General features: G+C 46.0%; 58 protein-coding genes (1 of these 58 cut by a window edge). 32 read left to right on the top strand and 26 right to left on the bottom strand.

Annotated features, from left to right (window positions below; translation table 11 throughout):
* Positions 1 to 263 precede the first annotated feature (263 nt).
* Positions 264 to 917 (bottom strand): oxygen-insensitive NAD(P)H nitroreductase, encoded by a 654-nt coding sequence (nfsB, locus tag SO_RS17320; protein ID WP_011073505.1) that lies wholly within the window; start codon positions 915 to 917, stop codon positions 264 to 266.
* 412 nt (positions 918 to 1329) lie between these two features.
* Between nfsB and SO_RS17315 the strand changes: the two genes are divergently transcribed.
* Together SO_RS17315 and SO_RS17310 are read left to right on the top strand one after the other, a co-directional pair.
* Positions 1330 to 2340 (top strand): sugar-binding protein, encoded by a 1011-nt coding sequence (locus SO_RS17315; protein WP_011073504.1) that lies wholly within the window; start codon positions 1330 to 1332, stop codon positions 2338 to 2340.
* Between the two features lie 248 nt (positions 2341 to 2588).
* Entirely contained in the window at positions 2589 to 2855 is a 267-nt protein-coding gene (locus SO_RS17310; protein WP_011073503.1) for a hypothetical protein, read from the top strand.
* A gap of 102 nt (positions 2856 to 2957) precedes the next feature.
* Here the strand turns inward: SO_RS17310 and SO_RS17305 are convergent, their stop codons facing one another.
* Positions 2958 to 4160, bottom strand: a complete 1203-nt coding sequence (locus SO_RS17305) for an IS256-like element ISSod4 family transposase (protein ID WP_005054087.1) — start codon at positions 4158 to 4160, stop codon at positions 2958 to 2960.
* A 425-nt stretch (positions 4161 to 4585) separates the two neighbouring features.
* Between SO_RS17305 and SO_RS17300 the strand changes: the two genes are divergently transcribed.
* The 3 genes from SO_RS17300 to SO_RS17290 all read left to right on the top strand — a co-directional run bounded on the left by SO_RS17300 (position 4586) and on the right by SO_RS17290 (position 6945).
* A complete protein-coding gene (locus SO_RS17300) occupies positions 4586 to 5623 on the top strand; it encodes a DUF2235 domain-containing protein (RefSeq protein WP_011073502.1) in 1038 nt (345 codons plus the stop codon).
* A gap of 15 nt (positions 5624 to 5638) precedes the next feature.
* Positions 5639 to 6463, top strand: a complete 825-nt coding sequence (locus tag SO_RS17295; protein ID WP_011073501.1) for a cobalamin-binding protein — start codon at positions 5639 to 5641, stop codon at positions 6461 to 6463.
* 98 nt (positions 6464 to 6561) lie between these two features.
* Positions 6562 to 6945, top strand: a complete 384-nt coding sequence (locus tag SO_RS17290) for an MAPEG family protein (RefSeq protein ID WP_011073500.1) — start codon at positions 6562 to 6564, stop codon at positions 6943 to 6945.
* 187 nt (positions 6946 to 7132) lie between these two features.
* Here the strand turns inward: SO_RS17290 and SO_RS17285 are convergent, their stop codons facing one another.
* Positions 7133 to 8401 (bottom strand): NupC/NupG family nucleoside CNT transporter, encoded by a 1269-nt coding sequence (locus tag SO_RS17285; protein ID WP_011073499.1) that lies wholly within the window; start codon positions 8399 to 8401, stop codon positions 7133 to 7135.
* A 117-nt stretch (positions 8402 to 8518) separates the two neighbouring features.
* Positions 8519 to 9304: a 5'-methylthioadenosine/S-adenosylhomocysteine nucleosidase gene (locus SO_RS17280; protein WP_011073498.1), complete on the bottom strand. Its 786-nt coding sequence runs from the start codon at positions 9302 to 9304 to the stop codon at positions 8519 to 8521.
* An 880-nt stretch (positions 9305 to 10184) separates the two neighbouring features.
* Between SO_RS17280 and SO_RS17275 the strand changes: the two genes are divergently transcribed.
* Positions 10185 to 10409: a hypothetical protein gene (locus SO_RS17275; protein ID WP_011073497.1), complete on the top strand. Its 225-nt coding sequence runs from the start codon at positions 10185 to 10187 to the stop codon at positions 10407 to 10409.
* Between the two features lie 573 nt (positions 10410 to 10982).
* On the top strand, positions 10983 to 11888 hold the full coding sequence (locus SO_RS17270; protein ID WP_011073496.1) for a glucosaminidase domain-containing protein: 906 nt from the start codon (positions 10983 to 10985) through the stop codon (positions 11886 to 11888).
* A gap of 28 nt (positions 11889 to 11916) precedes the next feature.
* On the opposite strand, the gene SO_RS17265 is transcribed toward SO_RS17270, so the two are convergent.
* The 6 genes from SO_RS17265 to pyrC form a co-directional block, all read right to left on the bottom strand.
* Complete coding sequence (locus SO_RS17265; RefSeq protein ID WP_011073495.1) at positions 11917 to 13302, bottom strand: transporter substrate-binding domain-containing diguanylate cyclase; 1386 nt, start codon at positions 13300 to 13302, stop codon at positions 11917 to 11919.
* A gap of 205 nt (positions 13303 to 13507) precedes the next feature.
* Positions 13508 to 13801, bottom strand: coding sequence for a DUF3144 domain-containing protein (locus SO_RS17260; RefSeq protein ID WP_011073494.1), 294 nt, complete (start codon positions 13799 to 13801; stop codon positions 13508 to 13510).
* A 513-nt stretch (positions 13802 to 14314) separates the two neighbouring features.
* The gene (locus SO_RS17255) at positions 14315 to 14761 is read right to left on the bottom strand and encodes a hypothetical protein (RefSeq protein ID WP_011073493.1); all 447 of its coding nucleotides are present in this window, start codon (positions 14759 to 14761) and stop codon (positions 14315 to 14317) included.
* 196 nt (positions 14762 to 14957) lie between these two features.
* Positions 14958 to 15320, bottom strand: a complete 363-nt coding sequence (locus SO_RS17250; RefSeq protein WP_011073492.1) for a nuclear transport factor 2 family protein — start codon at positions 15318 to 15320, stop codon at positions 14958 to 14960.
* A gap of 131 nt (positions 15321 to 15451) precedes the next feature.
* On the bottom strand, positions 15452 to 16498 hold the full coding sequence (locus tag SO_RS17245; protein ID WP_011073491.1) for a hypothetical protein: 1047 nt from the start codon (positions 16496 to 16498) through the stop codon (positions 15452 to 15454).
* Positions 16499 to 16682: 184 nt separating this feature from the next.
* Positions 16683 to 17714, bottom strand: coding sequence for a dihydroorotase (pyrC, locus tag SO_RS17240; RefSeq protein WP_011073490.1), 1032 nt, complete (start codon positions 17712 to 17714; stop codon positions 16683 to 16685).
* 387 nt (positions 17715 to 18101) lie between these two features.
* Between pyrC and SO_RS17235 the strand changes: the two genes are divergently transcribed.
* The 10 genes from SO_RS17235 to SO_RS17190 all read left to right on the top strand — a co-directional run bounded on the left by SO_RS17235 (position 18102) and on the right by SO_RS17190 (position 28229).
* Positions 18102 to 19361 (top strand): efflux RND transporter periplasmic adaptor subunit, encoded by a 1260-nt coding sequence (locus tag SO_RS17235; RefSeq protein ID WP_011073489.1) that lies wholly within the window; start codon positions 18102 to 18104, stop codon positions 19359 to 19361.
* 95 nt (positions 19362 to 19456) lie between these two features.
* Positions 19457 to 19732, top strand: coding sequence for a hypothetical protein (locus SO_RS17230; RefSeq protein ID WP_011073488.1), 276 nt, complete (start codon positions 19457 to 19459; stop codon positions 19730 to 19732).
* Positions 19733 to 19841: 109 nt separating this feature from the next.
* The gene (locus tag SO_RS17225) at positions 19842 to 20582 is read left to right on the top strand and encodes an ABC transporter ATP-binding protein (RefSeq protein WP_011073487.1); all 741 of its coding nucleotides are present in this window, start codon (positions 19842 to 19844) and stop codon (positions 20580 to 20582) included.
* An 8-nt stretch (positions 20583 to 20590) separates the two neighbouring features.
* On the top strand, positions 20591 to 21895 hold the full coding sequence (locus SO_RS17220; protein WP_011073486.1) for an ABC transporter permease: 1305 nt from the start codon (positions 20591 to 20593) through the stop codon (positions 21893 to 21895).
* A gap of 11 nt (positions 21896 to 21906) precedes the next feature.
* Positions 21907 to 23106 carry an ABC transporter permease gene (locus tag SO_RS17215; protein ID WP_011073485.1) on the top strand — a complete coding sequence of 400 codons (1200 nt, stop codon included), beginning with the start codon at positions 21907 to 21909 and terminating at the stop codon, positions 23104 to 23106.
* A gap of 97 nt (positions 23107 to 23203) precedes the next feature.
* On the top strand, positions 23204 to 24631 hold the full coding sequence (locus tag SO_RS17210; RefSeq protein WP_011073484.1) for a sigma-54-dependent transcriptional regulator: 1428 nt from the start codon (positions 23204 to 23206) through the stop codon (positions 24629 to 24631).
* 57 nt (positions 24632 to 24688) lie between these two features.
* Positions 24689 to 26356: a sensor histidine kinase gene (locus tag SO_RS17205; RefSeq protein WP_011073483.1), complete on the top strand. Its 1668-nt coding sequence runs from the start codon at positions 24689 to 24691 to the stop codon at positions 26354 to 26356.
* A 253-nt stretch (positions 26357 to 26609) separates the two neighbouring features.
* A complete protein-coding gene (locus SO_RS17200) occupies positions 26610 to 27017 on the top strand; it encodes a curli production assembly/transport protein CsgE (RefSeq protein ID WP_011073482.1) in 408 nt (135 codons plus the stop codon).
* A gap of 10 nt (positions 27018 to 27027) precedes the next feature.
* Positions 27028 to 27423 carry a curli assembly protein CsgF gene (locus SO_RS17195; RefSeq protein ID WP_011073481.1) on the top strand — a complete coding sequence of 132 codons (396 nt, stop codon included), beginning with the start codon at positions 27028 to 27030 and terminating at the stop codon, positions 27421 to 27423.
* Complete coding sequence (locus SO_RS17190; RefSeq protein ID WP_011073480.1) at positions 27423 to 28229, top strand: CsgG/HfaB family protein; 807 nt, start codon at positions 27423 to 27425, stop codon at positions 28227 to 28229. The genes SO_RS17195 and SO_RS17190 overlap by 1 nt, the downstream gene beginning before the upstream one ends.
* Before the next feature lie 88 nt (positions 28230 to 28317).
* On the opposite strand, the gene SO_RS17185 is transcribed toward SO_RS17190, so the two are convergent.
* On the bottom strand, positions 28318 to 28926 hold the full coding sequence (locus SO_RS17185; RefSeq protein WP_011073479.1) for a TetR/AcrR family transcriptional regulator: 609 nt from the start codon (positions 28924 to 28926) through the stop codon (positions 28318 to 28320).
* 22 nt (positions 28927 to 28948) lie between these two features.
* On the bottom strand, positions 28949 to 30373 hold the full coding sequence (locus SO_RS17180; RefSeq protein WP_011073478.1) for a coniferyl aldehyde dehydrogenase: 1425 nt from the start codon (positions 30371 to 30373) through the stop codon (positions 28949 to 28951).
* A 199-nt stretch (positions 30374 to 30572) separates the two neighbouring features.
* On the opposite strand from SO_RS17180, the gene SO_RS17175 reads away from it, so the two are divergent.
* The 6 genes from SO_RS17175 to SO_RS17150 all read left to right on the top strand — a co-directional run bounded on the left by SO_RS17175 (position 30573) and on the right by SO_RS17150 (position 34441).
* A complete protein-coding gene (locus SO_RS17175; protein ID WP_011073477.1) occupies positions 30573 to 30971 on the top strand; it encodes a SpoIIAA family protein in 399 nt (132 codons plus the stop codon).
* Between the two features lie 19 nt (positions 30972 to 30990).
* Positions 30991 to 31422, top strand: coding sequence for a universal stress protein (locus SO_RS17170; RefSeq protein WP_011073476.1), 432 nt, complete (start codon positions 30991 to 30993; stop codon positions 31420 to 31422).
* Between the two features lie 172 nt (positions 31423 to 31594).
* Positions 31595 to 32032 carry a universal stress protein gene (locus SO_RS17165; protein ID WP_011073475.1) on the top strand — a complete coding sequence of 146 codons (438 nt, stop codon included), beginning with the start codon at positions 31595 to 31597 and terminating at the stop codon, positions 32030 to 32032.
* A gap of 121 nt (positions 32033 to 32153) precedes the next feature.
* Positions 32154 to 32507: a winged helix-turn-helix domain-containing protein gene (locus tag SO_RS17160; protein ID WP_011073474.1), complete on the top strand. Its 354-nt coding sequence runs from the start codon at positions 32154 to 32156 to the stop codon at positions 32505 to 32507.
* Positions 32504 to 33973 carry an NAD(P)/FAD-dependent oxidoreductase gene (locus SO_RS17155; protein WP_011073473.1) on the top strand — a complete coding sequence of 490 codons (1470 nt, stop codon included), beginning with the start codon at positions 32504 to 32506 and terminating at the stop codon, positions 33971 to 33973. Before SO_RS17160 ends, SO_RS17155 begins: the two co-directional genes overlap by 4 nt.
* A 99-nt stretch (positions 33974 to 34072) precedes the next feature.
* Entirely contained in the window at positions 34073 to 34441 is a 369-nt protein-coding gene (locus tag SO_RS17150; RefSeq protein WP_011073472.1) for a hypothetical protein, read from the top strand.
* Here SO_RS17150 and SO_RS17145 read toward each other — a convergent pair.
* The 7 genes from SO_RS17145 to SO_RS17115 form a co-directional block, all read right to left on the bottom strand.
* Positions 34438 to 34779, bottom strand: coding sequence for a DUF2956 domain-containing protein (locus tag SO_RS17145; RefSeq protein ID WP_011073471.1), 342 nt, complete (start codon positions 34777 to 34779; stop codon positions 34438 to 34440). The two genes, SO_RS17150 and SO_RS17145, sit on opposite strands and share 4 nt — an antisense overlap.
* An 86-nt stretch (positions 34780 to 34865) precedes the next feature.
* On the bottom strand, positions 34866 to 35684 hold the full coding sequence (locus SO_RS17140; RefSeq protein WP_011073470.1) for a heme ABC transporter ATP-binding protein: 819 nt from the start codon (positions 35682 to 35684) through the stop codon (positions 34866 to 34868).
* 11 nt (positions 35685 to 35695) lie between these two features.
* Positions 35696 to 36712, bottom strand: coding sequence for a FecCD family ABC transporter permease (locus SO_RS17135; protein WP_011073469.1), 1017 nt, complete (start codon positions 36710 to 36712; stop codon positions 35696 to 35698).
* A 2-nt stretch (positions 36713 to 36714) separates the two neighbouring features.
* On the bottom strand, positions 36715 to 37668 hold the full coding sequence (locus SO_RS17130; RefSeq protein WP_011073468.1) for a hemin ABC transporter substrate-binding protein: 954 nt from the start codon (positions 37666 to 37668) through the stop codon (positions 36715 to 36717).
* A gap of 93 nt (positions 37669 to 37761) precedes the next feature.
* On the bottom strand, positions 37762 to 38199 hold the full coding sequence (locus SO_RS17125; protein ID WP_011073467.1) for an ExbD/TolR family protein: 438 nt from the start codon (positions 38197 to 38199) through the stop codon (positions 37762 to 37764).
* Positions 38196 to 38939 carry a MotA/TolQ/ExbB proton channel family protein gene (locus tag SO_RS17120; RefSeq protein ID WP_172966568.1) on the bottom strand — a complete coding sequence of 248 codons (744 nt, stop codon included), beginning with the start codon at positions 38937 to 38939 and terminating at the stop codon, positions 38196 to 38198. Before SO_RS17120 ends, SO_RS17125 begins: the two co-directional genes overlap by 4 nt.
* A 95-nt stretch (positions 38940 to 39034) precedes the next feature.
* A complete protein-coding gene (locus tag SO_RS17115; RefSeq protein WP_011073465.1) occupies positions 39035 to 39859 on the bottom strand; it encodes an energy transducer TonB in 825 nt (274 codons plus the stop codon).
* Positions 39860 to 40104: 245 nt separating this feature from the next.
* Here SO_RS17115 and SO_RS17110 point away from each other — a divergent pair, with 245 nt between their 5' ends.
* From SO_RS17110 to SO_RS17095, 4 genes are all read left to right on the top strand, one after another.
* The gene (locus SO_RS17110; protein WP_011073464.1) at positions 40105 to 42198 is read left to right on the top strand and encodes a TonB-dependent hemoglobin/transferrin/lactoferrin family receptor; all 2094 of its coding nucleotides are present in this window, start codon (positions 40105 to 40107) and stop codon (positions 42196 to 42198) included.
* A gap of 99 nt (positions 42199 to 42297) precedes the next feature.
* Complete coding sequence (gene hutX, locus SO_RS17105) at positions 42298 to 42783, top strand: heme utilization cystosolic carrier protein HutX (protein ID WP_275450538.1); 486 nt, start codon at positions 42298 to 42300, stop codon at positions 42781 to 42783.
* A 33-nt stretch (positions 42784 to 42816) separates the two neighbouring features.
* Entirely contained in the window at positions 42817 to 43374 is a 558-nt protein-coding gene (gene hutZ, locus SO_RS17100; RefSeq protein WP_011073462.1) for a heme utilization protein HutZ, read from the top strand.
* 346 nt (positions 43375 to 43720) lie between these two features.
* Positions 43721 to 45508, top strand: a complete 1788-nt coding sequence (locus SO_RS17095) for an ABC transporter ATP-binding protein/permease (protein ID WP_011073461.1) — start codon at positions 43721 to 43723, stop codon at positions 45506 to 45508.
* Between the two features lie 57 nt (positions 45509 to 45565).
* Here the strand turns inward: SO_RS17095 and SO_RS17090 are convergent, their stop codons facing one another.
* The 4 genes from SO_RS17090 to SO_RS17075 all read right to left on the bottom strand — a co-directional run bounded on the left by SO_RS17090 (position 45566) and on the right by SO_RS17075 (position 51876).
* Positions 45566 to 47164 carry a long-chain-fatty-acid--CoA ligase gene (locus tag SO_RS17090; RefSeq protein ID WP_011073460.1) on the bottom strand — a complete coding sequence of 533 codons (1599 nt, stop codon included), beginning with the start codon at positions 47162 to 47164 and terminating at the stop codon, positions 45566 to 45568.
* Between the two features lie 366 nt (positions 47165 to 47530).
* Positions 47531 to 48964 carry a cytochrome c oxidase accessory protein CcoG gene (gene ccoG / locus SO_RS17085; protein WP_011073459.1) on the bottom strand — a complete coding sequence of 478 codons (1434 nt, stop codon included), beginning with the start codon at positions 48962 to 48964 and terminating at the stop codon, positions 47531 to 47533.
* 441 nt (positions 48965 to 49405) lie between these two features.
* A complete protein-coding gene (locus SO_RS17080; RefSeq protein ID WP_011073458.1) occupies positions 49406 to 50872 on the bottom strand; it encodes a sigma-54 interaction domain-containing protein in 1467 nt (488 codons plus the stop codon).
* Between the two features lie 458 nt (positions 50873 to 51330).
* A complete protein-coding gene (locus SO_RS17075; protein ID WP_011073457.1) occupies positions 51331 to 51876 on the bottom strand; it encodes a thioredoxin family protein in 546 nt (181 codons plus the stop codon).
* 402 nt (positions 51877 to 52278) lie between these two features.
* Between SO_RS17075 and SO_RS17070 the strand changes: the two genes are divergently transcribed.
* Positions 52279 to 52893, top strand: coding sequence for a LysE family translocator (locus SO_RS17070; RefSeq protein ID WP_011073456.1), 615 nt, complete (start codon positions 52279 to 52281; stop codon positions 52891 to 52893).
* Between the two features lie 86 nt (positions 52894 to 52979).
* On the opposite strand, the gene SO_RS17065 is transcribed toward SO_RS17070, so the two are convergent.
* Both SO_RS17065 and SO_RS17060 read right to left on the bottom strand, forming a co-directional pair.
* Positions 52980 to 53297 (bottom strand): DUF3144 domain-containing protein, encoded by a 318-nt coding sequence (locus tag SO_RS17065; RefSeq protein WP_011073455.1) that lies wholly within the window; start codon positions 53295 to 53297, stop codon positions 52980 to 52982.
* 70 nt (positions 53298 to 53367) lie between these two features.
* Positions 53368 to 53928 (bottom strand): prepilin-type N-terminal cleavage/methylation domain-containing protein, encoded by a 561-nt coding sequence (locus SO_RS17060; protein WP_011073454.1) that lies wholly within the window; start codon positions 53926 to 53928, stop codon positions 53368 to 53370.
* 166 nt (positions 53929 to 54094) lie between these two features.
* Between SO_RS17060 and ung the strand changes: the two genes are divergently transcribed.
* Positions 54095 to 54754, top strand: coding sequence for a uracil-DNA glycosylase (ung, locus tag SO_RS17055; protein ID WP_405130452.1), 660 nt, complete (start codon positions 54095 to 54097; stop codon positions 54752 to 54754).
* Positions 54755 to 54829: 75 nt separating this feature from the next.
* Here ung and ispB read toward each other — a convergent pair whose 3' ends face one another.
* A complete protein-coding gene (ispB, locus tag SO_RS17050) occupies positions 54830 to 55801 on the bottom strand; it encodes an octaprenyl diphosphate synthase (protein ID WP_164925908.1) in 972 nt (323 codons plus the stop codon).
* Between the two features lie 272 nt (positions 55802 to 56073).
* Between ispB and rplU the strand changes: the two genes are divergently transcribed.
* The 3 genes from rplU to cgtA all read left to right on the top strand — a co-directional run.
* Complete coding sequence (rplU, locus tag SO_RS17045; protein WP_011073451.1) at positions 56074 to 56385, top strand: 50S ribosomal protein L21; 312 nt, start codon at positions 56074 to 56076, stop codon at positions 56383 to 56385.
* Positions 56386 to 56399: 14 nt separating this feature from the next.
* Positions 56400 to 56654: a 50S ribosomal protein L27 gene (gene rpmA / locus SO_RS17040; RefSeq protein ID WP_007650346.1), complete on the top strand. Its 255-nt coding sequence runs from the start codon at positions 56400 to 56402 to the stop codon at positions 56652 to 56654.
* 212 nt (positions 56655 to 56866) lie between these two features.
* Positions 56867 to 57413, top strand: the start of a protein-coding gene (gene cgtA / locus SO_RS17035; protein WP_011073450.1) for an Obg family GTPase CgtA. 620 nt of this gene lie beyond the right edge of the window; only the first 547 of its 1167 coding nucleotides appear in the window; its start codon is at positions 56867 to 56869; its stop codon lies beyond the right edge, outside the window.

The following is a 57413-nucleotide window of genomic DNA, read 5'->3' as shown; positions in this document are numbered from 1 at the left end:
GTAAGATGTACTTCTATCTATAAGATTATTAATGCTTTTATCTTATATTTTCGCTACGTTTAGCGAGCTATAGGTACACTATGCCATAGTGCAAAGTGTAGGCAAAGATGGATTTTAGAGCAATTTAGCCCAAGAACACTCCTACCTTAGTTAGTTTTAACGACGTCAATTCCTTATGGTGAGTGTTTGGGACGAATAATAAAAATGCCCTTGTTTGCTGTGCAAAACAAGGGCATTTACGGTGTGAGTTTAGGCGTAACTGCTTAAATTTCGGTAAAAATCACTTCTTGCGCTAAACGCGACTTAGGTAACTTAGCGTTAAAGTCTTCTTCTGAGCGGTAACCTAACGCTACAACCACAGAAGCGCACAAGCCTTTTTCTCTTAAGCCTAAGACTTGATTGAGTTTCGTGGCATCGAAACCTTCGATTGGGCAGGCATCAATATCGAGTACACTTGCACCTAACATCAGCGTACCGAGCGCTAAATAGACTTGTTTTTCCATCCAATGCTGGGCGTCTTTTAGCTCAAATTTATGCATATTGGCAAAGAATGAGCGGCCATTATGCTGACCTTGTTTGGCTTCTTCATTCGCAAAACGACCATCTTTTGCTTCTTGTTCAAGCACTTGTAATAAGTGTGCTTCATCGAGTTGAGTACGAGTACAAAGTACCACTACGTGGGAAGCATCAAGAATTTTTTGGGTATTAAATGCATAATGTTCAGTCGCTTGGGCGATCAGTGCTTTGCCTTCAGCTGTGCCTGCCAGCACAAAGTGCCACGGCTGCGAGTTAGTCGATGATGGGCTGAACTGTAATAAGGTCTTGATGTCGGCAATCTTATCGGTAGGAATTATCTTAGTTGGATCAAAGGCCTTAGTGGTGTAACGCTTTTTAGCGAGAAAACTTAAATCACTCATGTAACGGCTCCAAATCATCTGGGAATACAAATTCAACGACAGCATTTTAAGCGGGTTTAGGCAAAACACAATGTGATCAAAACGGTTATCAGTTTCAAAATATTTTTGAAACCGAGTGTTAGTTCAACTTTGAAAAGGATAGCAAGTGCAAAATAGCTTAATCAACAGATCGGAGTCATTCTAAGGACCCCAAATAAGCTGGTTTAATATCGGTTTAATGTTATTTATACTATTGTTTTTAAATGGTATTTGTCTTTGTTGACTGTTGCTGAGTTGGCATGATTGATGAGAATGACTGATTTAGATCAATCTTACGCGAGAACATCGCAGCATCTCATGTCTTTAAATTCATTCCTTTGCTACATTTTGTTGTGAAGCTTAAATCGCTATCTCATTATTTTTAGGAGGATGTATGGCGAGATTACTGATGTTGATTATTGCATTGGGTCTATTACCGATATCTTCTGTCTATGGAAAAGAATTAAAATTAGCCTTAGTGCCTAAATTTTATAGCGTTTTTTTTGATCAAAGCAAAAATGGCTGTATCGATGCAGCGGCTCAAATCGAAGGCGTTGAATGTATATATCGAGGACCTGAAATAAGCAGTGTTAGATTACAAGATCAGGTGATAAATCAACTGATTGATGAAGGTGTTGATGGTATTGCTGTTGCCGTTACCCAATCTAAATATCTCGTTGAAAATAGCCTTAAACGGGCTAAAGAAGTCGGCATTCCAATTGTTACCTATGACTCTGACTTTGATGCTTCAATCAACGGCGATCCTAAGAATTTTCGCTTAGCCTATATCGGCACTGACAATTTTGAACTAGGTAAGTCATTAGGTGAAGAGTTAAAAAAATTACGGCCTAATGGAGGCATGCTTATCATGCAGTCTGGGCGCCCTGATTCCCCCAATTTGAATTTACGGTTGATGGGAGTTCGCTCTGCTTTGTCGGGAAAAAAATACGATATTCCCCCAGGGAAATTACTTAATAACGAGCAGGGCTGGACTGAAGTGAGAGAACCTTTGTTTAATTTTGACCAACTTAGTCAAGCCGTTAAGCAAATGGAGTCTGTTATGAAAGGCAAGCCGGTGAAAGCAGACTCGTTTATTGCGGTTGGAGGTTGGGCGCAAAATAATGATGCGCTCTACCGTGACATGATTGCCCCATTTCAAGAAAAAATTAATGATAAGGAAGTCGTGATTGTTATGACTGACACCTCTCCTGAGCAATTGACGATGTTGAAAGATAATCTTGCGCATATCAATGTCGGTCAAAATCCCTATGAAATGGGCAGGCAGGCAATTTTGACGCTTTATAAAATTGTCACAAAACAACAATATGAAGAAGTCATTTACACTCCTGTCACCTTTTGTACCCCACAGAATTTCAATACCTGTGAAAAGCGTGCAGGAATGTAATGCCTAGAGCCTATGTTCTTGAGAGCGTTTTAGTGTGTGCATAATCTATCGATTATGACTTTTGATCATGTATTGGAAAGAGCAAAGCGCATAATTGGGAAACGCGGCTAACAAACGCCTCAATAGGGACTGTCAACGCGTAGCGTTTCCAGTCCCAATGAGCCGCGATGGTTACGGTTGCTGTGTTTGAGTTTGGTGTTATGCGTTGTCAGCCCCTTAGGCGGGCGTTAGCCATACTAGGAAAATTCGTGCAGATTACAGTAAAAGGGCCAAGTTTCTGGTGTCAGGAAGATGAAGATAAGTTTTTTGAGTGGATTTACTCTCTGCCAAATTATCAGTCGGTAACTGGCCGCGGCTTGGATTTAATAATTGAGCTAAATGAGCCAGTATCGCAGAGTACAATAAACCAGTTGTTCGTATTATTTAAACGTTGGGAGCTAGATTTTAACTCTTTGGCTCCTTTAAAAAATGTCAACAAAAGCCATGTCGCTTGGATCAATGAGTTCTTCAAGTAAAATATGTCTACCAAGGCTAGGCATGGCGACGTCTTTTTTGCTCCGGCTTCGCCCCCACGACAAAGCTGCGAGGGCGTTCAAAATTCTGTGTCAGGCTAATTTTTAAATTTCTAGCACGCTATCTAAACGCCCTTCAAAATAAATCGCTAACTGTGATAAACAAAGGCTCCAATTGTGGATTGGCATGGTCCATTTATCTGAGGCGTTTAATATGCCTGCGTAAAGTAGCTTCAACAAGCTATTTTCATTAGGAAATGCACCTTTGGTTTTGGTGAGCTTTCTAAATTGGCGATGCACAGCCTCAACTGCATTGGTCGTGTAAATCACTTTCCTGATATGTTCTGGGTACTTAAAATAATGGGACAAATTATGCCATTTGCGACGCCAAGAGTTGATTACCAGCGGATAAGCATCACCCCATTTGGCCTCCAGTTCGTCCAATGCCATCTCTGCGGCTTCTTTACTCACGGCTCGATACACAGGCTTTAAATCAGCCATAAACGCTTTCTGATTTTTTGAGGCGACATACTTCATTGAGTTGCGGATCTGGTGGATAACGCATAGCTGTGTTTCCGTATGAGGGAAGATACTGGCTATGGCCTCAGGGAAACCGGTCAAGCCGTCAACACAGGCGATAAGAATATCTTTTACACCACGATTATTAAGATCGGTCAGTACGGATAGCCAGTAATTAGCGCCTTCATTTTCGGATAAGTGAAGCCCTAAAATTTCCTTTTTTCCTTTCATATTAAGCGCTAACAATGTGTAAACGGCTTTACTGACGTAACGCCCATCCTCTTTGACTTTATAATGTATCGCATCAAGCCACACGATAGGATAATGGCTATCTAATGGGCGCTGTTGCCACGCTTTAAGTTCGGGGATGAGTTTGTCAGTGATAGCACTGACTGTTGCGTTAGACACATTGAGCCCATACATATCTTCAACATGTTGATTAATATCGCGATAGCTCATACCTATACTGAACATCGATAACACTTTACGTTCGATTTCATCGGTTAGCGTAGTTTGATTTTTCTTAATCAACTGAGGCTCAAAGGTGCCATTGCGGTCTCTAGGCGCGTCTAACTCAAAGTTACCGGACGGATGCTTAATGGTCTTAGGGGTTTTGCCATTTTTACGATTAGGCTGAGGATCATGCGCTAAATGCTGCTCAAGCTCAGCCTGGAGAGCCGCTTCAGTGAGTTGCTTGATCAGTGGGCCAAGAATGCTGTCTTTACCTGTGAGGCTTTTACCTGATTGCAGATCTTTAAGGGCTTGTTCGAAGTTAAAAGGTTGGGTCATGTGTCATTCCTGTTTTTGAATATTTTACTGAAATGACACAGAATTATGAACACTACCAAAGCTTGCTCGTGCTGGCGGCGTTATCTCCATAGAATTTTTAATCCGAAACAAACTAGTTAGAGTTAAGGCTTTAACTCGGAACTGTCCAATTCCTTGTTAGAGACAGCATTAATCTTCTCTCGTTTGAACGTTACACATGCAAACTGTAACTGCATTTTATTGTTCCAATTTGTTAGCTGAGGGTTTTATGTCAGTATAGGTTTTTTGCTGCGACGTTAGCATGTAAAGCAAGATGAGCTTTTACCGTCTTGAATCGCCAGCAAACAAGGCTATCGAGGCGGTGATTCCTTGGTAAAACCCGTTAGCGTCTGTATCGACAGCTTTTTACCTGCGAGATTGGGCATCAGTGCCTCAAGGATGATGCGATGAATAAACGTATTGTGATTTGTGCCGACGGCACGTGGAATCGACCCGAGAAAGATCTTAAGGTGGATTTTCCCACCAATGTGCTGCGTCTGGCGCGGGCTATTAGCCCGATTGCGGCCGATGGTAAACCTCAGCAAGTGTTTTACGACTGGGGTGTTGGCTCCTATTACGATGAAGTGATTGGCGGCGCGACGGGGCGTGGACTGCATAAAAACATCATGGATGGTTATCGCTATATTGTGCAAAACTACTCGCCCGGTGATGAGATTTATCTCTTTGGCTTTAGCCGCGGCGCCTATACAGTGCGCTGCCTGTGTGGCCTTATTAATAACTGCGGTATTCTAAAGCGTCCGGAAGCTCGGCTTATCCAGCAAGCCTTTGACCATTATAAAAAAAGCAGTGCGCCCTTTGCCCCAAGCGGCGATAAATCCGTTGAGTTTAGGCATGAACACTGCCACGAATCGCGGGAGATTAAGTTTGTCGGCGTGTGGGATACTGTGGGCGCCATGGGGATCCCGATTTCCTTCCTCGGCTTATTTGAAGATAAAGACGAGTTTTACGACACTAAAATTGGCCGCAATGTGCGTGTTGCCCGCCATGCCTTGGCGATAGACGAGCATCGCAGCGATTTTGAGCCGACCATTTGGCAATTGCGCGACAATATGGATATGCAGCAAGTATGGTTTGCGGGTGCCCATAGCAATGTTGGCGGCAGTTATCTGCCTGATAAGGATGGCTCTTTACTGTCGGATAATGCCCTTGCGTGGATGATAGCTGAGGCTGAGCGGTTTAATTTAAGTCTCGAGCCCCATTTAACGGCTGGTTTGCGCCCTAATCCCTTGGCGACGCTGCACGATTCTCGCCGCAGTTTTTATCGAATTAAGCAGCCGTATTTGCGGCCGCTTGATCCCGATGTTGCGCCAGTATTGTTGCATCGCTCGGTCAAAGTGCGTTGGGAGCAAGATCCCAAGTATCGGCCTAAAAACCTGCAGGCTTACCTTGAAAAGTTCGGTTGGCCACAAGAGTTAATCGATTAAATAATAAGGAATTTAATGTTAATGCGCTGCTTTATTGCCCTCAGTCTCAGCCTTACCCTGTTACCCATAGCGGCGATGGCTGAGCCAGCAAAACGTATTATTGCGTTGTCACCCCACGCCGTTGAAATGCTCTATGCCATTGGCGCGGGGGAGGCGATTGTGGCCGCTACAGATTATGCGGATTACCCCGAAGCGGCGAAAAAAATCCCTAGTATTGGTGGCTATTATGGCATTCAAATTGAGCGCGTATTAGAGCTTAATCCCGACCTGGTTGTCGTGTGGGATACGGGGAACAAGGCTGAAGATATTAATCAACTCAAAAGCTTAGGTTTTAAACTGTACAGCAGTTCCCCACAAACGCTTGAAGATGTCGCCAAAGAAATCGAAGAGTTAGGCCAATTAACGGGGCATGTGGAGCTGGCTAATCAAGTGGCAACGGATTATCGCCGCGAGCTGCTTCGACTACGCAATGAAAACGCCGCTAAATCTGAGCCAAAAGTGTTTTATCAGCTGTGGTCGACGCCCTTAATGACAGTTGCTAAAAACAGTTGGATCCAGCAGATTATTGGCGTGTGCCATGGGAAAAATGTCTTTTATGATGCGGCGAGTGATTATCCGCAGGTGAGTCTTGAGAATGTGTTACTGACCTTGCCCGAGGTCATTTTACAAAGCGAAGAAGAAGGTAATGTTAAAGGGATTGATTGGCGTAAATGGACCGAAATCCCTGCCGTTAAAAACCAGCATATTTATCAATTAAATGCCGATTTATTACACCGTGCGACGCCCAGAGCTTTACTTGGTGTAAAGGCTGTTTGCGATGCCTTAGATAAGGCGCGTTAATCGCTCGCCTCCTGCTGTTAGATTTAACGCTGTGAGCGCTGTAATATATTGTTTAATATATATTTATTCCATTATGTGCGATTGGCTAAGGAAGCCCTATGAATACATTACTGACTTGTTTGTTTATCGCCATGCTATTGCCGTATTTAGCTAAAGGTCCTGTGGCGTGGGCGATGGCCAAAGCGGGGGGTTATGATAACCATCATCCTCGTAGCCAGCAGGCGCAGTTAACGGGATTTGGTGCTCGGGCATTAGCGGGGCATCAAAATGCCTTTGAATCACTGCTGATATTTGGCTTGGCGGTGTTGACTGTAATCGCAACTGGCAAAGTGACGCCCACGGCCGAGTGGTTAGCGATTGTGCATATTGTGGCGCGCTTTGCGTATCAGATTTTATATCTATTGAATAAAGGCACCTTACGATCTCTCTCTTGGTTTGTGGCGATTTTCAGTGCCTTTGGGATTTTCTTTCAAGCTTTTTAATGCTCGCCATTTTACAAATAAGTGCTGGACGCTGTAGAGCATTAACATCTCAGCGTTAACATCTTAAAAGTGATTGGTTGAAAAGCATTTTTTGATAAGTGCTCGATTTCACCCTATCTGCCTAGCCTTGGTCACGAGGCAGTTTGATATCAATGCGGCAGCTAGGGCCGCCGCATTGATGGCTGCGTTAGCTTAAGCTCATAAATAATCCCGCGATAGTCGCCGCCATAAGATTAGATAAAATCCCCGCCGCCAAGGCCTTTAGGCCAAGTGAGGCGATTTCAGCGCGGCGCTCTGGCACTAGGCCACCGATCCCAGCAATTGCGATAGCCACAGTACCTATATTGGCAAAACCACACAGCGCAAAAGATAAGATCACTTGAGTACGCTCAGACATTGGTTGCCCTGTGGTTGCGACTAGGGCGTCACCTGACAGGTAAGGTGCTAAGTTGATGTAGGCAAAAAATTCATTGATCACAATCTTTTGGCCAATAAAAGAGCCCGCCAGCATGGCTTCATTCCAAGAAATGCCCATTAACCAAGCCAGTGGTGCAAACAGGTAGCCGAGGATCTGTTGCAAAGTGAGACCCTCGAGGCCAAACCAAGCGCCAATACCACCGAGCATCCCATTGAATAAGGCAACTAAACTGATAAATGAAAACAACATTGCGCCTACCGCGAGGGCGAGGGAAAGTCCGCTCATGGTGCCTGTGGTGGCGGCATCAAGTAGATTGCGAGGTTGATTTTCCTCTGTGAGCTGTAGATGCGCATCGTTGATTGTTTCTGTTTGTGGGATCAAAAGCTTAGCAAACAGAAGGCCGCCGGGAGCTGCCATAAACGAGGCCGCGAGCAGGTACTCCATCTTTATGCCTAGTTGAGCATAGCCCGCGAGCATAGTGCCCGCGATTGAGGCTAAACCGCCGCACATTACTGCAAATAACTCTGAGCGAGTCATACGCGGCATATAAGGTTTAATGAGTAGTGGCGCTTCTGTTACCCCTAAAAAGATGTTGGCACTGGCCGACATGGATTCTGCCTTACTGGTGTTGAGCAGTTTTTGCAGCGCCCCGCCAACGGCTTTGACCACCAGTTGCATTATTCCCAGATAATAGAGCACCGCCGACAATGCTGAGAAAAACACAATAATTGGCAGCACTTTAAAAGCGATGACAAAACCGCCTGCGCCAAATAGCTCATACATTTTATCACTGACAAGGCCGCCAAACATAAAAGACATGCCGTCATTGCTGTAGCTGATGACGTTGGAGACGGCAGCAGCCATCGAGAATATCATCGATTGTCCCAGCGCGGAGTACATTACAAATGCCCCTAGGGCCAATTGTAGTAAAAAGGCGAGGCCGACAGTGCGGTAGTTAATGGCTCTACGGTTTTCAGAGGCAAGGTATGCCACAGCAAGTAAGGTGATGATGCCTAAGAGGCTAACTAAGATTTGCATGGATTTAATCTACATTGGAATAGCGAAACAAACGCAGGCTTGGCAGTGCAAAAGTGCTGGCCAAGCTCACTGTGGATGGGCGATAAGCTAGCGTTGGCTTTATCCCGCCCTAGTCACTCATTTAGTGGTGTTGATCAGTTGCTGTATGATGTTCAGTACAAATTGCTGGCAATCCACTGCGGTCTGCGGGTCACAGTCCTGGTCGTGTTGATCGGTATTTGACAATATGCGAATGCTGACAAAGGGGAGTTTGTAAGCCTCTGCCACTAACGCCGCCGCGGACGTTTCCATTTCTTCGACTGCGGTGCCAAAGGTGTGGTGTAACCAATTGATACGGTCAAGCTCGCGATTCCATTCATCACCAGTACCTATTATTCCCTTCACTACATTTCCCTTGGTGTAGTGATGTGCTTGGGATAATGCCACCTCCACTAAGGCTGGATCAGCTTTAAAGTGGTTATGCTTGACCACCTCGCCGTTTTCACGCAGGTACATGGTCATATCGAAGTTTTGCCATTGGGTAGGATGAATCCCCTGACCCTTTGGGGTTAACTTGGTGAGATATGAACCCATATTAAAACTGGTTTCACCGATGACGATATCACCGCGATACAGCTTAGGATCATGGCCGCCAGCGGTGCCCTGATTGATGATTAGCTTGGGTCGATAGTGGGCAATGGCCAGTGTGGTCGCTGCCGCCGCGTTTGCTAAGCCTATTTCAGTACGGGAGACCACGACAGGGTGGCCACTCAGTTCACCCTCCCAGAACGTCCATGATCCAAATGTGTTGACAGTGACCTTGCCAAGGGCGGCAATTAAGGTCTCAACTTCAATGTCCATCGCTCCTTGAACCAAAATAGGGGAAAGTGTTTTGCTGGCTGACACTTGTTGGGGATTTTGCATATTGATGTTTTAAAAAGGGGCGGTGCGGGAATGTTAGCAATCCTCACTTTGTGGAACAAACAAGGGGACTGTGAGTAAATTGTTATGTTCAAGATGATGGACCGATTGAAATATAAGCATATTTTGATGTTAAAGGTCGTTGCAGTTGTTTTTTAAGAAGATTCATTAGCACGCGTCTTAAGGCTAAAAAACGATAAATTAACAAACTAAAAAATTCAAAAAACTGTTTTCAGAATATTAGGTTAGTCAATTACGCGAGTGAGCAAGCTTTAATCAGTCGATCTTTTTGGGACGGATGCTTGTTAAGCCTTTGAGTAGAATAACTTCGCGTTATTCCTCGTTTCGCGAGCACGAGCTTGCCAGAACGAACAAAATTTAATCTCGAAATATCAACACGCCCTAGGCATAAATGCCATGTATAGCCACTTTTCCTGTTTTTTGAGCAATCGTAGAAAATGAATATCCCAAAGACAGCATGATAAAGCCCTCATATTTCACATTTTGACGGTAGGCACTGAGGCTGAAACGGAAGTTAAGGCTAATGGCTATCGCCGCGGCTAGCTTGTTATGTCAAAAATATGAATTGATTATTTTATCGCCGATTTTCTGACGTTAGTTAAGTGAGTTGTGGTTTTTTGTCACCTAAGGGCTCTTGTCAAATAATCGATCATTCTTCTTGATAAATTGTTAATTTTGACAGCTTAGTGCCAACTTTTATCTTAAATAGCTAAAACCATGTAATTTAAGGTGTTTACTTTTTTATATCCTATTGATTAATGGTGTTTATTTGACTGTTTTTGGTCATTAATTTGACAGTTTTATTTATCAAAAACCTCAGCTATATTGCAGAAGTCGATACCATTTTTGAGGTTTAAATACCATGTTACGTCTACTGACCTATGGTCTGGTTGCCTTTGGCGCTTGGTTTATTTATCAGGATGCTTCCGAGTATTTTGGCATGAAGACCTTTGATAAGGCTTTAGCTGAGGATGTGCAGCATAAGGTGGAAGCGCGAAAGGCAAAAGCGGCGGCGGAGCAATATGCTCAGCAACTTAAACAGCAGGCAGCTGCAGATTGCCAAGCAACAAAGACATGTACTCAATAATGGCGATTTACTGCGTTTGTTCTTGCTGCGCATAAGTAACAAACGGTTTAGTCACTGTGCCACAGCATCAGAGGGGCAAATAGGATTATTTGCCCCTCTTTGAGTTTCTGATGTCTTATTCTTGGTCGTGGCTGGATAAAACCCAGCGGTTAGTTAGGTTTAAACTCATCTCTTTTTTATCAAGAGCCAGTAAAGTGCGTTTGCACACTCAAAACGTCAACATGCCCTAGATAAACTGTCTATCTATTAAGCAAATTGTCAGGTTTTTCTTGTTACCTTTCGCCCCTTGTGTTTTGGCTAGTCGGATTGCGATTGTTTTACTCCAGAGAGATTCCATGTTGATAAAGTGTAAACTGCCCTTAGCAATGCTCATGTCGATGGTATTGTCTATATTGTCGCCTCAACTGTCGGCAACCGACTTTAGCAGCAACAATCTTAAACTAAATAAGATATTCACTAGTGGCTTTGCAATTCACTCTGATACTGCTTGCTATCCCTTGGCTAATTGCCAGGCAACAATGCTGCCTATTATGGGATTATCTTCTTTAATTCAGCCTTCACATATGCAAGTGAATGCTCAAGGAATTGTCGATTCTCACAGGGGGGGATGGTGTTGGATTTCAATCGGCGCCTGAGCAGCAATCTTTACAGCCTGCAGAGCTTAAACCTGTCAATGTGAGTATTAATTCAATTGATGAACTGATGCTCTTTTTTGAATCTCTTAATTACACCCCTGAAAATTTTCATGGAGGGAATAAATCGGTACCCAGAATAACCTTTGATGCCGTAGGTGAGGGATGGCGGTCGGTATCAGACCAACTTCCTGTAAAACAAAAGAAAATGGTATTTTTTAGATTGATGACCCCCTTAGTGTTATTAGCTAATGAGAAAGTGTTACAAGAACGGCAACAGGTGATGTCTGCCCCCCTAGATGACGCAGAGTTGATTGCTTTAGCTGTTAAGTACAAGGTCATCAGCAATCCAACACAGCCGTTATTAGCATCCCATAGACAAGCCTTGCTTGAACGGGTCGATATTTTGCCTCCTTCGTTAGTGCTGGCTCAAGCGGCAAAGGAGAGTGGTTGGGGAACATCGCGCTTTACGCTTGAAGGTAATGCCTTGTTTGGTCAGTGGGATTTTAATGGTAATGGTATGGAGCCTAAGCAGAAGCGTCAAGGGATGGGGCGCTACGGACTTGCGCGATTCGAGACTCCCTTAGCCTCCGTTGAAGGATACTTATTGAATTTAAATACCCATAGCGCCTATTACAAAATGCGTCAGCTTCGTGCCCAATCAAGGCATGCAAATCAAATGATTACGGGGACTGCACTCGCTGGCACCTTAGACAGATATTCGGAGCGTGGGCACGCCTATGTTGAGATGATTCGGAAGATGATCCGCACCAATAAGCTTTATTTGGCAGATGAGGCCTATTTAAATGATGATATGCCATTGCATTTACTTACAAGAACAAACTAACAATTTGTGTGAACACCTAATCAATCCATTAGCAGAATTCTCTGAAAACGGCTTGGTTCTTCCCTTTACGCTTTGCTTCATACATCAAACTATCTGCGGCATTAAGAGTGAATGGATTGTCTGGCGTAGGATAAAAGGCACATCCAAGGCTTACCGTTAATGAAATCAGCGTATTTGAAGCTAATGGGAGTTTTTTTTGTGCTATTTGCTGACATATACGTTTTGCCAGTTGCTGTGATGCTTGTGCCGATTTGTCTCGCGCTAAAATGGCAAATTCTTCACCCCCAATTCTGGCAAACTGCATCTCAGGCTCAAGGACTTCACGCACACAAGTGGTAATAAGGCAAATTGCATTATCCCCTGCACTGTGTCCATAGGTGTCATTAATCGACTTAAAATCATCAATATCAAATACGATTAACGTTAGGCTGCTAGCCAGATCTTGCGTGTCACTTAACTGGTTAAAAAAGTAATGGCGATTATGAATGCCCGTTAAGCTATCTGTCTGGGCGAGCAGGGTCAATTTATGGTTTGCATCTTCAAGCTGACGTGTGCGTATTCTTACCGTGCGACGTAATTGCAGGGTATAAAATAATCCTGCACTCAATATTCCAGCAGCCAAAGCAGGAATAAGATAGCGAGGATAAACGGTTTCAATATGGATCCAACGACTTAGAATTCGATTCTTTTCTTGCGTGTTAAGCTTTTTAAAACCTTGATTGATTTGACTTAGTAATGCTTGATTGCCTTTTCGAACGGCGGGACGAAGAGGCTCTGAATAGAGAAATTGTGCTGGCATAAACTCTTTCGCGCCATTAGCTACCAGAATATAAAAGTTGCCGACTTGTGCATCTGCGATAAAGGCATCGAGTTCACCGCGTTTTGCGGCTTGCATCATTAAGTCATTATCAATGTACTCGATCAAAGACAACTGAGGAAAATGCCGTTGTGCAAATTCTTGTTCAAATCCGCCCTTAACCACCCCGACAGCAGTATCCAATCGTCCTGCGAGTAGATCTTGTAATTTGTCGCCAAGCAGTGTTTGGTGCATGTAAAGCTGTGTGTCGATTTCTAGAAGAGGCTCATCAAAATCAAGATATTCTAACCTTACGGGTGAGCGAATTAACCCTGCATGGATATCCGCTTTTCCAGACTTAACAGCCAGCAGAGAGTCATTCCAATCCATAAGCTGAAATTCGATATCAACATTATTCGCTTGGCCGTAAGCGATCCATAGGTCGATTAATATGCCTGATGGCTTGCCTTGCTCGTCGATGTAGGAATAGGGTTTCCATGCTTTTGAGTTGGCAATGATCAACTTTTGTCTTTCGGCTGCAACGCCGATTGAACTCGATAGGAGCGTGCACAGTATGAGCAGTATGCATGACAAGCATTGAGCAAAGCGATAATTCATCCGTAGCTATCCTTGATAGGCCTCATCCGACATGAGAGATTAGTTTTCCATTAATACTGTTGAATAGAAAGTATGGAATTGAGCTGGGATGAATACAAATAACCCCGCAAAATTGCGAGGTTATTGATTTGCAGATTCAGGCGAGTGGTATGGCGTGGTTTATCTTTTCAACCATACCTTTTGGGATGCCATGGTGGAGGAACTATTACTTTTGCGTTGCGCGGTAGTGGTCGAAGTTCTCGATATAGTCTTCCATATTGGCATCGAGCATCTCTTTATAGCGATCCATATAGTAGTCCATCATTTCCTGCTTTTTGGCCTGCATTTGTTCTTTGGTTTCAAAGCTGGTGGAGCCAAACCATGCGTTGTAGCGGGCGAGGGCCCACATAAAGGAAGCGCTGACTTCACCGGTTTGGATTTCGGTGTTTTGGTTTTGCTGGTTAGCGAGCTTAATCAACTCAGTGGCGCGGGCGTAAAAGGCGTTTTCGTTATTAGACATCAGCAAGTCCTGTTGTTAGGCAAAGTGGCTAAAGAAAAAGGGCGCTTGGCTGTTACCCTTTTGGCTATTACGACTAACCCTAAGGTATTTTGCGGCCAAGGGACAGTCATCCACCTCACAGAATCCGTTGATTTCACGTTAAAATGAGTCGTCGAAAGTAAATATGGGATAGGTGTAACACTTTTCTGATAAACATTGGCTGATTAACCATTCTAGAAAAGCTAATCCTAACTGGGTTAACCAGCCTGTGTAAGCATCAGAGGTCAATGTTAGAAGCCCGTGATTGACTCATGCTGTAAAGGGCGCTTTGAGATTCAGGGATATGAAGAGTCATTTCCACCCCTTCTGTGGGTGGCAAACGCTTTATAGATTGAATGAGCCCATTCGATACTTTCAAAACGACCATGGTATCAAAGGGCTCATCGCGTATGCTGGCGAACATTTATGTTCTACAAGGGAATGCTTACCCACTATTATGGTAGCGGGATGACGAGTGTAGGCTGCTACCACTCGTTACTTAGCGGTAATCGGGCCTTGTGATCCTGCATCTTTATCAATCCACACACTGTCTTTATTCGAGCTGGCATCGGGATAAATGGTGTACTCTACCATGCCGTCTTTGAATTTGATTGCTCCACCACTTTGGCTTGATTTTACCTGTTTGCCGTTAACCCAAACCTGATGTTTATCATCGATTTGAATCTTGGCAACCGTTGCACCTGAACTGGCAGTTGCAAGCCATTGTTTGGCATTGGGAATTATAGCGTCATCGGCGGCTTTGGGTGTAGCCATTGCTTTGGCATTTTCCTCTTTGGTTTTGTGGATATCGCAGCCTTGCATTTCGGATACTTGGGTACAGCCTGAACGCTCAAGTAACTTGCGATACTCATCGTTAATGGCGTGGCTATTTGCGGATAGCAATAGTGCAATACTTGCTGTGAAGATGATTTTAGCGTTCATGTGTTCCCTCGTTGCTATTGAAGTGCGCCTTGTTTATGGCGAATTTAGATGGTTAAGTGTAGTGGGTCTTTAGCCATTTTCTACTCGGGCATGTTGACGTATCGAGATACGATGCTGTTCAGGCAAGGCTTTACTCGGAAGATGCGGAGTGCTTTATAGCGGCTCAATCATGCATCAAGTAAAGCCCGATAACCCATCAACTAGTCGCAAAACTCCACATATTTTGGATTAGCCCATCACTCACCTCAAATACCACCATCACTTCAAAAGGCTCGTCGTGTATGCCGCTGATCCGTTCGTGATCCACGACCTTATTGCCGACGACCATACGGTTGAGGATTTCGGCATGTAAATGCGGCAAGTTAAAGCGTTCATTTTGATAGAAATAGCGAAAAGCAGCTTTACCCTGAATAACGGGCTCTGTGGCGGGTGGACGATAGATGCAAATATCTTCACTAAATTGTGATACAAAGTTGGCAAGGTCATGTTGGTTGTAGGCTTCCAACTGGGCTTGCACTAAGGCTTCGGCCGTCACGCTGTTTACAGTTAAATTGCTCAAAGATGATCCCTTACTGAAACGGGTAAGTTTGAAATGCGTTGCTGTGTTGGGTGGGAAAGCGCTTTTGGTATCATTATATTTATCACCATTACAGCCTACTTTCCCACTAACGTACTTTTGTAATACGTAATTTATTCCAATAACTTAAGCTGTGTTTTACCCCATTGAGTGGCAAAGGGCATCGCTTCCTGCGGACTTAAAATAAACTCCTGCTCACAGCCGTCGCCACGGGGAGTTTCCCAAAATTTAATTCCATTTGCTTCAAGGGTCAGCTGATAATAGCCAGAGCCGTCGGAGGTGGGGCATTCTGCGTTTGGCGTGATATCGGCAAACAGCTTTTGCTTAAGTGCTTGTGGTAACGGATAACTCATACTCTCCGGCAGAGCTTGAGGCTGTTCATTTTCGATAAACCATTGCCAAGGATGGAAAGGTTTTCCATCTGCAAGCGAGAAGCTGACAAACTCTTGGCTGACCCCATTGGCACCATAACCTGCCGCCCAGCGATACAAGCGCACACTGAGCCAATGTTGGTTGATAAAAATCGGTTCAGCAAAGGTTTCGTCAGCCACAAAGCTGCCCATTTGTGCCAGCATTCGGCGGCGAGTCTCAAAGGTATCTGATAATTGGGCTTCATCGGTTAGTTTGTGTTCAAGGAATTGATTAATAGAAGCGATTCCAGTTTGTTGGCCTTTAAATTCGATACCTATATCAGTGCCAAAGGTCAGTGGACGATACTCAATGGTTTGATAGTTTTGCCACTTTCCACGGCTAAGTGAAGGTGTCGTTTCGAGTGGTAGGTTGTAGGCATCGGCACCACAATCAACAATATTATCGGAGCTGATTTGCCGCTCAAGTTGAATTGGCAGTGACTTGCTGGCGCTGTCTTTAAACCAGTGGCCGCTCAGTTTTTGAGGCGTTGTGGTATCAAACTGCCAGTTTCCGGTGTTGTTTTCTTCTTTCCAGATGCCATCTTGCAGCTCGAGTCGAATTGGAGTGAGGTATTTTTGATAGTAATAACTGCCAGTGCCGTATTGGTTAAAGCAGACTCTGACCTTACTTTTACCCAGTTGCCCCTGCCAAACGCCTGTGAGTTCATCGGCCGCAAACGTTGTGGAAGAAAACGTTGCGACAATCATCAGGCTTGAAGACACAATGTTTAATAACATCCTTGTGTACATACTTTTTCTCCTAAAAAAGATAATACGTTAGGGCTTGATTTTCTGTGAGATATACTCGCGCATCAGGCGGCGAATGGCAAAAATTGTGGTGATAATCAAAAGTCGCCCAGAAGCGACTTTTAGCAGTTCCGATGTTCATTAACTGAAGGTTAACGCATCGATTGCAACATCTTCGAGAGCAGATTTATTCAACCTGCCAATCAATTTGTTCGCCAGCGCGGATGGGGACGACATTTGTGTCGCCAAGCGGATAACTTGCGGGAATGTCCCACGCTTTTTTCACCAAGGTGATGGTATCGCTATTGCGGGGTAGATTGTAAAAATCTGGGCCGTTAAAACTGGCAAAGGCTTCTAATTTATCCAGCGCATTCACCGATTCAAAGGCTTCGGCATACAGCTCAATTGCCGCATGGGCAGTATAAGAACCCGCACAGCCGCAGGCGGCCTCTTTGCGGTCTTTCGCGTGTGGCGCCGAGTCAGTACCGAGGAAGAACTTTTTATTGCCACTGGCTGCAGCCGCTAACAGTGCTTGCTGGTGAGTATTGCGCTTTAAAATCGGTAGGCAATAAAAATGCGGGCGAATACCGCCAGCCAACATATGGTTGCGGTTATAAAGTAAATGGTGCGCGGTGATCGTGGCGGCCACATTATCAGAGGCTTGAGTCACAAAATCGACGGCATCTTTAGTGGTGATATGCTCGAGGACGATTTTGAGGTTTGGAAAATCAGTCACGATCTTGCTCAAGATATTCTCAATAAACACGCGCTCACGGTCGAAAATATCAATCGATGAGTCAGTCACTTCGCCGTGCACTAAAAACAACATGCCGACTTCCTGCATCGCTTCGAGGGCAGGGTAGATATTTTTTAAATCGGTGACGCCAGAGTCTGAGTTCGTCGTCGCGCCAGCAGGATAGAGCTTAGCGGCAAAGACTTTGCCCGAGGCTTTAGCTTTACGGATTTCGTCTGGGCTGGTTTTGTCGGTGAGATACAGCACCATTAAGGGCTCAAATTGCGAGCCTGCGGGCACTCGCGCCTTGATGCGATCGTAGTACGCCAAGGCGGTTTCGGTATCGATCGCGGGGGGCACTAAGTTAGGCATGACGATCGCGCGGCCCATATAGCGGCTGATGTCGCGAACGGTATCGGTTAATTGGGCGCCGTCTCTTAGGTGAATATGCCAGTCGTCAGGACGCGTAATTGTGAGTGTTTTCATAGGGCGATTCATCTTATTCGATATGTCTGCTGCGAGGGTGGCAGGATCTTATGTGGCAAGGTTTTAGCTGTAAAGGGAAACTCTGCCATTTGGCGAATAAAAATGTTAACGCAAGTTGAGCGACTGGCTACTTATACTTTACTGAGTGCAGTACTCCTACCATCGGCCATTCTCATCTCGAACGGACACTTTTGTAAAACTAGGCGGACACTTTTAGTTTGCGACCGAGGTGTCCGCGGACACTTTTATCGATAAATTATATTAACTATTTGAAAGATAATGTTTTAGTGTTTTTGGCATAGGCGTTGCTATTACTGGATATTGAATTTTAATAGTGTCCGTTGTGATAGGTACACAGCACCATCCGACAGGGAAGCGAGAAACGCCATGATTAAAGATACCAGCGGCCAAGATACCCTCCTTGTGCCATCAACAGCCAAACGTCTTAAGTTGCCCTTGATTATTGGTGGCTGCACCTTATTAGTGAGCGCCTTAGTGTGGGCCAGTTTCAGTAGCGATAAAGTGAGTCAATCCATCAGCCGAAGTGAGCTCACCACAGCCACTTTGCATGTGGGCACCCTTACTCGCGATGTCGCCACTACAGGCAAAATCGTTGCGGCTAATGCGCCTATTTTGTATAGCACCGAGGAGGGCACTGTTACGCTCCTGAGTAATCCTGGAGATAACGTGGCGCGCGGGGATGTGGTGGCGAAGCTTGACAGTCCAAGATTGACTAATGCCCTTGAGCAAGCTCAATCAGTTTTAGCGGGTATGCAAAGTGCCTTAGAGCGCGCCAAGTTAGATGCGAGACGCAGCCAATTGCAGGCAAATCAAACCTTAGATATGGCCAAGGTGGATCTGGAGGCGGCAGAGCGTGAACGTCGCCGTGGTGAACTGCTTATTCAAAGTAAGCTCATCGGACAGATTGACTATGAAAAGGGCAAAGATGATCTGCATAAGGCCAAATTGAAATTTGAACATGCTTTGCAGGAAGTGGCGCTAACCAAGGACACCTTAACCTTTGAGGTAAAAAATAAGGCACTCGAAGTTGAGCGCCAACAGTTAGCGGTGCGTGAATTAGAACGCCAAGTCGAAGCCTTAAATATCAAAGCACCCGTAAACGGCATCATAGGTAACTGGCTAACGGAGCAAAAAAACCACCTCAGCGCAAACCAACCTATTTTGACCGTGGTGGATTTAAGTGCCTATGAGGCCGAGCTTGCGGTGCCAGAGTCTTACGCCGATGAACTCGGGCTCGGTATGGAGGTTGAGCTGAGTTTTGGTGAGGTGAAACTGATTGGCAAATTATCCTCCATTTCTCCCGAGGTGCGTAATCGCGAGGTCACTGCACGAGTGCAATTTACCCAGAATGACAGTCTTAAGTTACGCCAAAACCAGCGGATCTCCGCCAGAGTGCTGCTCGAACATCGGGATAATGTGTTGATGGTCAAACGCGGCGCCTTTATGACCAGCGGTGGTGATGAGGTGTATCAAGTTGAAGGGGATATTGCGACTCGTCGCCAGATTAAACTGGGTAGCACCAGCATGAGTCAGGTGGAAGTGGTTGAAGGTGGTAAAGCGAGTGATGTATGGGTGATTTCTAGCGTTGAGCCTTTCAATCATGCTGAACAAGTCAAAATACATTGATGACCGATAGTAAAAAATTACTTATTAATCAAATTGATGAAATTAGTATCGCCATGGTTGAAAAAACGACGGCGATAAGCAAATAGGAGCCAATTATGCGCCAAAAAAACCTTGATAAGAGTGTGTTGATGTCCTCCAAGTTGGTTAGCGTCCTCGCCTTAGCGTTATTGGTTGTTGCGGTAGAACTGGGTATTGGTGAGACCAATAGTTGGTTTTTCCTTGGGTTAAATATTTTGGAATGGAGCAATCCCTTAGAGGAGGTGCGTTTAATTGGCGATGTCACGATGGAGAGTATGCATTTGCTATTTTCCTGCCTCGATTGGCTGTTCGGTAAGTTGAGTGGGTTCATTATCGGCATCTTTGTGGGCTGATAAGCGGTTTCCTCTGCTTCGTCTGTTACATGCTCAAGATAAATTGAAGTCCCCGCGCTTTTTAGTTAGCCGTTTACGCGCAAAGATAAAATTAATTAAGGAAATTAAAATGTTATCAATGAAGAATATCAGTAAGGTTTTTAAAACGGACTTAGTGGAAACCCATGCGCTGCGGGATTTTAATCTTGAGGTGAGCGAGGGCGAGTTTGTGGCGGTGACAGGGCCCTCTGGATCGGGCAAAACCACCTTTCTAAATATTGCAGGCTTACTCGAAGGCTTTACCCATGGGGATTACTTTTTAGATGGCATCAATGTCTCAAACCTCAGTGATAACAAAAGCGCCGCCGTACGTAATGAGAAAATTGGCTTTATTTTCCAAGGTTTTAACCTGATCCCCGATCTTAATTTAGCCGAAAACATTGAAGTGCCACTGCGTTACCGTGGCTTTAGCGCCAAAGAGCGTAACCGCCGCGTGGAACAGGCGCTGGAGCAAGTCGGTTTAGCTGCCCGCATGAAGCATTTACCTACCCAATTATCTGGCGGTCAGCAACAAAGGGTGGCGATTGCCCGTGCACTTGCGGGTGAGCCACGGTTTTTACTCGCCGACGAACCAACCGGTAACCTCGACAGTTTAATGGCACGTCAAGTGATGGAATTACTTGAAAATATTAATCAGGCAGGCACCACTATTATCATGGTAACCCATGACCCTGAACTGGCGCGCCGCGCCCAGCGCAATATTCAAATCGTCGATGGTCAAGTCTGCGACTTTACCATGTATCAACCCAATGTGGCCCGCAGCGCAAGCCTCGGCAGCGTCGATAAACTGGTTGCTAACGCCCAAGGCTAGGAGCGGTTATGTTCTTCTATTACTTAGATTTAGCTTGGCGTAGCATCAAAAAAACGCCCATGTTATCGGCACTGATGATCATGGCGATTTCTATCGGCATTGGCATCACTATCACTACGCTAAACATCTACAAAATGATGTCTATCAACCCTGCAGGGGATAAATCCAGCCAATTATTTGCAGTGCAGTTATGGAGCCAAGGCCCCGATGCTTGGGATTATTTTGATCCTCAGATCACTTATCAGGACGGCTTTAACTTACTTAAGAGTGATATTCCGCGCCTACAAACCCCCATGTTTCGCACGGGCGGTGCAGTGCAGACTGAAGATCCTAGTTTTTTACCTGTGCTGCAATCTCGGGTGCGCGTCACTAATAATGACTTTTTCCCGCTCTTTGGTCTGGAATTTCAATATGGTCAGGCATGGGATGACAGTGTCGACAAAACGGCACGCTATGAAGTTGTGTTGACCAATGAGTTGAATAAGACCCTGTTTGCGGGCGAAAACAGCGTGGGTAAGACGATTTATTTCAACGCTAAACCTTATCAGGTCGTGGGAGTGCTTAAGCCTTGGGCGCCGAGTCCTAATTATCATGACCTTAACAATGGCGCCTTTGGTAATGTCGATACCCTGTTTGTGCCCTATAGCCTAGCGCCGATTGAGGAATACGGTAGTTGGGGCAATACCAATGGCTGGAGCCATGAAAGTATCAATACCTATGCTCAGCGTTTGACCTCTGAAAAGCATTGGACGCAATTTTGGGTGCAACTCGATACGCCAGAGCAAGCAGCAGAGTATCGCCAGTGGGTACGCCAATATATTGAGCAGCAAAAGCAGTTGGGCCGCTTTAGCTCACCTAAGGCCGATGTGCAATTGTCCGATGTTGACCAATGGTTAGCCATTAATAAAGTGGTACCTGAAGATAATAAAGTGCTAGTTGGCCTCAGCGCACTGTTCTTAATTGTTTGCTTGGTCAATATGTTAGGTTTGTTACTGTCTAAGTTTTTACGCCGTGCCCCCGAGATTGGTGTGCGCCGCGCGATAGGTGCCAGCCAAGGGCAAATTTTTGCCCAACATATGGTAGAAGTGTCAATGATGGGATTATTCGGTGGATTATTGGGCCTCGCTTGGGCCTGGGGCTCACTTGCCTTGCTCACAAACAAGTTTCAATTAGAGGCTTCGCTCACTCACCTCGATGCTAGCATGTGGCTCATTGCGCCTATTATTGCCATTTTAGCGGCGATAGTGGCGGGAATTTATCCTGCCTGGCGCGTGTGTACCACTAACCCAAGTGTTTATCTTAAGAGCCAATAATCGGGGGCAATATGTTACATATCAAACCTATCCTTAGCAGTTTATTACGCAGTAAAAGTGGCCCTTTACTCCTGTTATTACAGATTATGTTGTCGGTGGCTATTGTCGCTAATGCCAGCTTTATTATTGTCGAACGCTTGAGTTTAATGGCGCGTGAGTCAGGGATTGTTGAAAATGAAGTCTTCGATTTCAGTATTTATCATTTTGATAAATCAACGGATTTAGTTGCGCAGGATAAACGGGATTTAGAGCTCCTACGTGCTATACCTGGGGTTATCGATGTTGCGCCGAGTTCCATGGCTCCCCTGAGCGGTGGCGGTTGGTCGAGTAATTTTACCCTAGGGCCAGAGGAGCGCGCTAAATCCACGCCCAATACCGGCATGTATATGAGTGATGAGCATTTTATCGACTCCTTAGGGCTTAAGTTAGTTGAAGGACGTAACTTCTATCCCCAAGAGATCACCACTGAACTGTTAGAGGATGGTGGCAAGATGATCGTCACTAAAGCCTTTGTCGATAAGGTGTGGCCGAATGACTCTGCACTCGGAAAGAGCGTATATATGGGATCGCAGCACTATGTCGTGATAGGGGTCGTGGAGCGTTTACAAACGGCTTGGGTGGATAACAGCAATGTAGAGTATAGCTCTGTGTTGTCAGTAAATTATCCCGCTGACTATAAACGTTATTTAGTCAGAGCTAAGGCAAGTGATATTGCGCGCTTAAAAGAGGTCATCCCCGAGGTCTTGCATAAAGAGTATCCGAGCCGGGTGATTGAAGGCTTTACCACCATAAGTGAGCGTCGTATCGAGGCATACCGTGACCATGAGTTAATGGCAACCGTGCTGACCATGATGGTGGTATTGCTGCTGTTGATTACCTCACTTGGGGTAACGGGGATGGTGATGTTTAATATTCAGCGCCGCACTAAGCAAATTGGCACTCGCCGTGCGCTAGGAGCTAAGAAGCGCGATATTATCAGCTACTTCTTAGTGGAAAATTATCTACTTTGTCTGTTGGGTGGCACTCTAGGTGTGCTGTTAGCTATTCAGTTAGGCCAGCAATTGATGAGTCTGTATAGCTTACCTATGCTGGCGCTTTCCTATCCATTATTCACCGTTGTGGGATTATTTGTGGTGACAACGCTTGCTGTGTACTTACCTGCACGCAAGGCTGCCAAGATATCTCCGGCGACAGCAACCCGCACGGTGTAGCGTAAGGTGAGCAGCATTAAGTGTGATAACAGTAGGATGTTATTGCACTTTTTGTTACTTTAAGGTTAATAAATTTGCTCGGGATATACTTTTTAAAATGGACACTATTCTGATTGTCGACGATAACCATGCCATCTGCCAAGCGTTAGGATTAATGCTGGAGATCAATGGTTATCAGGTGTTAACTTGCCATACACCAGATGATGCCCTTAACCTGATCGCGGCCCACGATATTGATCTTGTTATCCAAGATATGAATTTCACCCGCGATACCACCTCAGGGGAAGAAGGACGACAGCTGTTTTATGCATTACGTGAGCGGCAACCTGATTTGCCAATCATTTTAATGACGGCATGGACGCAGCTCGAAACTGCCGTCGAGTTGGTTAAAGTGGGCGCAGCCGATTATATGGGTAAGCCTTGGGATGATGCTAAGTTACTCAATAGTATTACGAATTTAGTTGCACTCTATAAACTTGCTTGCACAAATCATCAGCTCGAGCGGGTGAATTCACAGCGCCAAGTGGCGATTGCCGATGCGGAACTGTGCGGGATTGTTTTTGGTAGCGGTGCAATGCAGCGCTGTATCGACTTAGCCTTACAACTGGCGCGCTCCGATGTATCCGTGTTGATCACCGGCCCAAATGGTGCCGGTAAAGACAAGCTTGCCGATATTATTCACGCTAATTCTCCCTTAAAAAACAAACCTTTTATTAAGGTTAATGTGGGGGCTTTGCCAATGGAATTGCTTGAGGCCGAGCTCTTTGGTGCCGAGGCAGGGGCGTTTACTGGCGCGAATAAAGCCAGAATGGGTCGTTTTGAGGCTGCCGATGGTGGTACCTTGTTTTTAGATGAAATTGGCAATTTACCGCTTTCTGGCCAAGTGAAGTTGCTGCGGGTATTACAAACGGGGGAGTTTGAACGTTTAGGTAGCCATAAAACCTTAAAGGTGAAGGTGAGGGTGATCAGTGCGACCAATGCCGATCTTGCCCAAGATATTGCCGAAGGCCGCTTTCGTGAGGACTTGTTTTACCGCCTAAATGTGATTGAGTTGGCCTTGCCGCCACTGAATCAGCGTATCGATGATATTCTGCCTTTAGTGAAGCATTTTGTCGGGGAGGGTTTTAGCTTGAGTAAACCCGCCCAACAGGCACTATTGCAGCACCGTTGGCCGGGTAATGTGCGCGAGCTAGAAAATGCCTGTAAACGTGCTGCTCTATTAGCTCAAAGCCGCGTGTTAACAGAAGCGGATTTTGGTTTACCGCCAGTCCAAGCGCGTCAGTTAAGTGCAACAAATGCATTTGCATTGGGACAAGCTGCGCATTTAGCCGCGGCTTTTGAGCCGCAATCCCATCAGTCCGTTTTTTATTCCGAGATCCACAGTGAGGCACAGGATGTTAGCCGTGAAGACATTGAAGCGGCTTTACAGCAACATAATGGTGTGATTGCTCGGGTAGCAAAATCCTTAGGCTTGAGTCGGCAGGCGTTATATCGGCGTATGGATAAGTTTGGTCTCGAAAAATAACGGCCAAGTGACTTTAGGCGAGTTGTGAATAAACGTGGCAATTAGGTGGAAGTTAAGGTGCAGCTGAGAACAAAATTAGTTATCTATTCAACTGTTTGTTGTGCTTTTGGTGTCTTGCTCACCCTTGCTACCATGAAGTACCTTTTTTCCACATCGTCCCCTGAAGTGGCTACGCCTGCGACACTACCCGATGTCCAGCTCCCCGAACTGGATTTAGCACAATTGCAAGATTCGGTAGCAGCCATCGAATCCGCAATAAAAAATACTGAACAATTTCAACAGGCGTTTTCATTGCAGGAACGCTTAAGAGCCGATCAAATTAAGCATGAACTGCAAAAATTAGAACAGCTGAAGCAAGAGCAACTGCAAATTAAGCTCTACAAGCTAGAGCTGCTTAAGCAAGGACTATTTAACCCTGCTCCCCATCCTGCCAATATGGTGCCGGCGTTACCTGTGGTGGAGCAGAGTAAATTGCCACCGTTGTCATTAGATCCGCAGGCTGAGCATACACCGCCAATATTTGAATTGGTGTTGGTTATCTTGCTTGCCTGTAGCGTCTGCGCTTTGGGAGTCGCATGGTTTACGCGACATTTAGCCCGAAGTCTCGATGCGCTAGAAGTTGGATTACTTAACTTTAATGATAATGACTTTAGTGTGAGCATTCCTACAAACGGCGAGGGGCAACTTAAGACATTGGCCGAGCTATTTAATCATTCAGCGGCAAAGTTACGCCAAGAGCGGCAATATATTTATCAGCGGGAGTTATTGCTCGATAAAGTGATCCAAAGCTCCCCCAATGTCATGTTGCTGTTAAATGACCATCAGAGGCTGATGTATGCCAATGATGCAGCTCGGCATTTATTTCAGATTAAAGGCAAAATGGAGGGATTGAGCCTTGAGGAACTGCTGCAAGAATTACCTGAAGCCCTTGCTTTAGCGCTGAAGCAGGAAAAGAGCGGCCTCTTTACCATGGGGGAGGATGATGCTGAGACTTGGTATCTGAGTCGTGGACAGTTTTTACTGAATAACCAACAGCATAATTTAATCTTGCTCAAGCAGATGACCCGCGAGCTTAATCGTCAGGAAGTGGCAGTATGGAAAAAAGTCATCCGTATTATCAGCCATGAACTGAATAACTCGGTGGCGCCTATTGCTTCTATGGTGAATTCGGGGCGTTTGCTAACGAAAGATCTCGATAATCCAAAGCTCAAGCTGATTTTTGATACCATTGAAAGTCGTACTAATCATCTTAGCCAGTTTATTTACAACTATGCCCGCTTTGCTAAGTTGCCTTTACCACAGCGACGTAAAGTAGCGTGGTCTCAGCTTATTGAGCAGTTGACACAGCATTATCCTTTCTCATTAACCCATGAGTTGCCGATAGAAGATGGTTATGTTGACCAGGGACAAATGGAACAAGTTTTGTTAAACCTACTTAAAAATGCCCATGAATCTGGCTCAAATCCTGAAGAGGTAACACTGTCGATTCGTTATCAGAAGATGGTTGATGGCGGCGGCTTTAGTATCAAGATAGAGGATCGTGGTAGTGGAATGTCTGAGGAAGTCTTAGAGCAAGCCCTGCTGCCTTTTTATTCAACAAAACAATCGGGTACAGGTTTAGGCTTACCGCTTTGCCGTGAAATTATTGAAGCCCATGACGGTAGCATCAGTATGCACAACCGCACTGAAGGCGGCTTATCGGTACTGCTTTGGTTGCCGCAATAGCGTTCATTTGGGTTTGTATCAATAGTTTTCATTTCTCATTCTAACGCATTACCCAAATGGGCTATTTTGCGGTTTTTACCTTAGCTTTTCGGACTAATTTGCTCCTTGGTGTAATGACTAAGGATCTTCAATCCTGTTAACCTCCTTTTGTGAAAATGAGTGCCAAATGTTAAGTCTTTGGGCGCAAGTTTTAACGCGTTTGAGCTTAAGGCTGTTGAGCCTCGTTTAAGCATTAACTCATAAGGAGGGATAGGTGAAATCGTTAACGCCGCGGTTGTTGTGGATTTTATGCTCGTTCCTGTTTGTGAGCGCTCCTAGTGCGTTAGCCAATGATGACATTGAAATCAGTGGACTGGTGATAGACAGAACCTTAACCCGCTTTGGTAAGGATTTTGGTTTTTACTATGCGAGTTATTGGCGAGAACTGCCGTTTACTCAAGGCGTTAATGTGACCTTGTATGAAACTGTGTTCCCGCAGGCCGGAACCGTTTTAACCTTAGAGGTGAATGGTACCCGCATCTATAGCACGCATTTTGGTCGCCGAGCCAATCCGGTTAAGGAGAGCGCAGAGCAGGCCATTTTGTTGACGATTGATTACTTAGCTCTGATCAGAGCGAATGCGATTACGGGTGATTTTTCAGGAACATCGGACGACTTATAGGATAATAATAATGACTTACAGGACGTTACTTACGCTAGCTATGCTTTGCATAGCGCATACCAGCCAAGCTACCGAATTAATCTATACGCCAGTCAATCCCAGCTTTGGTGGTAATCCGCTCAATGGTACTTTCCTGCTCAATAAAGCGCAGGCGCAAAACGATAATCAAGCCACCTCGACCGAAAAAGACTTTGTTACCCGCTTTAAAGAATCCTTAGAGCGTAACATTATCAACTCCATTACCCGTGGTGTGGCCGATGGTGAGATTACTGATGGTGTGTATGACACGGGGGATTTTCGGATTGAAGTGGCTTCCACTGGCACTGGGGTGATATTGACTATCACTAACAACGAGACCGGTGAAGTCACTGTGATTGAAATGCCAACCTTTGGAGGCGGAAACTAATGCTACGTTTTGTTTTTATCGCCTTGATGCTGCTTGGTATGTCTGCTTGCAGCCTGATCCCAAAGCCTGATCTCAATATTACTTCGGCACAGGTTAATCCGATGAGCGAAGTGATGAAGGGGTTGCAAAATCAGCCCGGGCCAAAATTTCCGATCCCAGTTGCGGTATATTCATTCCGAGACCAAACAGGGCAATATAAGCCCCAGGCTAACGTGAGTTCATTCTCCACTGCGGTCACTCAAGGGGCTACGTCAATGTTGATGCAGACCTTGATTGACTCTAAATGGTTTACGCCTGTGGAGCGTGAAGGCCTGCAAAACTTGCTAACTGAGCGCAAAATCAGTAATAAGCAAAACGGCACTAAGGGCGAAGATATTCCGGTGTTATCGACGGCGAGATTGCTGCTAGAAGGTGGGATTATCAGCTATGAGACCAATACCAGTACCGGTGGTACTGGGGTGGAATACTATGGCATTGGCGCGTCAGAAATGTACCGTGAGGATTTAGTCACGATTTATCTGCGTGCTGTCGACGTGCACTCGGGCAAAGTGATGATGTCGGTTTCTACCAGTAAAAGAGTCTTGTCTCAAGAAATGCGTGCGGGCTTGTTCCGCTATACCAGTTTGAACCGTTTGGCTGAAGCCGAAGTGGGTTTTACCACCAATGAGCCGGTGCAGTTTTGTGTACTTCAAGCTATTGAGTTAGCGGTCGCTGAGCTTATCGAAAAGGGCATCAAGCAAGGCTATTGGAGCGCTTCGCAGTTGTCTCAACCTATAGAAAAACAACCTGAATTAAGCCAAAGCTGATTATACCAATCTTATTAAATATCTGTTCATTCAGTTAAACATTACCAAAACCGAGCCAGATACAAGTCTGGCTCGGTTGTTTTTAGGTTTAGTCGGCCCGTAATGCCTTCCAAAACAGCGCAAAGCTAGCATCGCGGTGATGTTTATCTTTGCCCAACTCAGGATTATCAATAAAGTATCGAGTGGCTGCCAAGTATTGTCCGTGGCAATTTTCAAGCATTAATTCAATCGGATAGTGGGAAATTAATCCCATTAGCTGCCCTTTTTGTATCAATTGGGCAATAAATCCTAAGATGCTATTCATCGCTTGCTCGCGGATAGAAGCTGCAATCATAGGTGACATTGAATATTGCTGAAAAAACAATTGTTTGATTGGATTATCAATCGACCAATCAATCGCGCTCTGCCAGAGCTGTTCGGCATGCTCTTTAAGATCGCTCCCTTCTTTGATATTTAGCAATAACGCATTGGCAAACTCTTGTTTAATCGTGAGAAACAGGCTTTCCATCAACACTTCTTTGGTTGCAAAATGATGAAACAGTGTGCCTGTCGCTACGCCAGCTTGCTTGGCAATCGAAGCGGTCGAGGTGCCATGAAAGCCTTGGCTGACAAATAACGATAATGCGGTATCGAGTATCGCCTGACGTTTATCTGTCATCGGTTTATGTTCAACATTCGGTGATAACTGTGTTGTCATGAACCCTCCTTATTAGGCCGTATTAGCGTAAAAATAGCTTCATCAACATGCGTTGAATAAAGGTGCCATAGGGAGGATGGACAAACTTACCCGTATTGAAGCGGCCGCGGCTCAGTACGGTTTTAGCGTGGCTAAAGGTCAGGAATCCTTCTTTGCCATGGTAATGCCCCATACCAGATGGGCCTATGCCGCCAAAGGGCGCATCGTCGGCGGCAACATGGAATACTGTTTCATTGATACAAACGCCGCCAGAGTGAGTTTGCTGGAGGATTTTTTGTTGGTTTGCCTCATCAAAACTCATCACGTAGAGCGCTAAGGGTCTGGCGCGAAGATTGATGTAGCGAATCGCCTCATCTAAGGTGTCGTAACCGATAATCGGTAATAGCGGCCCGAAGATCTCTTCTTGCATCAATTGCATATCTTCAGTTGTGTGGGTAATCAGCTGAGTGGGGATTTTACGATTCAGGCTGTCTATCGCTTCATTTGAGGCTGAAATAATCTTGGCGCCTTTGGTTTTGGCATCCTCAAGCACAGCCATTAATCGATCAAATTGGCGAGCATTTATAATGCTGCCGTAGTCCTTATTCTTGGCAACCTCGCCATACATGGCCAGAAATTTTGCTTGATAGGCTTGAATAAAATCATTCACCTTAGCGTTAGGGCAAAGCACATAGTCTGGGGCTACGCATATTTGTCCTGCATTCAAACACTTACCATAAATCATTCGTTCTACCGCTATCTCTAGTGGCATATCGGGGGCGATAATCACCGGAGATTTACCACCGAGTTCAAGGGTAACTGGAGTGAGATTATTCGCCGCAGCGCGCATCACGTGGCGGCCAACCGTGGTGGAGCCAGTAAACAAAAGATGATCGAAGGGCAGGGCTGAAAACTGCGCGGCGACATCGGCTTCACCTTCAACAATGGCGACATGGGATTCATCAAACACTTCGGTCAGCAGTTGTTTGATGACCTTGTTGGTCGCTGGGGTAAATTCCGAGAGTTTGAGCATGGCGTGGTTGCCCGCAGCTATGGCTGTGACTAAGGGGCCAATAGATAACATCACGGGGAAGTTCCAAGGGACGATAATACCAATAACGCCCAGAGGCTGATAATGCACTTTGACTTGGGCTGGGGCGAGCAAAATGCCCGCATGACGGCGACTCGGTTTCAGCCATTTTTTGAGGTTTTTCAAGCTGTAATTGATGTTGTTGACCACTGGCATAATGTCTGAAATCAGACTGTCGTCTGTCGATCTATGGCCATAGTCTTGAGACAGCGCCTCTACTAGCGGTTGCTGATAGTTGAGCAAAGCAGTCTTTAGGCGCGTTAAGCGTTCTTTGCGAATTGCGTAATCAGGATTGGGCGCGGCTAAGTAACTTGCACGCTGACGTTGGAGTAACTCGGTTAACGGCGAGATTTGTGTTGGGTCTGTTGCCATGTTCATCGCGATACCTCGGGTACAAGTTTTAAAAAGAAAGTCGTTTGTTGTTCAAAAAAACATAAACCGACTGATTAGTCGGTTTATCCTAGCGACTTGCGTGATTTTGTGCAAGCATTCTGGTGCATTTATGAGCAAGATCACGGCCTGTCATAGGCTTTAATCTTACACTGAGAGCTGGATACTTGTTAGACAAGGAGTAAGTATGACTTTGTTAAAGCACGGAATTTCAGTTGGGATAGAGCGTTATGGTGACGATGACTTTTTTGTCGCTTTTAAAGCCATTGGCACCTTAACTCATCAAGATTATGAGGTGATGGTGCCCGTTCTCGAGGCTGCGCTCGCAGGGGTGAAAGATCCTGATATTTATGCCTTAGTCGATGTCACTGAACTTGATGGTTGGGAACTTCAAGCTGCTTGGGATGATCTAAAACTCGGGGTTAAGCATATTCGCCACTTTGAGCGGATTGCCGTTGTGGGAAAAACAACGTTTCAGGAAGTGATGGCAAAACTGGCAAATGGGTTAACGCCAGCCAAGGTTAAGTTTTTTGTCGACAAACTGGATGCTATTACTTGGTTAAAAGAAGAGTTGCACGATGACTAGCCATTAAGGAGAACAAATTATGCGTTCAGGTCAAATACTCTGGCCCACCGATTTTTCGGAAACTGCGGCCCATGCGCTACGCTATGCTATTGAAATGGCAAATCTATACCATGTAGGGTTAAAGATTTTGCACGTTGTTGATCAACCCATAGGTGATCAAAACTTTATGATTTTAGCGATCACTCCTGAGGAGTTAGCCAAGAGTATGGAGGAAGCGGCGGCAATTAAGATGCAGGCGTTACTCGAGGGACTTAAGACTGAGTTGCCAATTACCACGCTTATCCGCCGTGGCGATCCTGTCGAGCAGATTTTAGAAGAGGCGAATAGTAAGGATGTCGGCATGGTGGTGATTGCCAGTCATGGTCGGACTGGTATTTCGCACTTTTTACACACTAATGTTGCTGAAGATGTCGCCAATGGTGCTGTTTGCCCAGTATTGGTAGTGAAATAGTCTTTACTTGATAGATAACAGGGCGCTAAGGCGCCCTTTGTTTTTGATTGCTAAAGCATAATTAATTTAAAGCCATAGCGGTCTAGCCTGTTTTACTGTTATAAAATACACACTAAAAAGAGAAAGATGCGCCCTTGTGTTGGGCTATTCAACCTAAGCGATGGATATGATGATGCGTACTCAAGAAGTGTTATGCCCTACAGACTTTTCGGCAACAGCCGCCCACGCGTTAAATTACGCCGTTGAAATGGCTAATCTTTATCATGTAGATATCCGCTTACTGCATGTGGTGAGCTCCGCAAGAAGTGCCCATTGTTATGGTGTAGCGGTCGACACTCCGGCGACGATCGAGCAACAGCTGGCCGAGTTTGTCGAGGCAAAAATGCAGAGTTTACAGCAGCAAATGCAGCAGGGCTTAGCTGCAGGACTAAAGGTTAAATGCATCGTCCGCCATGGCGATGCAAGTGAAGAGATTTTAGCCGAATCAGCCGATGTCGGTATGGTAGTGATCGCAAGTCATGGCAGTAGTGGTTTAGTGGATTTTTTAAAGCACCATGTGAGCCAAGATATTGTCAGATTAGCTAAGTGTCCGGTATTGGTTGTTAAGTAACCAGCAGTCTAGGGAATTTGAGTAACGGCTATTTCTTATTCACTGTATATCCAGTAGTTTTATATTCACTGTATATCCAGTAGTTTTATATTCACTTGGTCAATATTTGGATTGATTCTTTATGCCCCTTGAACCTGCTACTACTCAGTCTATATCGAAACAACATAAGGCATTTTTACGTAAGCTATATTTAGCGCATTTAATGGATGATGATAGGCATAACCTGTTATCACTCAATAAGTTGACTGGAATGCCGCGGCGAACATTACAGGACTCTATCGCCGCTTTTGAAGACATAGGCATCCGTGTCGAGTTTATCCAAGATGGTAGCCGAAATAATACCGGTTATTATCGCATTTTGACCTGGGGGCCGATCAGCAGTGCTTGGGTCGATACTCATTTCGAGGAAATTGCCTCAATTATCGGCGTTGCTCCATTAAGTGAAACCGTGGCATTAAGTGAATCAGTGGCGTGAAAGAGCGCGGATTTTGGTTTGATACTGAAGCTAAGTTAACTCAAAGGACCATTTTGCCTGCGTTGCAGCATGATATTGCCGCCGACATCGCCATTATTGGCGCAGGCTATTCAGGGCTATGGACAGCCTATTATCTTAAGCAATACCAGCCCAATTTATCTGTGGCGATTCTTGAGGCTGATACCATTGGCCAAGGCGCTTCTGGGCGAAATGGCGGTTGGTTGATGGGCAGCTTTAGTGGGGATGTGGCCTATCTTAATCAGCTTCAAGGTGAGTCGCGCTTAATGGCAAAAGCCTTGATCCAACAAATCATTGCTGAAGTTGCCGCGGTTTGCGCCAAGCATCATATCGACTGTGATTTACACCATGGCGGCAATTTACGGGTGGCCGCGCGTTATCCTGAGCAATTAGCCAATATCCAAGCCGAATTAGCGCAGTGGCGTAGGCAAGGTTTTGGCGAAGCGGATATTCGCTGGCTAGATAAAACCGAACTCGATAAACAAGTCTCCATGGCCCACGGCCAAGCGGCACTTTATACCCCCCATTGTGCGCGGATCCACCCTGCAAAGTTAGTCTGTGGCCTCGCGGATGTAGTACAAAACTTAGGGGTTAAGATATTTGAGCAGACTCCAGTGACACATATCGAGCACTGGGGGGCGGCACAAACCCGATTACATACCCCAAAGGGAAGTGCGCGCGCCGCAATTGTCGTGCCCGCCGTTGAAGGCTATCTTCGCCAATTGGGTGAGTTGGGTCGATTCACCTTGCCTGTTCAGAGTTTACTGATCGCCACTGAGCCGTTAACGGACGAAATGTGGCAGGACATTGGTTTAGCTAATCGCGCGACCTTTAGTGATGCTAGCCGCATCGTTACCTATGGTCAGCGAAGTCCTGATAACCGCTTGATATTTGGCGCCCGTGGCGGCTATGGATTTGGTGCTAAAGTGCGGACTGAATTTGGATTTAATCGAGAGTGCTTTAATGCCCAATCTCCCGCTAGCGATCCTCAATCGGCGTTAAAAGGTGAATTTGGTTTTCGCTATCAGCTATTGTTGGCGTTATTTCCGCAATTGGCGGATGTGCAAATTACTCATGGTTGGGGCGGTACCTTAGCCTTAGCACGGCAGTTTGCGCCCCACGCTATTTACGATAAAAATGTAGGATTGGGGCTTATTGGAGGTTACGGCGGCGAAGGTGTTGGGGCTGCCAATCTTTTTGCCCGCACGTTGGTGGACTTGATCTTAGCGCGTGATACGCCGCTTACCACTATGCCTTGGGCTTTTAATGCCCCCATTCAGCAAGTATTAACGCCTTGGGAACCTGAACCTTTGCCGTGGCTCGCTTATCATGGCATGAACAAGATTTTTGCATGGGAAGATAGGCTTTACAGCCGTCCAAAGAGTGCGGCTTGGCAAAAAGGCTTAGCCAAGCGGCTCGCGAATAAATTAGAAGGCTTAATGAGTTAATCTTCTTATAAACCAGAGGGTTAATCAGTAATCCAGAGAGTTAATCAGGCCATTACCGAGTCATTTTTATTCATACACGATAACTACTCTGCTGATCCGATGATGTCAACCGAACAGTTTTTCCTACAGGGCCGCGTTAAGCTTGAGACGATTCCCCACGAAATGCGTATGTCCCATTGGGTGTACGCGCCAAAATTAACCGATATGAAAAGCGGGCAAGTGCTGCTCGATCTTATCGGCCAATGCTGGGATTGTCAGTCAGCTATTGAGCGGGATAACGCGCTTTGCCTAACACTCGATGGCTACCCCGATAGAGCCAACTGGCTTGAGTTGGCCTTTTTGCCCGATACGGGGCGAGTCCAGCTAAGGGCCGGCAATATCGACACTAAGGCGCTAATTACACAAGAGTTTCTACCACAGGAGCTGACTGGCTACTTTGATACGATACGCGCGAATCTCCTTCGTTAAAGGAAGATATATGCCCCAAAACCAAGCCAGCTAAGGACTAACAGGGCGATGGCAGCCCAAGCAATAGGAGTAAATTGAGTCTGTGGCAGCGAAAAATCTTCGCCATCATCCATCTCGCCAGCCGCGCTTACTTGTTGGTTTTTTGCCCTTAACTGTTGCTTTCTCTGTTTATCCCGCTCGCGAGCTTTGGCTTTTTGCAGTTTTTTATATTCGGCAATGCCCTTTTCAATCCCTTGGGCAATCAGCTTAGTTTGTTCTTTGGTTTGTCCTGGTTTTTGAGTGGCCTTCGCCATGGCTAAGGCATCTTGCTGGGTTTCGGTTGAGATAGTGGTTTTCATCTGTTCACACTGTGACTTTAGGTGTCTATTGCAGCGATTATACCCACAACTGTGCCGCTAAAGGCGCTAGTGAAGTCAATTTTGCATTAAAAAATCAGTGGGTAATCACCCTGTGGTGCAGGAATAAACTCAGGTTCGTAATCCCATACTTGGCGAATTATATCAATCGATAATGCATCGTTAGGTGTACCTTCACTGACGATTTCACCCTGTTTGAGGACGATAACTCTGTCGCTGTAACGGGCAGCTTGATTGAGGTCGTGCAATACCACAATCACAGTGTAGGCGTGCTTGTGGGCGAGATTTTTTGCTAGCGCTAATACTTTGTGTTGCTGCGCCAGATCCAGTGCTGAGGTAGGTTCGTCGAGCAGTAAAATAGGCGGGAAGGGGGATTGGCTTAACTGCGTTAACACCCTCGCCAGTTGCACCCTTTGTTTTTCTCCCCCTGAAAGCGTGGGGTAACTGCGCCGAGCTAAATGCAATACACCCACTTCGGCAAGCCATTTTGTGACTAACTGCTGCCCTTCTTTTTGACTCAAGGTTAAGGGATAAAGCCCCATTGCCACCACTTCATCAACGGTAAAGGGGAAGGTTAAGCTGGCATGTTGAGGCAGAACAGCGAGGGATTTTGCCAGTTCAGCCCTTGGCCAATCCACCAGTTGGCAGTGGCCAAGCTTGATGCTGCCTTGCGCGGAGGGGATCTCTTGGCACAGAGCCTTTAACAGTGTGGATTTGCCTGCCCCATTAGGCCCTAAAAGTGCGGTGACACTGCCCGGTTGAAATTGCACGCGAATGTTGTTCAACACCGCCTTATCGCCGATAGCGTAGCTGAGTCTATCCACGGTTAATTGAGTACGTTCAAAATGTTGTTTAGCGACGGGCGCAGCCGATAAGCTCATAGCCATGGAGTTCTCGCTTAGATTAATTTGCTGCGTTGTTGCAGGAGTAAAAAGATAAAGAAAGGCGCACCGATAAGCGCTGTGACTAAGCTGACAGGTAATTCGGCGGGGGGTAAAAATGTCCGCGCACCTATGTCAGCTAAGGCTAAAAGCGCAGCTCCCAAGAGGGCGCTCATGGGTAAAAGTCGTTTATGATCGGGCCCCAAAATCATCCGCACTAAATGGGGAACCACTAGACCAATAAAACCGATAATCCCTGTTGCGGCCACACTGACGCCTACGCCTAATGCACAGAGTAGGATGAGTCTTAACTTAAGACGGTCGACATTAATCCCTAAATGTCGGGCTTCAGCTTCACCCAGTAGCAGGGCATTAAGTGCCATGGCATCACGCTGAAAACGCCAACTCAGCAGCACTAATACCAGTAAACACAGGCCGACATATTGCCATTGAGCCCCCGCAATACTGCCCATTTGCCAAAGGGTTAAGTCACGTAATGCCATATCATTAGCGAGATAAGTCAGTACGCCTATGCCCGCTCCTGCTAGCGCTGCAATCGCCACGCCGGAAAGCAGCAATAACACCACAGATGTGCCTAAACCGTTACTCGCCAGACGATAAACGATCAGGGTTGTGGCTAACCCACAGAGAAAGGCGCCAAGGGAAATCATTAAAGATCCCACGTCGGGAAATAACACGATACAGATGGCCGCACCTAATGCGGCCCCCGATGACACCCCGATAATACCTGGATCTGCCAGTGGATTGCGGAATAATCCCTGCATCACAGCACCACATTGAGCAAGGATCGCGCCTACCGTAAGGGCTAACAAGGTTCTTGGTAGGCGCACGTTACTCACCACCAGTTGCTCATGGGGCGCAATATTGCCAATGCTTTGCTGGGTTGCCCAATTAAATACCGCACTGAGGGAGTCCATAAGACTAATGCTTACGGGACCGACACTCACCGAGAGTATACTGCTCAGGATGAGGAGCATCATCATTGTGGGCCAAAGCCAGCGATACTGTAACATGGTTATTTGCCCGCCGTTTTACCTTGGGTGAGCAGGGCATCTGCAAGCGTTTCGGCAGCACCAATGGCGCTAATGCCTAAGCCTCCCAGTAAAGCTTGCGGGGCAAGGGTTTGGATATGACCATTTTGGCCTGCGGGAGTATGCGCTAGTAGCGGCATCTCCTTTAATAGAGCGTGGGTTGTTTGACTGTTGGTTTGCGAGTCAGTTTTTTCGCTGCGGTTAGACAGTAAAATCACATCCGGTTGTAAGGCGAGAATGCCCTCTTGGGACAATGTCTTGTAGCCTTCAAAGTCTGCAATATTCTTTGCGCCCGATAGCGCAATAATAGTATCGGCAGCGGTACCTTTGCCACCGACCCGGGCTCCTCGTCCTTCCTGTAATAACATAAAGAGGATTTTTGGCTGAGCATTATGTTGGCTGAGTTGTTGTTTTTGCTTATTTAACTTATCTAGCCTTTGATGCAACTCCTGCTTTAGCGGGGCTGCTTTGTCTGTTCGGTTAAGCGATTGTGCCAGCGTATCGATATTGCTCATTAATTGTTGCTCATCGGCGCTTGAGGGTAATTGCACTACCTTGATATTGGCTTGTTTTAGTACGTTGAGGGTGGTTTCTGGGCCCATTACATCGGACCCCACGACCAGTGTAGGGCTGAGTGCCATAATGCCTTCAGCGGAAAGCATGCGGTGGTATCCCAGTTTGGCGACTGAGCTTAATTGTTCAGGCACATAGCTGGTGGCATCGACAGCCACTAACTCATCGGCCGCATCTAACGCCAGCACTAACTCGGTGACACCTGCCCCCGCGCTCACCAACTTTATATCCTGAGTTGCACTCCAAGCATTAAATGAAAAGAGTGCTGTGACTGCGGGGAGTAGACACAACCATTTATTGAATGCATTGCTATCGGTCGGTTGACTGAGTTTATTGAATCTATAACGTGCAGCTTGAAACAACATGGGTAAACTCCTGATCCATCTAAAAGCAAGGTCGAGGTGTTATCAGCCTTGCAGGGTAAACGGGTTAAAACACGATTGAGTTAAGGTTTAGGGTTAATGTTCCATCAAAATTTGGGTTTGATTAATGGCGTTGCCCTGCAAAAGTGCCAGTAGCTGCATTAGCGGTTCAACTGGCGCGGCCTTATCGGCAGCAATAATGACGGTGGCCTGTGGTTGGGCCGTTAACTGCGCTTCAAACGCGGTACTAAACGCGGTTAAATCAGCAAATTTTTCGCCATTAATCGCCCAGTAGGGTGAACTCGCCATAATATTGATGGCTATCGATTGCTTATGCTCGAGTGCAATAATGGCGCTGCTTGGGCTTTGAGGCACATCAACGGGTAAGCTCAGCAAACGGCTATTGGCGGTGAGTAACAGAAACACTAAAACAATAAAAATAATATCAATCAATGCCGTAAGATCGACGCTGGGGAGTGGCTCTAAGGCACTGATCCCCGCTTGGGGTAACGACGTGTGGTGAGTGCTTATCATGGCTGAGACTCAAGAGATGCTGCGTGTGGAGCGTTAGGTGTTTGATTAGCCTGATTTCCTCGAGCGAATGCCTGATATAAGTCCTGTTCAAGTGGTTGCTTGTCTACACCGGATAACCATAAGTTAATTTGATTCAGCACATGGCTCGCTTTTAAGCATTGGCTATGCGCCCAGATCCCGAATAAATGGGCGGCGGTAATGGTCGGCACCGCAATGATAAGACCTGCAGCGGTAGTATTCATCGCCAGACCAAGCCCCGCACTGAGTTGCGCAGGTGTGACTGGCCCTTGGGACTGGCCAAGTTGGGCAAACATGTCAATTAATCCAAGTACCGTACCGAGTAACCCCAGTAGCGGACTAATAATCCCTATCACTTGCAAAATCTTAAGGCCCGCTTGCAGCTCCCTTTGTTGTTTATTCAACCATAGACTGAGTAATTCTTCCCTGAGTGGTTTGGGTTGATGTGCTTGCGCTAACAGCAGTGTTGCGCCACGGGCCAGTAAATCCTGCTGATGGCTAGTTTTGGATAGTAACGCTTGAATGTTTTCGCTCGTCGGTTTGGCATCAGAGTGGCGTAGCTCTTTAACCCAAGCTTGTTTTTTTGGGGAGATTGACGCTGCGGATTGTTGTAAAAACAGTGCGCTACGCTCAAGGCAAATCATCAAGGCGAGGAATGCACATATCAGCAAAGGCCAGGTGAGTGAACCGAGCTGGCCATGTAGGGTAGAAAAGTCAGTCATAAACGGTGAGTCTCTATAGTTAGATCTGTTATCAAGCATTCAGCCAAATGCGTTGCAATTGGATTAGCGTGGTTAAGCACTGCATCGCCACAGGATCAATTTAAGGCGAAGCGAATCGGTACCCTCACCTTGTAATGGCTCGCCAGTTTTGGGCTTGGCGCCTCAAACTGCCAAGTCTCTACCGCCTCTAGTGCCGCTTGGTCCAGCAGGCTGACACCAGAGCTTTTGACTAACGTGAGGGCGAGTTGTTGTCCAAATTCGTTAAACATCACTTCAATTGTTGCGGTTCCTTCCAAGCCTTTTTTGCGTGCCATGCGCGGGTATGTAGGTTGGGGAGGTTGACTGGCAAAAGTGGGGGATGTGAGTTCAACCACGGTTTGATGAGGCGCCATATTGCTATCCATTGAATGCGGCTGCTCATTCAAACTTGGTGTGGGTTTGGTTGGCACTAACTCGGCGTGTGCCGCCATTTTTTCTGTGGATTTTAGATTGTCAGTGTTGGCGGTGTAGTGATGCTCCTGCGACTGTTTAGACTTTGGCTGCGCGATGGTTTTTTTATCAATTGATGCAGTAATACTTTGTTTTTGCTCAGTCTTACTTTGAACGTTTTTTTTAGGTGTAGATGTTGTCAGCTTTGGTTGAGCAGCTCGTGTCGATGGTGCGGTAACAGTGTGTACCAATGATGCGTGATGGGATTGGGTTTTGTTAACAGCGTTACGAGCAGCATCCGATGCCGCAGCTATTTGGGGTTTAGCAAAGTTTAAGGTAACAGGGTTTAAGGTAACACGTTGATGTGATTCACCCTGAATGGTCGGTGAATTGACTATTTTAAGCTGAGCAGGCGTAGGTTGCGAAGCTATAACCCCCGTTTGAATCGCAACAGTTAATGCGCCAAAAGCTAAATATCGTTTCGGTGTCACGGCAAACCTTCCAATTCCAAAAGCATTCACTCATCAATCATTGCTAATTAAGATACATAAGTATAAATAAGATCGCAAATGATAATGATTTCTATTTGATCAATTTTATATTCTCAGTTAGAGTGCCTGCAATTGCTAAAGTGAATGCTCAAAAAACTAGCAAAATGCCAAGGTGGGCGAATGACTGTTACGGGTCTTTTTAGATACTAATTGATTAATAAAATTAATAATTTGAGGAAGGTAATATGAACAAAAAGCCGTTAGTGATCGCCGTTGCGATGGCACTAAGTAGTACGGCGCTAAGTTTTGCGTTAGCGGCTGAAGAAGGCGTCAAACCCACTGCGGTTCAGAAGAGTGCTGAACAGGGAGTTGTCGAAACTGAATTTGATGAAGTGTTAGTGAGTGCGACGCGTTTGAGTGAGAAAGTGTCTGAAACCAGTCGAAGTGTTGCTGTTGTCGCAGAAGAGCAGCTTAACGTTTCACAGGCTTCATCGGTTGCAGAAGTATTAAAAAACGAAGCGAATATTAACTTAACAAATGGCCCAAGAGCGACCTCTCAGGGCGTCGAAATTCGTGGTTTAAGCGGTGATCGTGTTTTACAAACGATCGATGGTGCCAGGCAAAATACCAGTTCGGGTCATCGCGGTTCCTATTTTATGGACCCTGAACTACTTAAATCTATCGAGGTGATCCGTGGCCCTGCCAGTAGTTTGTGGGGCAGTGGTGCCCTCGGCGGCGTTGTTGCACAAAATACTAAGTCTGCTCAGGATTTTTTAGCGCCAAATGAAACCTTTGGTGGTTACCTAAAGCAAGGCTATGACACCAATGGCGACCGCACTAAAACCAGCGGTGCAGTCTATGGCCAGCAAGCGACAGTCGATTGGTTGCTCAATGGCAGTTATTTTGATTCCAATAATATTAATACCGGCAATGATGAAACCTTAGTCAACAGCGCTTCTTCAGGAAGCAGTGGACTGGCTAAATTCGGCTGGCAGGCAGATGAAGCCTCGCGCTTAGCGTTATCGGCAAGAGTTAACAAGATTAATGAATTGGTGCCAAGTAACCCTTCAGCAGCGGTGAGTAGCTCAGTGCCTTTAGTGCGCCGCAAAACGGACGATCAAAATATCACCCTCAATTACAGCTTAGCGCCAGCCAATAATCCTTATTTGGATACTCATCTGCAGGTTTATTGGAATAGCACAGATTACGACGAAGACCGTGTCACTAAAGGCCAATTAGACAGTACTGAATACCGCACCGTTGGCATTAATTTGAACAATAGTTCTCAACTCGGTAACACTAAGTTGACCTACGGTGTTGATGGCTATCGCGATACCCTTAAAACCGTCAGAGACGATAAGGGACAGGTTGGGCAGCGTCCTGAGGATATTGATGGCGAAACAACGGTATGGGGAGCTTTTACTCGGGCGGATGTGCAACTGACACAAACGGTAAACCTCGATGCAGCTTTGCGTTATGACAGTTTTAAAAACCAGAGTCATAACCTTAACGCATCTGCTGATGATACTGAGCTATCTCCTTCACTTGGATTAAGTTGGCAAACGCAGCCATGGCTGACCTTAAGTGCGCGCTATGATCAGGCCTTCCGAGCGCCGACGGTGGAAGAAATGTTCTCTAGCGGCACCCATTACTGCATCCCGCCGATCCCCGGATTCTTACCCAAAGGGTTATGTAACACCTTTGCGACGAATCCTAACCTAAAGTCTGAAGTGGCGCGTAATAAAGAGCTTAAAGCTGACTTTCGCTTCAATGAGTTAGCGGGTGATGATGAGTTAGCGATTACTTTAAACATCTTCCGTAACGATGTGGACGATTTTATTGTTCAGCAAGTCTCTAATCCGTATCGGGGAATACCAGGACTTGAGCAAACAACCTCGTGGAACAATGTGGAAGACGCTCAATTAACTGGCTTTGAACTCAGCGGTCGTTATCGCATCGGACAAACGCGTTTAGCGATGAATTATGGTCAAACCCGCGGAGAAGACCGTAACACTGGCGATTATATCGAAGGGATGCCAGCCAATAAGTTTAATGTCGACCTGTCCCAAGGGATTATGGAAGGCGATATGAAGCTAGGCACTCGAGTGACCTATGTTGCCAGCCAAACGAATACACCTACAGGCTACAGTGTTGCTAAGTATGATGAATACACCCTTTGGGATGTGTACTTAGCATGGGAGCCCGCGATGGGTGTGATGTCGGGCCTGAGAGTTGATTTTGCCATTGAAAACATTGGTGATGAGAAGTATCAGCAGGCGTGGCAAACCTTGTATCAGCCCGGCCGTAATATGAAGCTGTCTGCACGCTACATGTTCTAAGCCTTGGGATAGAGGATCTGCGAAATGACCCAAACAGTCGACATTGAAAACACGGATAACGTGTTGAGTCGCCGAGATTCAAATGCTGAAACCCAGCAAATGTTGCGACAACGATTTGAAACTCAACCAGATTTAATGCCTGCACAATTGGCCAGTGAGTTAGGTATTGCCGAGCTTGAGGTGGTTACCGCCTTACCTCAAGCGCAGCGAGTGTTTTTACCTTTGGCCCATATGGACGAGTTACTACAAAGCTTACCCGAGTGGGGTTCGTTAACCACCATAGTGATGCTTTCGGGCAGTGTATTTGAATTTAAAGGCGATTTTCCCCAAGGAAAATTTGCCCATGGCTACTACAACCTCTACAGCAAAGGGGATGGCTTACATGGTCATCTTAAATTGGATGGCATGCGGGCGATAGCCTTGATCAGCAGACCTTTTAGGGGCAGCGAGAGCCATTCAATTAACTTTTTTGGACCTCAGGGGGAGGTGGTATTTAAAGTTTATTTAGGACGTGACAAGCAAAGAGTGCTTTTTCCTGACCAAGTGCGCCGTTTTAAAGCGCTGGCCGCCACCTTTGCTGATTAACATTGATGAACGTAATTTATTGAGGAAACTAATATGAAGCCTGAAATTTCCGAGCAAGAACAGCGTTTAAGGGACAAACTGTTACCTGAAATTGAAACCTTTAAACAACAACGTAAAACCTTACAACTCGCCACCGTCGATACCGATGGTCAACCTAATGCCAGTTACGCGCCATTTGCATTAGCAGACGATGGTTTTTATATCTTAGTGAGTGACTTAGCGCGCCACGGCCACAATCTTAAACAGTCGACTAAAGTGTCTGTCATGCTGGTGGAGGATGAAGCTGAAGCAAAATCCGTATTCGCCCGCAAACGATTAACCTTTGATGCCATGGCTCAAGCGGTTGCACGTGATACGCCTTCGTTTAGCAAAGGAGTCAGCCTGTTATCTAAACGTTTTGGCGACATGTCGGATAATTTGGCGGCGCTGACGGACTTTAACCTGTACAAGTTAGCGCCCCATCAGGGATTGTATGTCAAAGGCTTTGGCCAAGCCTTTAGTTTGACAGGCAGCGAACTGCTTGATGTTAACTGGAAGCGCGATGGTCACCACGGCACGCCAAAAACGCCTGAAGATATGCAGGTAGCCTAAGTTAGCCTCGTTGATAGAGGTAAAACTGAATTGGTAGTTAACACCTTAATGCTTACCTAAATTAATACTGTCCATCATAAACCCGCTATCAATGCGGGTTTATTTTTGGCTTTGCTGTTCTTAGCCTTGAATTTTTACTTTGCCACCATAACTTAAGTTATCGTATGCGATTTCTTGTATGCTCAGTTCATTGTCATTTGTGCTAAGTTCAAGGTAAATAAAGTGCAAGGATAGTCAGAGTGAATAAATTACTCAGATATCCAAAGTATCTTGAGCATTTAAGTTGTTGGGTATACCGCCCACCGATTCGAGCATTCCACCTCTTCGACCATTATTGGAGTCCGCAGTGTCTCAACAATCTTCTTACGCCTCGGTTAGCCAGCGGGCGGTGTTACCTTGGATTTGGCAATTTCTTAAGCCCTATCGCCCGCGGGTTGTCGCGGCGATTGTATTCTTATTGATCGGTTCTTTGGCTTGGTTATCCCTCGGCCAAGGTGTGCGTTTGATGGTGGACGAGGGGTTTATTAAGGATAACGCCCAGCGCCTTAATGAGATCATTCTGTTCGTACTGGTGATTACTGCTGTGAGTGGCACTGCGGTGTTCTGCCGCTTTTATCTGATGACATGGCTTGGGGAGCGTGTCAGTGCCGATATTCGGCTTGCGGTTTACAATCAATTACTTAAGTTATCTCCGGCGTTTTATGCCAAGGTGCGTACTGGCGAGGTGATTTCGCGTTTTACCGCCGATTCCACTTTACTGCAAACAGTGGTCGGCTCGAGTCTTTCTATGGCACTGCGCTCCGGCGTGACGGTTATTGGTGGGCTGGCGATGATGGGAATCACCAGCGTGAAGATGACACTACTGGTGCTACTGGCGGTACCTTTAGTGCTTGGACCGGTTAGTTTTTTTGGCAGAAAGGTGCGCACCTTAGCGCGCGAGAGCCAAGATAGGGTGGCGGATCTCGGTGCCTATGTGGATGAAACCTTGCATGAGATCCACACAGTGCAGGCCTATGGCCATGAGGATAAGGACCGCAGTTTATTTAACGGCCGTGTCGAAGATGTGATGACCGCCGCCAGCGGCCGCATTCGTTACCGCGCGCTGCTGATTTCATCAGTGATGTTCCTCAGTATTGCCGCTATTGCGCTAGTGACTTGGGTCGGCGCCCACGATGTGATGTCGGGTAAGATGACGGGCGGCGAACTCTCAGCCTTTATGTTTTATGCCGTGATGGTCGCTGGCGCGGTTGCGACCATTAGTGAAGTGGTGGGGGAAATCCAACGCGCCTCGGGCGCCGCCGAACGTTTAATCGAGTTGGCTGAGACTGAGGTCGATATTCCGGCGCCGCTGGTGCCTAAAACTTTGCCCACGAAAGTGCGTGGCGAGCTGCAATTACATCAGCTGAACTTCCATTATCCCGAGCAAACTCAGTTAGTGCTCAGCGACTTAAACCTTGTAATAAATGCCGGCGAGCGGGTGGCTTTGGTCGGCCCGAGTGGTGCCGGTAAGAGTACCCTGTTTCAGTTATTGCAGCGGTTTTATGTGCCTTCATCGGGCAGTATCTTATTGGATGGGATTGATATTGCTGCGCTTTCACCACAGGATTTACGGGCACAGTTTGCGCTGGTGCCGCAGGATTCGGTTATTTTTGCCACCAGTGTGCTGGAAAACGTGCGCTATGGCCGCGTCGATGCTAGCGAGCAAGAAGTGATTGATGCCTGTATTGCAGCCCGAGCACATGAGTTTATCAGTGAATTTAGCGAGGGATATCAAACCTATTTGGGTGAGCGTGGCGTGCGTTTATCTGGCGGGCAAAAACAACGGATTGCCATTGCGAGGGCCATTTTAGCCGACAGACCCATCCTATTACTCGATGAGGCCACCAGTGCACTCGATGCCTTGAGTGAGCAAAAAGTCAAACAGGCGCTCGATGAGTTAATGGCAGGTAAAACCACGCTAATCATCGCCCATCGGCTAGCCACCGTAATTAATGCGGATCGGATTATTGTGTTTGATAAGGGGCGAATCGTTGCCAGCGGCAAACATCAAGATTTAATTAAAACCAATGCTTTATACCGCGAGTTTGCGACTCTGCAGCTATTGACGGATGAGGCTATGCCACTGAGTGATTAAGCCCTGATAAAACAAAACCCCAGAGGTTGATTCTGGGGTTTGTCTGGTTTATTAAACCTAGTTTTTAAGCTCTCTGCGCAAAATTTTACCCACGGTACTCTTAGGTAGTTGTGACATAAATTCAATCTGCTTAGGTAGCTTATAGGCCGTGAGTTGCTCTCGGCAGAAGTTGAGGATGGCAGTTTTTATTTTCTCATGATCTTGGCTGTCATCCTTCAGTACGATAAAGGCTTTAACCGCTTCCCCCGAGTGATCATCCTTTACGCCAACCACGGCGCATTCAATGATATTAGGGTGGCTAGCAAGCACATTCTCAACTTCATTAGGATATACGTTAAAGCCGGAGACAATAATCATATCCTTTTTACGATCAACGATTTGATGGAAGCCTTCCTCGTTAAGAATCGCAATATCCCCAGTCTTAAAAAAGCCATCGGGTGTCATCACATTGGCTGTTTCTTGTGGATTATTCCAATAACCTAGCATCACCTGTGGTCCACGGGCTGCGAGCTCACCAGCGGTGCCTTGGGTGACTTCGTTGCCGCTTTCATCTAAGAGTTTTACCTCAGTCCCGAGAACGGGTTTGCCAATCGTGCCGATCTTTTGATATCCCGGCGCATTGAGAGAGATTACAGGCGAGGTTTCTGACAATCCATAACCTTCGCTAATAGTATTACCAGTGGTTTGTTGCCACAGATTGGCAGCGGCGGCTGTGAGTGCAGTACCGCCAGAAATGGTGATTTTTAAATGGCTAAAATTTAGCGCTTTAAATTCGGGTTGATGGCAGAGGGCGACAAATAGAGTGTTAAGTCCCGCAAAACCGGTGAAAGGATATTTCGCCAGCGTTTTGATTAAGCCATTAATATCACGGGGATTAGGGATTAGTACTGAGCATCCACCGCATTCAAAATAAAGCACCAAGTTCACCATAAAGGCGTAAATATGGTAAATCGGCAATGGCGCGACAAAAATGTCTTCGCCTTCGCTGATCACGCTACCAATACGGGATTTTACCTGCGCCGCATTGGCAAGCATATTGCCGTGGGTCAGCATTGCACCCTTAGAAAGTCCCGTTGTTCCACCTGTATATTGCAGTGCCGCCAGATCGCTCAATGTTGGTACAAAGCGAGTAAAGGGTAACAGCGCACCTTGTTGTAATACATGACAGAATTCAACATTTTTAAGCCCTGTCTTGGGCTGAACTTGTGGGTCGATAAGATCTAACGGATGAGTCGAAATAACCAGTTCAATGGGGGTGGTTGCAACGACTTTGGCCAATGTTGGCAGTAAGTCCGATAACACCACCAATGCCTTAGCACCCGAATCATTAAACTGGTGAATGAGCTCACGTTCGGTATACAGCGGGTTGGTGTTGACAAGGATAAGGCCCGCTCGCAGCGCCCCATAGGCAGCGATGACAAATTGGGTGATATTGGGTAACTGGATCGCGATGCGATCACCAGGTTTTAAGTTAGTGTTATTTTGCAGATAGGCAGCAAAATAACGTGAGTCGCGTTCTATCTCATTGAAACTGCTATTTTTCCCCAAACAAGCATATGCCGTTTTATCGCCAAAGCGTTGGCTAGTGCGTTCGATTAAGTCTATGAGTGATGAGTACTTGCCAAGTTCGAGTTGTGACTCTTGATCGTATGCCATGCCTAACTACCTCAAATAGGTTTAGTCGTTATTATTATTTTAAAATCAAACGGGTGTTTAGATTAGAAGGATTCAGCCTATAAGGTCAATGTTTATCGATAAATAATTCTATCCTGCCACAGGCTCTATCTTTATGTTAAAAATAGTGTTTTTACTCTATATAAGCGGAGCAGAGTTAAGTCTTTATTACGTTGGGTATATTAGGATGTGTTGACATTTTAGGTGTGTTTTTGCAGCAATTGGCAGGTGAATAGGGTGAAAGAAAAGGGCACTCAATATGTTGTTATTTGCAAAACCAATAAGACGCTAAATAAATAGCGTCTTATTGGTTGTTAACGGCTCAAATTAGATTGTTGAGGCTATGAATTAAGGACTAAAAAATCCGGTCTCTTGGCTTACGCTTTGCTTCGGCTCGCTTATATCTGTTACCGAAAATTCGATAACCTTGCGCCCCGCGGGGATTGCATCCTTATCGGCTAATACTGTGACGGGATAATCTGCTTGTTCCCCCGCAGCCAGGGTGATAACGGGGGCGGCAATTAAGCTAAAGGGCATTTTGCTATTGACGGCGAGTTGGTATTGCTTAGTTTGCTGAGTCTTATTACGGATCTTCAGCTGATAGGTATTTTCAACTCTATTATCAGCGGTTTCACGATATAGGCTCTGCCTATCGCGGATCACGTTGAGCTGAATTTCACTGCGACTGGAAAGATCTAAACCTATCACAATCAACATGATCACTACCGCCGTGCCATAACCTAAGAAGCGTGGTGAGCGCCAGTTGGAATGGGCGATGCCCTTTAACTCATTCTCGCTAACATAGCTAATCAGGTTTTGTTTGTAGTCGAATTTTTGCATGGTTTCATTACAGGCATCAACACAGGCTCCGCAGTTAATACATTCGTATTGGAGTCCATCACGAATATCAATCCCCGTAGGGCAGACTTCGACGCATAAATTGCAATCGACACAATCCCCGAGTTGAGTTTTTTGTTTGCGCTTACGTGGACCTCGCGCCTCGCCCCGCGCGGCATCATAGGTCACTGTTTTCGTATTGGCATCGAACATGACGGCCTGAAAACGTGCATAGGGGCAGCAGTGTAAGCACATTTGTTCGCGCATCCAGCCCGCATTTAAGTAGGTACAAATTGCGAAAAACCACACCCAGCAGGTGCTCCAAAAGCCAGCATTGCCAGTAAAGATGTCCGAATAGAGTTCGCGGGCGGGAATGAAATAGCTAATAAAGCCACAACCCGTAATCAAGGCGGCTAATCCCCAAAGGGTATGTTTGAGGCTTCTTTTACCAAGTTTATTGGCAGACCATGGCGCCTTATCCAGCAATTTACGTTTATTGCTGTTGCCCTCAATTCGGCTTTCGAGCCAGACAAACATGAAGGTCCACGCGGTTTGTGGGCAAAGATAGCCGCACCAGACTCGCCCCCAAAACACGGTAATGAAAAATAAACCGAAGGCAGCGGCGATAAACACCCAAGCAAGTAAGGTGAAATCCTGTGGCCAGAGTGTGAGGTTAAAAAAGAAGAATTGTTGCTGCTGCACATCCAGCAGTATCGCTTGTCGACCATCAAAGGAGATAAAGGGCAGGGCGAAAAAGAGCAGAATTAACAGGCTGTTCATCGCGGTTCTTAGGCGTTGAAAATAGCCTTTTTGTTCACGGAAATGAATCTGGCCACTGCTTTTTTGTGCAGGCTTATCGCCAGTTGATAGATTTTTAACGGGGATAAATTGCTCGGCAGAGGGACGCTTTGCGTTCTCACTCTGTAGGGTGTCACTCTTTGGCATATGCAGTCCTAACCGCTTAAATAAGATTCGGCTCCTTATAGCAAGCGTTAGGCCAATATGGATTTGTTATTAATATATTGATATTTAATGATTAAAATTGATTTTCTGTAAGCTTGAGTAGCGATATATCGCTTATTGGCGATATATCGCGTTTTTGAGACTATTCATCATTAGGGCGTGTTGACGTTTAGAGGTTAAATTTTGTTCGTTCTGGCAAGTTCGTGCTCGCGAAACGAGGAATGATGTGTAGTTATTCTGCTCAAATGACGAGCTGCTCTTATGACAGAAAGTAAGAGCAAGGGCTTGCCAGGCGAACCCTTCGGGCAGCATTTGGCTGGCTTTTCTGCCGCGTTATCGTCCGTTTATGTAGAATAACTACACTGCACGGACTTTGCCTTGCATAAAAGCTAGCCAAATTGCTGCAAAAATAACCCTGAAAAGTCAACACGCCCTAGTGATTTGACGTGTAATTCCTAGCTTCTTCATCCGCGATCTGAGTGTACTTGGCGGGACGCCGAGTACATTGGCCGCGCCGTTCGCGCCCGAAATACGCCAGTTGAGCTGCTTTAATGTTTGCTCTATATGTTGCGCTTCCGCCTCGGCCAGGGTTTGTAATGGTGAAGCCGCGGTTTGAGTCTGCAGATGATGCGTGGGCATGGCATGGATATGTAAAATATCCGTTTGAGATAAAATGGCCTCCCGTTCGAGAATATTTTGCAATTCGCGCACATTGCCAGGCCAACTGTAGGTCATTAATTTTTTAAGCCCTTTTTGACTTACGCCGCGGATTTTTTTACCTAGCTTGCGGTTAAGTGTGTGCAGAATATGGCTGACTAATTCGGGCATATCCCCAAGTCTTGCTCGCAGAGGTGGTACTTGAATTGGGAACACATTCAAGCGGTAATACAGATCCATTCTAAATAACCCTTGCTCCACTCGCTTGAGTAAGTCATGGTGGCTGGCGGCGACTAAGCGAATATCGACCTTAATGGTTTCACTGCCACCAAGGCGTTCAAAAGATTGCTCCTGGATCACTCGCAGTAACTTGGATTGTGCCTCTAAACTTAACTCTGCCACCTCATCGAGAAACAGCGTGCCTTGATGGGCGAGTTCGAAGCGGCCCTTGCGTTGCGAAGTCGCGCCTGTGAATGCCCCTTTTTCATGGCCAAAGAGCTCACTTTCTAATAGAGATGCTGAAAATGCCGCGCAGTTAACGCTGATCATCGGCTTATCTTTACGACGGCTCAGTTGATGTAAGTTGCGGGCAACTAGTTCTTTGCCTGTACCATTTTCGCCACAAATCAACACTGTACTGTCGGTATTGGCCACCATATGCAGTTGTTGGATCATATGACGGATCACCGCACTACCGCCTGAAATATCCACATCACCAGTCTTGTCGGCTAACTCGGCTTGGAGATAGTGATTCTCGCTCGCCAGCTGTTCCGAAAGCGCCTGTACCTGTGCTAACGCATGGCGAAGCGATTGCTCGGTTTGCTTTTGAATACTAATGTCACGAAATATCGCGACTACACCGATAAGCTTATTGTCCCTGTAAACGGGAGTTGAGCTGTAATACACCGGAAAACTGCTGCCATCCTTACGCCAAAATACATCATGGGTAATTTCGCGGGCAATTCCATCTTTTAAGGTATTGTAAATTGGGCAGTCTTCTTGGGGATAATGACTACCGTCCGCGTGACTATGGTGATGGCAATTATGGATATTCTTGCCGAGTAACTCTTCATTCTTCCAGCCCGTCATACGCTCAGCTGCAGGGTTGATAAATACAGCATTACCATTTAAATCAAAACCATAAATGCCTTCACCTACGGCATTAAGCAGTAGCTGATTTTCTGGCAGAAAATGCTTATCTAAGGGCATTGTGGCGGGAATCTTTGTTGCCATTCATCGAAGTCCTTAATACGAATGAGTTGCTCCGAGTATAACTAGGTTAAGGCAATCGCGATATATCGTGAGTGATATCAGACGTGGATGATATGTATGTGGAAGGTTTTAGAGGTCAGACCATTAACTTGTTGATAATTAGCGGCTTAAATTTTAATCGTTCAAAAGTTGTATTTAATACTGGCTTAAAGCATTAAATTGTTATAAAAATGTTTCATAAATATCGTTAGCAAAGTTGAAATAGACAAGTACGCTTGCCATTTTATGGAAATATACATTACGTAGCTAAGATGTTTATTTAAGTAACTCGCTAGATATAAAGTTATTTTTATAGCGCTTTGGGTGTTTCGCAGGTGTTAAGAGTATAGAGTGATTTTCTGCCCACCTTTCCGGAAGATCACTTTCTACTGATTTGAAGTGTGCAAAAAGGCTGTGATATTGGTGTATATTGAGGCGATTTATAAGGCTTTGGCCTGGGCTAGACCATTGATAACTGCCTCTATAGTGAGTTTGGAAGGAAGCACTATGCCATTAGGGTTCCTAGGACCATAAATTTTATTGTAAGGCGTGCCTGGGATACCCTCATACTGCATATAGCCAGCAATGGTGTTATCGGCTTCGCTCCAGTTCCCCTGCATCAAAATAATATCATCGGCCATAAGCGCATTGACGACTTGTTCCCTATGGGTAACTTCTGCCTTGTTGGTTTGACAAATACTGCACCAATCAGAAGTGATATCCACAAACACTGTGTAGCCTTGGGCGACCAGTGGGGCGATTTTTTCGGGAGCTAGCGTGTGCCACTGCAGCTTTTGATAGGCTTGATAATCTTCGCCTTTATGGACAAAACCGATAATGCCACCCAGACCAAGGGCGAAACATCCAAGGACGACAATCACTGCTAGTGGAATGGGTTTACCTTTACTGCGTTGCCACATCAGCAGGCCAATGGCGCCGACGAGTAAAGCGAGAATAATAAGACTGATAAGCGTGATCGTGCCCATAGATGCCTACATAAGTTTCAGATAATCCATCCCTATCTTAGCGGCTAACAGCTTAAATCTGCGTGAATTTATGTTTTTTTGCCTACAAGCCTTATTGTGTCGATGTTAACAATGGCGCTATGTTCGATCGTTTGGCCCTGGGTTTATCGATCCAGTGGGATCAATCCTCTATTAATGGTATTGAGGTTGATAACATCGATTTTACGTCATTATGTACGGTTACATGACGGGCAGTAAGATGAAAGTGAATCCCGAGTCGTTAGTGTCATCGCGGGAAATCTATTGGTGCTTTTTATCATCTAAACTCGGCTAAATGAGAGTTACCTCATGGGTTGGCCAGTGTTAAACTGTCGCTCCTGTGAAGGCCTTCTTGTGGGCCTTTTATGCGCTGAAGGGGTAAAGATGAGTTTTAGTACATGGTTAGGATTGCTTGCGATTTGTTGTTTAGGGGCCATGTCACCCGGGCCTAGCTTAGCCATGGTGGTGCGTCATACCTTGGGCGGTGGACGCGGCAAGGGAATTATTTGTGCTTGGGCACACTCGATTGGTATCGGCATTTATGCGTTGGTGACACTACTTGGGCTTGCGGTGGTGTTGAAAAAGGCGCCCCTGATATTTAATGGTATCGCTATATTAGGTGCCGTTTATTTGGCATGGATGGGCATTCAAGCGCTGCGCTCAAATGGTGGCATGCAAGCAAAACTTGCGGCCGGCGAGGCTACAGATGCACTTACAGCGGCGCGCGATGGCATTGCGATTTCCCTCTTCAACCCCAAGATTATGCTGTTCTTTTTAGCATTATTCAGTCAGTTTGTAATGGTGGCCGATAGTTTTACCGGTCAAGCACTGATCGTATTAACGCCAATGGTGGTGGATGGACTTTGGTACAGCTTAATTGCTTTAGTGTTATCCCACTCGAGTGTATTACCCAAATTGCGGGAAAAAGCAGGGTTGATTGATAAACTCTCTGGCGTGGTTTTGATTCTGCTGGCAATAAGAGTGCTGTATACCCTTTAGGTTATCAATGAGATAAAAAAACGCCATCACAAGATGGCGTTTTTTTATGGGATATGGTTTGGCGATGCTTCGCTCTTAATACCAGATCAGCCTTTAAAGATTTGTACCGAATCATCCACTTCTGCAGGCTCTTCCTGCATTACTGGCGGGTTGGCGATATGGTCGTCTAAATTATCGCTCAGCATTTCACGGTATTCTGCGCTAAACCATTCGAGAGCATTGTCTTTTTCAGCACCTAAGTCGGCGGATTTAATCGCTGCTTCAAAGGCATTAAAACGGGCCGCCGCAAAACGCAGGGCGGTACCTACTTTGCCCACATCACCTTCTTGCTGGCTTAGCTGATTGGCTAAGGCAATAAATTGATCGGCAAGTTCAAAAATAGTGGTGTTGCTCGTGTCAGTCATAGCGCTTACTCAAAATAATTTATTGGTGCGCGATTCTATCCTAATTTTGATTGGAAGGAATCGCTAAGTCTTAACTATTGGGATCTAAGTCTGTTGTGACCGTTCCCGTTCGTGAATCGTAATAAATGGATAATTTATCATTGGCACGATAAAAATATCGGCATTGATTAGGGCTGATATAACTGGCTTTGTAGTCTGTTTCGGTGGCATCAATATTGAGTCGTGAGACGCTAGGCTGCGAATTTTGGAATAACACTTCCCATACTGAGACACAATCTTCCACATTATCGAGTGAAGGTGACGCCTCATTGCCATAAATGTAGTGCTGAACCGGCCAGCCATTAGCATTAAAGTCCACTTGTTCTGACTGTGCTGTGCCAAATACGGGCAAATCTTCCTTGGGGCCTGAGCCGACTTTAACCGCCCAAACTGAACGTGCTAAATTTAACCCCGATTTAAAACCCGCGCCAGCGGCTTTGACTGTCGCTATCTGCGCATCTTGCTGTACATTGATAAACTTGGGCAAGGCCACAACGGCTAAAACTCCAAGCACAATAATCACAACAACGAGTTCAATTAAGGTAAAGCCTGCGGATTGTGGACTTGAGCCTTGTAAGCGGTCGCGGATCATTTATCTGCATGAATAGGGGATAAGTGCCGACACTATAGCACTTAATTAGCGGCATTTTAACTTGAACTATCGCTAATTCTGGCGAATTAACCGCACAGTGAGCTTGTCATGGTTGCTTATCACTTTTAAGCTAGCGGCATTGTAACTTAAGTAAGAGAAACTGATTTTGGTGACTTGGCCAGCATTTATCGACCATCAACGTACACAGCCTTACTATCAACAGCTGATCGCGTTTGTGAATCAAGAGCGACAAGTAGGCAAGGTAATTTATCCTCCCAAAGAGGATGTGTTTAATGCATTTAAGACTACGCCGCTGGAGCAAGTACGCGTAGTGTTAATTGGCCAAGATCCCTACCATGGCCCTGACCAAGCCCATGGTTTGTGTTTCTCCGTTAAACGTGGGGTTAAAGCACCGCCTTCGCTTGCCAATATGTATAAAGAATTGGTGAACGATATTCCCGGCTTCCACATTCCCAATCATGGCGATTTAACTCAATGGGCAGAGCAGGGGATTTTAATGCTTAATACCGTGCTGACGGTTGAGCAGGGGCAAGCGCATTCCCATGCCAATGCGGGGTGGGAAATCTTTACGACTGAAGCGCTAAAACTGCTTAATGCCCAGGAACGCCCGATTATCTTCGTGCTGTGGGGCAGTCATGCCATCAAAAAAGGCGCGGTGATTACCGCGCCACAACACCAAATTCTCTCTGGGCCGCATCCATCACCGTTATCGGCTTATCGCGGATTTTTTGGCTGTGGGCATTTTTCGAAAGTGAATCAATTGCTAATGGCACGGGGTGAAGCGCCGATTCAATGGCAGATTTAAGTTACATTTTGTAAAGAGCGCTATAAATCAAAAGGCCTTGTTAATCAAGGCCTTTTAAGTTTATTCCACAGCAATTTAGTGGTTGCGATCAACAGATATTTTTGCCAGCGAAATTAATGCGGTTTTGAAATCACTGTCGGGTAATACCGAGAGCGCTGCAATGGCTTTATTTGATTCTTCAATTGCTTTTTGCTGAGTGTAGTTGAGGGCGCCGCAATGATGCAGTGCGGCAACTATCTTCTCAATGGCATGAGTGCCATCACCTTGCTCAATCGCTTGGCGTATAAGCTGCTTTTCTTCCTCTGTGCCGTGGGCAATAGCATAAATCAGCGGTAAGGTTGGCTTACCTTCAGCAAGGTCATCACCGATGTTTTTACCTAACTCGTCGCTATCCGCGGTGTAATCGAGTAAATCGTCGGTCAATTGGAAGGCGGTGCCTAAATACTTACCATAGTCGCCTAATGCGGTTTCTTGCTCGGGTGAGGCGCCAGCTAATACTGCGGCAAGTAAGGTCGCCGCTTCGAATAGCTTCGCGGTCTTACAGTAAATCACCCGCATATAGCTTTCTTCAGTCGTATCTGGATCATTGCAGTTCATTAGCTGCAATACTTCACCTTCTGCTAATACGTTGGTGGTATCGGCTAATACTCGTAATACGCGCATGCTATCGAGTTCAGTCATCATTTGGAATGAGCGGGTATAAAGGAAGTCGCCGACTAATACACTGGCGCTGTTACCAAAAAGAGCGTTTGCTGTTTCGCGGCCGCGTCTTAGGGTTGACTCATCGACCACATCATCATGCAGTAGTGAGGCGGTATGAATAAATTCGATAATGGCGGCAAGTTTGAGGTGGGCTTCACCTTGGTAGTCGACTGCGCGAGCAGCGAGTACGGACAGTAAAGGACGAAGACGTTTACCACCACCATTAATAATGTAGAAACCTAGCTGGTTAATCAGGGCGACATCTGACTCCAGCTGTTTATAGATCAGCTGATTGACTGCTTGCATATCAGTGTCAGCCAGTTGACGAATAGCGTTTAAATCCATAATAGACTCTGGTTGTGGGGCCATTGCGTACCCAGCCTGTATTTTAGGCTCACGTGTTATATAGAATGAATTTTACCTAAAATTCCGACATATGACAGTACTCACACTACAATGTGCGAGTTATTCCGGCCTTTTTTTATTCTTTCCTAATTAGGGCTTGCCAGATATGGATTCTTCGCGTAAACTCCGCGCCCATTGTCAATAAAGTTTTTGTAGCACCCTGCCCCCAAGAATGTGGGCCAGCGTGTTAGGAATATCGGAGTAAAATAGCTATGTACGCTGTTTTTCAAAGTGGTGGTAAACAACACCGTGTAGCCCCAGGCCACACAGTTCGTTTAGAAAAATTAGAAGTTGCAACTGGTTCAACTGTTGAATTCGATCAAGTTTTATTGATCGCTGACGGTGAAAAAGTGCACGTTGGTGCTCCTTTAGTAGCTGGCGGTAAAGTCGTTGCTGAAGTAGTAAGTCATGGTCGTGGCGAGAAAGTAACTATTGTTAAGTTCCGTCGTCGTAAGCACCACGACAAGAAGTTGGGCCACCGTCAGTGGTTCACCGAAGTTAAAATTACTGCTATAAACGCATAATAGGAGTCTAACTCATGGCACATAAAAAAGCTGGCGGTTCTACTCGTAACGGCCGTGATTCAGAAAGTAAACGTCTAGGTGTTAAGCGCTTTGGCGGTGAATCAGTACTAGCTGGTAACATTATCGTTCGTCAACGTGGTACTAAATTCCACGCTGGTGTAAACGTGGGTATTGGTCGTGACCACACTCTGTTTGCTCTGACCGACGGTAAAGTAAAATTCGAAGTTAAAGGTCCTAATAACCGTAAGTTTATTAGCATCGAAGCTTAATTTTCGAGTCTAGCTTATACTGTAAAGCCCCGCCTTTGGTGGGGCTTTCTGTTTTTTATGCTTCTACTTGCCTACGTTTCTGGAGAGTTTGGTAAATCTTTATCAAATTGAGGGCGTTGACTGGTAAGATTGGGAGCAAGTATCTCGAGTTTTTTGGCGACCGATGAAGTTAAACGGTATAATTCCTTCATTCAGTGATGCCAGGAGTAAGTATGAAGTTTGTCGATGAGGCAGTAATTAGGGTCGAAGCAGGCGACGGCGGTAGCGGTTGCGTGAGTTTCAGACGCGAAAAATATATCCCTGATGGTGGTCCTGATGGTGGTGATGGTGGTGACGGCGGCAGCGTGTATCTGGAAGCCGACGAAAACTTCAACACCTTGATTGAATATCGTTTTGAACGTTTCCACATGGCTGAGCGCGGTGAAAACGGTCGTGGCCGTGACTGTACCGGCCATAGTGGTAAAGATTTGATTTTAAAAGTACCTGTAGGTACTCGTGCGATCGATCATGATACCGAGGAAGTGCTCGGCGATTTAACCACCCATGGGCAGAAGTTATTAGTCGCAAAAGGCGGTTTCCATGGTTTAGGTAATACTCGCTTTAAGAGCAGTACAAACCGTGCGCCACGCCAGAAAACCTTAGGGACTCCGGGTGAAGTGCGTAGTCTAAAATTAGAATTGCTGTTGTTAGCCGATGTTGGCTTACTCGGTATGCCTAATGCGGGTAAATCGACCTTTATCCGTGCAGTGTCTCGTGCAA

It is taken from the genome of Shewanella oneidensis MR-1 (assembly GCF_000146165.2).
Taxonomy (GTDB): Bacteria; Pseudomonadota; Gammaproteobacteria; order Enterobacterales; family Shewanellaceae; genus Shewanella; species Shewanella oneidensis.
Note: the sequence above shows the minus strand (reverse complement) of the source record. Positions and strands in the feature narration are given on the sequence as shown.

What these genes read in the sequence shown, in the direction of transcription:
- SO_RS17195 (WP_011073481.1), top strand. Translation starts at nt 27,028, where the DNA reads ATGACTTACAGGACGTTACTTACGCTAGCTATGCTTTGCATAGCGCAT.
- SO_RS17215 (WP_011073485.1), top strand. Translation starts at nt 21,907, where the DNA reads ATGTTACATATCAAACCTATCCTTAGCAGTTTATTACGCAGTAAAAGT.
- SO_RS17300 (WP_011073502.1), top strand. Translation starts at nt 4,586, where the DNA reads ATGAATAAACGTATTGTGATTTGTGCCGACGGCACGTGGAATCGACCC.
- hutZ (WP_011073462.1), top strand. Translation starts at nt 42,817, where the DNA reads ATGAAGCCTGAAATTTCCGAGCAAGAACAGCGTTTAAGGGACAAACTG.
- SO_RS17305 (WP_005054087.1), bottom strand. Translation starts at nt 4,160, where the DNA reads ATGACCCAACCTTTTAACTTCGAACAAGCCCTTAAAGATCTGCAATCA.
- SO_RS17235 (WP_011073489.1), top strand. Translation starts at nt 18,102, where the DNA reads ATGATTAAAGATACCAGCGGCCAAGATACCCTCCTTGTGCCATCAACA.
- SO_RS17315 (WP_011073504.1), top strand. Translation starts at nt 1,330, where the DNA reads ATGGCGAGATTACTGATGTTGATTATTGCATTGGGTCTATTACCGATA.
- SO_RS17160 (WP_011073474.1), top strand. Translation starts at nt 32,154, where the DNA reads ATGCCCCTTGAACCTGCTACTACTCAGTCTATATCGAAACAACATAAG.
- nfsB (WP_011073505.1), bottom strand. Translation starts at nt 917, where the DNA reads ATGAGTGATTTAAGTTTTCTCGCTAAAAAGCGTTACACCACTAAGGCC.
- SO_RS17090 (WP_011073460.1), bottom strand. Translation starts at nt 47,164, where the DNA reads ATGGCATACGATCAAGAGTCACAACTCGAACTTGGCAAGTACTCATCA.
- SO_RS17185 (WP_011073479.1), bottom strand. Translation starts at nt 28,926, where the DNA reads ATGACAACACAGTTATCACCGAATGTTGAACATAAACCGATGACAGAT.
- rplU (WP_011073451.1), top strand. Translation starts at nt 56,074, where the DNA reads ATGTACGCTGTTTTTCAAAGTGGTGGTAAACAACACCGTGTAGCCCCA.
- SO_RS17120 (WP_172966568.1), bottom strand. Translation starts at nt 38,939, where the DNA reads ATGACTGACTTTTCTACCCTACATGGCCAGCTCGGTTCACTCACCTGG.
- SO_RS17295 (WP_011073501.1), top strand. Translation starts at nt 5,639, where the DNA reads ATGTTAATGCGCTGCTTTATTGCCCTCAGTCTCAGCCTTACCCTGTTA.
- ispB (WP_164925908.1), bottom strand. Translation starts at nt 55,801, where the DNA reads ATGGATTTAAACGCTATTCGTCAACTGGCTGACACTGATATGCAAGCA.
- SO_RS17230 (WP_011073488.1), top strand. Translation starts at nt 19,457, where the DNA reads ATGCGCCAAAAAAACCTTGATAAGAGTGTGTTGATGTCCTCCAAGTTG.
- SO_RS17175 (WP_011073477.1), top strand. Translation starts at nt 30,573, where the DNA reads ATGACTTTGTTAAAGCACGGAATTTCAGTTGGGATAGAGCGTTATGGT.
- SO_RS17125 (WP_011073467.1), bottom strand. Translation starts at nt 38,199, where the DNA reads ATGATAAGCACTCACCACACGTCGTTACCCCAAGCGGGGATCAGTGCC.
- SO_RS17275 (WP_011073497.1), top strand. Translation starts at nt 10,185, where the DNA reads ATGTTACGTCTACTGACCTATGGTCTGGTTGCCTTTGGCGCTTGGTTT.
- SO_RS17110 (WP_011073464.1), top strand. Translation starts at nt 40,105, where the DNA reads ATGAACAAAAAGCCGTTAGTGATCGCCGTTGCGATGGCACTAAGTAGT.
- SO_RS17225 (WP_011073487.1), top strand. Translation starts at nt 19,842, where the DNA reads ATGTTATCAATGAAGAATATCAGTAAGGTTTTTAAAACGGACTTAGTG.
- SO_RS17140 (WP_011073470.1), bottom strand. Translation starts at nt 35,684, where the DNA reads ATGGCTATGAGCTTATCGGCTGCGCCCGTCGCTAAACAACATTTTGAA.
- SO_RS17080 (WP_011073458.1), bottom strand. Translation starts at nt 50,872, where the DNA reads ATGGCAACAAAGATTCCCGCCACAATGCCCTTAGATAAGCATTTTCTG.
- SO_RS17135 (WP_011073469.1), bottom strand. Translation starts at nt 36,712, where the DNA reads ATGTTACAGTATCGCTGGCTTTGGCCCACAATGATGATGCTCCTCATC.
- SO_RS17265 (WP_011073495.1), bottom strand. Translation starts at nt 13,302, where the DNA reads ATGAATTATCGCTTTGCTCAATGCTTGTCATGCATACTGCTCATACTG.
- rpmA (WP_007650346.1), top strand. Translation starts at nt 56,400, where the DNA reads ATGGCACATAAAAAAGCTGGCGGTTCTACTCGTAACGGCCGTGATTCA.
- hutX (WP_275450538.1), top strand. Translation starts at nt 42,298, where the DNA reads ATGTTGCGACAACGATTTGAAACTCAACCAGATTTAATGCCTGCACAA.
- SO_RS17210 (WP_011073484.1), top strand. Translation starts at nt 23,204, where the DNA reads ATGGACACTATTCTGATTGTCGACGATAACCATGCCATCTGCCAAGCG.
- SO_RS17060 (WP_011073454.1), bottom strand. Translation starts at nt 53,928, where the DNA reads ATGATCCGCGACCGCTTACAAGGCTCAAGTCCACAATCCGCAGGCTTT.
- SO_RS17150 (WP_011073472.1), top strand. Translation starts at nt 34,073, where the DNA reads ATGATGTCAACCGAACAGTTTTTCCTACAGGGCCGCGTTAAGCTTGAG.
- SO_RS17065 (WP_011073455.1), bottom strand. Translation starts at nt 53,297, where the DNA reads ATGACTGACACGAGCAACACCACTATTTTTGAACTTGCCGATCAATTT.
- SO_RS17260 (WP_011073494.1), bottom strand. Translation starts at nt 13,801, where the DNA reads ATGTCTAATAACGAAAACGCCTTTTACGCCCGCGCCACTGAGTTGATT.
- SO_RS17145 (WP_011073471.1), bottom strand. Translation starts at nt 34,779, where the DNA reads ATGAAAACCACTATCTCAACCGAAACCCAGCAAGATGCCTTAGCCATG.
- SO_RS17170 (WP_011073476.1), top strand. Translation starts at nt 30,991, where the DNA reads ATGCGTTCAGGTCAAATACTCTGGCCCACCGATTTTTCGGAAACTGCG.
- SO_RS17075 (WP_011073457.1), bottom strand. Translation starts at nt 51,876, where the DNA reads ATGGGCACGATCACGCTTATCAGTCTTATTATTCTCGCTTTACTCGTC.
- SO_RS17070 (WP_011073456.1), top strand. Translation starts at nt 52,279, where the DNA reads ATGAGTTTTAGTACATGGTTAGGATTGCTTGCGATTTGTTGTTTAGGG.
- SO_RS17270 (WP_011073496.1), top strand. Translation starts at nt 10,983, where the DNA reads ATGCTCAAGGAATTGTCGATTCTCACAGGGGGGGATGGTGTTGGATTT.
- SO_RS17220 (WP_011073486.1), top strand. Translation starts at nt 20,591, where the DNA reads ATGTTCTTCTATTACTTAGATTTAGCTTGGCGTAGCATCAAAAAAACG.
- SO_RS17245 (WP_011073491.1), bottom strand. Translation starts at nt 16,498, where the DNA reads ATGTACACAAGGATGTTATTAAACATTGTGTCTTCAAGCCTGATGATT.
- SO_RS17190 (WP_011073480.1), top strand. Translation starts at nt 27,423, where the DNA reads ATGCTACGTTTTGTTTTTATCGCCTTGATGCTGCTTGGTATGTCTGCT.
- pyrC (WP_011073490.1), bottom strand. Translation starts at nt 17,714, where the DNA reads ATGAAAACACTCACAATTACGCGTCCTGACGACTGGCATATTCACCTA.
- SO_RS17130 (WP_011073468.1), bottom strand. Translation starts at nt 37,668, where the DNA reads ATGTTGTTTCAAGCTGCACGTTATAGATTCAATAAACTCAGTCAACCG.
- SO_RS17180 (WP_011073478.1), bottom strand. Translation starts at nt 30,373, where the DNA reads ATGAACATGGCAACAGACCCAACACAAATCTCGCCGTTAACCGAGTTA.
- ccoG (WP_011073459.1), bottom strand. Translation starts at nt 48,964, where the DNA reads ATGCCAAAGAGTGACACCCTACAGAGTGAGAACGCAAAGCGTCCCTCT.
- SO_RS17255 (WP_011073493.1), bottom strand. Translation starts at nt 14,761, where the DNA reads ATGAACGCTAAAATCATCTTCACAGCAAGTATTGCACTATTGCTATCC.
- SO_RS17290 (WP_011073500.1), top strand. Translation starts at nt 6,562, where the DNA reads ATGAATACATTACTGACTTGTTTGTTTATCGCCATGCTATTGCCGTAT.
- SO_RS17280 (WP_011073498.1), bottom strand. Translation starts at nt 9,304, where the DNA reads ATGCAAAATCCCCAACAAGTGTCAGCCAGCAAAACACTTTCCCCTATT.
- SO_RS17165 (WP_011073475.1), top strand. Translation starts at nt 31,595, where the DNA reads ATGCGTACTCAAGAAGTGTTATGCCCTACAGACTTTTCGGCAACAGCC.
- SO_RS17285 (WP_011073499.1), bottom strand. Translation starts at nt 8,401, where the DNA reads ATGCAAATCTTAGTTAGCCTCTTAGGCATCATCACCTTACTTGCTGTG.